57 protein-coding genes and 1 pseudogene (2 of these 58 running past the window's edge) are annotated in these 56527 nt (G+C 61.9%); 33 read left to right on the forward strand and 25 right to left on the reverse strand.

Translation table 11 applies throughout. The features are described 5' to 3' along the window. The 6 genes from LF599_RS16925 to LF599_RS16950 form a co-directional block, all read left to right on the forward strand. Positions 1-169: the 3' end of an IS4 family transposase gene (locus tag LF599_RS16925; protein WP_279521626.1), read on the forward strand. The gene continues 455 nt to the left of window position 1, outside the view; 169 of the gene's 624 nt are visible here — the last part of the coding sequence; the start codon falls outside the window, past its left edge; it ends in the stop codon at positions 167-169. Between the two features lie 1203 nt (positions 170-1372). After that, positions 1373-2362, forward strand: a complete 990-nt coding sequence (locus LF599_RS16930; protein ID WP_279521627.1) for a 2-keto-3-deoxygluconate permease — start codon at positions 1373-1375, stop codon at positions 2360-2362. A 25-nt stretch (positions 2363-2387) separates the two neighbouring features. After that, entirely contained in the window at positions 2388-2672 is a 285-nt protein-coding gene (locus tag LF599_RS16935; protein WP_279521628.1) for a UxaA family hydrolase, read from the forward strand. A gap of 8 nt (positions 2673-2680) precedes the next feature. Continuing rightward, the gene (locus LF599_RS16940) at positions 2681-3841 is read left to right on the forward strand and encodes a UxaA family hydrolase (protein ID WP_279521629.1); all 1161 of its coding nucleotides are present in this window, start codon (positions 2681-2683) and stop codon (positions 3839-3841) included. Between the two features lie 66 nt (positions 3842-3907). Further along, the gene (locus LF599_RS16945; protein WP_279521630.1) at positions 3908-4795 is read left to right on the forward strand and encodes a fumarylacetoacetate hydrolase family protein; all 888 of its coding nucleotides are present in this window, start codon (positions 3908-3910) and stop codon (positions 4793-4795) included. A gap of 92 nt (positions 4796-4887) precedes the next feature. Further along, the gene (locus LF599_RS16950; protein ID WP_279521631.1) at positions 4888-5796 is read left to right on the forward strand and encodes a dihydrodipicolinate synthase family protein; all 909 of its coding nucleotides are present in this window, start codon (positions 4888-4890) and stop codon (positions 5794-5796) included. A 105-nt stretch (positions 5797-5901) separates the two neighbouring features. Here LF599_RS16950 and LF599_RS16955 read toward each other — a convergent pair whose 3' ends face one another. Continuing rightward, positions 5902-6657 (reverse strand): IclR family transcriptional regulator, encoded by a 756-nt coding sequence (locus tag LF599_RS16955; protein ID WP_279521632.1) that lies wholly within the window; start codon positions 6655-6657, stop codon positions 5902-5904. Positions 6658-6911: 254 nt separating this feature from the next. Between LF599_RS16955 and LF599_RS16960 the strand changes: the two genes are divergently transcribed. Beyond that, on the forward strand, positions 6912-7985 hold the full coding sequence (locus LF599_RS16960; RefSeq protein ID WP_279521633.1) for an IS4 family transposase: 1074 nt from the start codon (positions 6912-6914) through the stop codon (positions 7983-7985). Positions 7986-8635: 650 nt separating this feature from the next. Here the strand turns inward: LF599_RS16960 and LF599_RS16965 are convergent. Further along, a complete protein-coding gene (locus LF599_RS16965; protein WP_279521634.1) occupies positions 8636-9343 on the reverse strand; it encodes an LrgB family protein in 708 nt (235 codons plus the stop codon). After that, a complete protein-coding gene (locus LF599_RS16970) occupies positions 9336-9737 on the reverse strand; it encodes a CidA/LrgA family protein (RefSeq protein WP_269940538.1) in 402 nt (133 codons plus the stop codon). The genes LF599_RS16965 and LF599_RS16970 overlap by 8 nt, the downstream gene beginning before the upstream one ends. 88 nt (positions 9738-9825) lie before the next feature. Between LF599_RS16970 and LF599_RS16975 the strand changes: the two genes are divergently transcribed. Beyond that, positions 9826-10722 (forward strand): LysR family transcriptional regulator, encoded by an 897-nt coding sequence (locus LF599_RS16975; RefSeq protein ID WP_279521635.1) that lies wholly within the window; start codon positions 9826-9828, stop codon positions 10720-10722. 1 nt (position 10723) lies between these two features. Here LF599_RS16975 and LF599_RS16980 read toward each other — a convergent pair whose 3' ends face one another. The 5 genes from LF599_RS16980 to LF599_RS17000 form a co-directional block, all read right to left on the reverse strand. Beyond that, a complete protein-coding gene (locus tag LF599_RS16980; protein ID WP_279521636.1) occupies positions 10724-11863 on the reverse strand; it encodes an ABC transporter permease in 1140 nt (379 codons plus the stop codon). 1 nt (position 11864) lies between these two features. Continuing rightward, complete coding sequence (rbbA, locus tag LF599_RS16985) at positions 11865-14609, reverse strand: ribosome-associated ATPase/putative transporter RbbA (protein ID WP_279521637.1); 2745 nt, start codon at positions 14607-14609, stop codon at positions 11865-11867. Next, positions 14606-15682: an HlyD family secretion protein gene (locus tag LF599_RS16990; protein WP_279521638.1), complete on the reverse strand. Its 1077-nt coding sequence runs from the start codon at positions 15680-15682 to the stop codon at positions 14606-14608. The genes rbbA and LF599_RS16990 overlap by 4 nt, the downstream gene beginning before the upstream one ends. After that, the gene (locus LF599_RS16995) at positions 15679-16329 is read right to left on the reverse strand and encodes a TetR/AcrR family transcriptional regulator (protein ID WP_279521639.1); all 651 of its coding nucleotides are present in this window, start codon (positions 16327-16329) and stop codon (positions 15679-15681) included. Before LF599_RS16995 ends, LF599_RS16990 begins: the two co-directional genes overlap by 4 nt. Positions 16330-16458: 129 nt before the next feature. After that, entirely contained in the window at positions 16459-17367 is a 909-nt protein-coding gene (locus LF599_RS17000) for a universal stress protein (protein WP_279521640.1), read from the reverse strand. A 240-nt stretch (positions 17368-17607) separates the two neighbouring features. Between LF599_RS17000 and LF599_RS17005 the strand changes: the two genes are divergently transcribed. From LF599_RS17005 to LF599_RS17025, 5 genes are all read left to right on the forward strand, one after another. Further along, positions 17608-20310 (forward strand): cation-transporting P-type ATPase, encoded by a 2703-nt coding sequence (locus LF599_RS17005; RefSeq protein ID WP_279521641.1) that lies wholly within the window; start codon positions 17608-17610, stop codon positions 20308-20310. Between the two features lie 170 nt (positions 20311-20480). After that, complete coding sequence (locus LF599_RS17010; protein ID WP_279521642.1) at positions 20481-22508, forward strand: methyl-accepting chemotaxis protein; 2028 nt, start codon at positions 20481-20483, stop codon at positions 22506-22508. A 362-nt stretch (positions 22509-22870) separates the two neighbouring features. After that, the gene (locus LF599_RS17015) at positions 22871-23617 is read left to right on the forward strand and encodes a (Fe-S)-binding protein (RefSeq protein ID WP_279521643.1); all 747 of its coding nucleotides are present in this window, start codon (positions 22871-22873) and stop codon (positions 23615-23617) included. A 2-nt stretch (positions 23618-23619) separates the two neighbouring features. Next, complete coding sequence (locus LF599_RS17020; protein ID WP_279521644.1) at positions 23620-25071, forward strand: LutB/LldF family L-lactate oxidation iron-sulfur protein; 1452 nt, start codon at positions 23620-23622, stop codon at positions 25069-25071. Beyond that, positions 25064-25801 (forward strand): LutC/YkgG family protein, encoded by a 738-nt coding sequence (locus tag LF599_RS17025; protein WP_279521645.1) that lies wholly within the window; start codon positions 25064-25066, stop codon positions 25799-25801. Before LF599_RS17020 ends, LF599_RS17025 begins: the two co-directional genes overlap by 8 nt. 33 nt (positions 25802-25834) lie before the next feature. Here the strand turns inward: LF599_RS17025 and LF599_RS17030 are convergent, their stop codons facing one another. The 6 genes from LF599_RS17030 to phnF form a co-directional block, all read right to left on the reverse strand. After that, on the reverse strand, positions 25835-27568 hold the full coding sequence (locus LF599_RS17030) for a PAS domain-containing sensor histidine kinase (RefSeq protein ID WP_279521646.1): 1734 nt from the start codon (positions 27566-27568) through the stop codon (positions 25835-25837). Between the two features lie 212 nt (positions 27569-27780). Next, entirely contained in the window at positions 27781-28344 is a 564-nt protein-coding gene (locus tag LF599_RS17035; RefSeq protein WP_279521647.1) for an Hsp20/alpha crystallin family protein, read from the reverse strand. 96 nt (positions 28345-28440) lie between these two features. Next, positions 28441-29010 carry a phosphonate metabolism protein/1,5-bisphosphokinase (PRPP-forming) PhnN gene (gene phnN, locus LF599_RS17040; RefSeq protein WP_269940518.1) on the reverse strand — a complete coding sequence of 190 codons (570 nt, stop codon included), beginning with the start codon at positions 29008-29010 and terminating at the stop codon, positions 28441-28443. After that, on the reverse strand, positions 29007-29726 hold the full coding sequence (locus LF599_RS17045) for a DUF1045 domain-containing protein (protein ID WP_279521648.1): 720 nt from the start codon (positions 29724-29726) through the stop codon (positions 29007-29009). Before LF599_RS17045 ends, phnN begins: the two co-directional genes overlap by 4 nt. Continuing rightward, positions 29723-30373, reverse strand: coding sequence for a DapH/DapD/GlmU-related protein (locus LF599_RS17050; RefSeq protein ID WP_279521649.1), 651 nt, complete (start codon positions 30371-30373; stop codon positions 29723-29725). Before LF599_RS17050 ends, LF599_RS17045 begins: the two co-directional genes overlap by 4 nt. A 217-nt stretch (positions 30374-30590) precedes the next feature. Further along, a complete protein-coding gene (phnF, locus tag LF599_RS17055; RefSeq protein ID WP_279521650.1) occupies positions 30591-31310 on the reverse strand; it encodes a phosphonate metabolism transcriptional regulator PhnF in 720 nt (239 codons plus the stop codon). Between the two features lie 81 nt (positions 31311-31391). On the opposite strand from phnF, the gene phnG reads away from it, so the two are divergent. The 12 genes and pseudogenes from phnG (at position 31392) to LF599_RS17110 (ending at position 41167) form a co-directional block, all read left to right on the forward strand. Next, positions 31392-31871, forward strand: coding sequence for a phosphonate C-P lyase system protein PhnG (gene phnG / locus LF599_RS17060; RefSeq protein ID WP_269940511.1), 480 nt, complete (start codon positions 31392-31394; stop codon positions 31869-31871). 9 nt (positions 31872-31880) lie between these two features. Continuing rightward, on the forward strand, positions 31881-32477 hold the full coding sequence (gene phnH / locus LF599_RS17065) for a phosphonate C-P lyase system protein PhnH (protein ID WP_269940510.1): 597 nt from the start codon (positions 31881-31883) through the stop codon (positions 32475-32477). 1 nt (position 32478) lies between these two features. Beyond that, a complete protein-coding gene (locus LF599_RS17070; RefSeq protein ID WP_279521651.1) occupies positions 32479-33588 on the forward strand; it encodes a carbon-phosphorus lyase complex subunit PhnI in 1110 nt (369 codons plus the stop codon). After that, on the forward strand, positions 33585-34523 hold the full coding sequence (locus LF599_RS17075) for an alpha-D-ribose 1-methylphosphonate 5-phosphate C-P-lyase PhnJ (RefSeq protein WP_279521652.1): 939 nt from the start codon (positions 33585-33587) through the stop codon (positions 34521-34523). Before LF599_RS17070 ends, LF599_RS17075 begins: the two co-directional genes overlap by 4 nt. Further along, positions 34520-35302 (forward strand): phosphonate C-P lyase system protein PhnK, encoded by a 783-nt coding sequence (gene phnK, locus LF599_RS17080; protein ID WP_279521653.1) that lies wholly within the window; start codon positions 34520-34522, stop codon positions 35300-35302. Before LF599_RS17075 ends, phnK begins: the two co-directional genes overlap by 4 nt. Positions 35303-35310: 8 nt before the next feature. Continuing rightward, positions 35311-36009 (forward strand): phosphonate C-P lyase system protein PhnL, encoded by a 699-nt coding sequence (gene phnL, locus LF599_RS17085; protein WP_279521654.1) that lies wholly within the window; start codon positions 35311-35313, stop codon positions 36007-36009. Between the two features lies 1 nt (position 36010). Next, the gene (locus LF599_RS17090; RefSeq protein WP_279521655.1) at positions 36011-37174 is read left to right on the forward strand and encodes an alpha-D-ribose 1-methylphosphonate 5-triphosphate diphosphatase; all 1164 of its coding nucleotides are present in this window, start codon (positions 36011-36013) and stop codon (positions 37172-37174) included. A 157-nt stretch (positions 37175-37331) separates the two neighbouring features. Continuing rightward, positions 37332-38153 (forward strand): phosphonate ABC transporter ATP-binding protein, encoded by an 822-nt coding sequence (gene phnC / locus LF599_RS17095; protein WP_269940507.1) that lies wholly within the window; start codon positions 37332-37334, stop codon positions 38151-38153. 71 nt (positions 38154-38224) lie between these two features. Beyond that, complete coding sequence (phnD, locus tag LF599_RS17100; RefSeq protein WP_279521656.1) at positions 38225-39109, forward strand: phosphonate ABC transporter substrate-binding protein; 885 nt, start codon at positions 38225-38227, stop codon at positions 39107-39109. A 5-nt stretch (positions 39110-39114) separates the two neighbouring features. Next, complete coding sequence (gene phnE, locus LF599_RS17105; protein WP_279521657.1) at positions 39115-40218, forward strand: phosphonate ABC transporter, permease protein PhnE; 1104 nt, start codon at positions 39115-39117, stop codon at positions 40216-40218. Between the two features lie 227 nt (positions 40219-40445). Continuing rightward, positions 40446-40574: pseudogene (locus tag LF599_RS18360) on the forward strand (helix-turn-helix domain-containing protein); the annotation flags it as partial. Between the two features lie 14 nt (positions 40575-40588). Further along, positions 40589-41167, forward strand: a complete 579-nt coding sequence (locus LF599_RS17110) for a hypothetical protein (protein ID WP_279521658.1) — start codon at positions 40589-40591, stop codon at positions 41165-41167. A gap of 197 nt (positions 41168-41364) precedes the next feature. Here the strand turns inward: LF599_RS17110 and LF599_RS17115 are convergent, their stop codons facing one another. From LF599_RS17115 to LF599_RS17145, 7 genes are all read right to left on the reverse strand, one after another. Further along, positions 41365-41574 (reverse strand): hypothetical protein, encoded by a 210-nt coding sequence (locus LF599_RS17115; RefSeq protein ID WP_269940503.1) that lies wholly within the window; start codon positions 41572-41574, stop codon positions 41365-41367. 84 nt (positions 41575-41658) lie between these two features. Continuing rightward, positions 41659-42297, reverse strand: a complete 639-nt coding sequence (locus LF599_RS17120; protein WP_269940502.1) for a TPM domain-containing protein — start codon at positions 42295-42297, stop codon at positions 41659-41661. 17 nt (positions 42298-42314) lie between these two features. Beyond that, positions 42315-43094 carry a TPM domain-containing protein gene (locus tag LF599_RS17125; protein WP_279521659.1) on the reverse strand — a complete coding sequence of 260 codons (780 nt, stop codon included), beginning with the start codon at positions 43092-43094 and terminating at the stop codon, positions 42315-42317. A gap of 13 nt (positions 43095-43107) precedes the next feature. Then, entirely contained in the window at positions 43108-43707 is a 600-nt protein-coding gene (locus LF599_RS17130; protein WP_279521660.1) for a LemA family protein, read from the reverse strand. 102 nt (positions 43708-43809) lie between these two features. Next, positions 43810-44256, reverse strand: a complete 447-nt coding sequence (locus tag LF599_RS17135) for a hypothetical protein (RefSeq protein ID WP_279521661.1) — start codon at positions 44254-44256, stop codon at positions 43810-43812. A 93-nt stretch (positions 44257-44349) separates the two neighbouring features. Further along, entirely contained in the window at positions 44350-44961 is a 612-nt protein-coding gene (locus tag LF599_RS17140) for a YigZ family protein (protein ID WP_279523116.1), read from the reverse strand. Positions 44962-45029: 68 nt separating this feature from the next. After that, positions 45030-45485: a cereblon family protein gene (locus LF599_RS17145; protein ID WP_279521662.1), complete on the reverse strand. Its 456-nt coding sequence runs from the start codon at positions 45483-45485 to the stop codon at positions 45030-45032. A 116-nt stretch (positions 45486-45601) separates the two neighbouring features. Between LF599_RS17145 and LF599_RS17150 the strand changes: the two genes are divergently transcribed. Next, complete coding sequence (locus LF599_RS17150) at positions 45602-45895, forward strand: hypothetical protein (protein WP_279521663.1); 294 nt, start codon at positions 45602-45604, stop codon at positions 45893-45895. 31 nt (positions 45896-45926) lie between these two features. Here the strand turns inward: LF599_RS17150 and LF599_RS17155 are convergent, their stop codons facing one another. After that, a complete protein-coding gene (locus LF599_RS17155; protein WP_279521664.1) occupies positions 45927-46538 on the reverse strand; it encodes a LysE/ArgO family amino acid transporter in 612 nt (203 codons plus the stop codon). Positions 46539-46696: 158 nt separating this feature from the next. On the opposite strand from LF599_RS17155, the gene LF599_RS17160 reads away from it, so the two are divergent. Continuing rightward, entirely contained in the window at positions 46697-47590 is an 894-nt protein-coding gene (locus LF599_RS17160) for a LysR family transcriptional regulator ArgP (protein WP_279521665.1), read from the forward strand. A gap of 64 nt (positions 47591-47654) precedes the next feature. Continuing rightward, on the forward strand, positions 47655-48296 hold the full coding sequence (locus tag LF599_RS17165; RefSeq protein ID WP_269940496.1) for a DUF2959 domain-containing protein: 642 nt from the start codon (positions 47655-47657) through the stop codon (positions 48294-48296). A gap of 79 nt (positions 48297-48375) precedes the next feature. Here LF599_RS17165 and fumC read toward each other — a convergent pair whose 3' ends face one another. Continuing rightward, positions 48376-49764, reverse strand: a complete 1389-nt coding sequence (gene fumC / locus LF599_RS17170; protein ID WP_279521666.1) for a class II fumarate hydratase — start codon at positions 49762-49764, stop codon at positions 48376-48378. 216 nt (positions 49765-49980) lie between these two features. Here fumC and LF599_RS17175 point away from each other — a divergent pair, with 216 nt between their 5' ends. After that, complete coding sequence (locus tag LF599_RS17175) at positions 49981-50631, forward strand: IS1595 family transposase (RefSeq protein WP_279523117.1); 651 nt, start codon at positions 49981-49983, stop codon at positions 50629-50631. A gap of 20 nt (positions 50632-50651) precedes the next feature. Here the strand turns inward: LF599_RS17175 and LF599_RS17180 are convergent, their stop codons facing one another. Together LF599_RS17180 and LF599_RS17185 are read right to left on the reverse strand one after the other, a co-directional pair. Next, the gene (locus tag LF599_RS17180; RefSeq protein WP_279521667.1) at positions 50652-51587 is read right to left on the reverse strand and encodes a universal stress protein; all 936 of its coding nucleotides are present in this window, start codon (positions 51585-51587) and stop codon (positions 50652-50654) included. A 10-nt stretch (positions 51588-51597) separates the two neighbouring features. After that, a complete protein-coding gene (locus LF599_RS17185; protein ID WP_279521668.1) occupies positions 51598-52980 on the reverse strand; it encodes an SLC13 family permease in 1383 nt (460 codons plus the stop codon). A 195-nt stretch (positions 52981-53175) separates the two neighbouring features. Here LF599_RS17185 and ilvN point away from each other — a divergent pair, with 195 nt between their 5' ends. From ilvN to LF599_RS17205, 4 genes are all read left to right on the forward strand, one after another. After that, complete coding sequence (gene ilvN / locus LF599_RS17190) at positions 53176-53655, forward strand: acetolactate synthase small subunit (protein WP_269940492.1); 480 nt, start codon at positions 53176-53178, stop codon at positions 53653-53655. Continuing rightward, positions 53656-54600 (forward strand): bifunctional enoyl-CoA hydratase/phosphate acetyltransferase, encoded by a 945-nt coding sequence (locus tag LF599_RS17195; protein WP_279521669.1) that lies wholly within the window; start codon positions 53656-53658, stop codon positions 54598-54600. After that, on the forward strand, positions 54597-55697 hold the full coding sequence (gene buk / locus LF599_RS17200) for a butyrate kinase (RefSeq protein ID WP_279521670.1): 1101 nt from the start codon (positions 54597-54599) through the stop codon (positions 55695-55697). The genes LF599_RS17195 and buk overlap by 4 nt, the downstream gene beginning before the upstream one ends. Before the next feature lie 207 nt (positions 55698-55904). Beyond that, positions 55905-56527 carry the 5' portion of an HDOD domain-containing protein gene (locus LF599_RS17205; protein WP_279521671.1) on the forward strand. The gene runs 595 nt beyond the window's last position, so the window shows 623 of its 1218 coding nt (coding positions 1-623); its start codon is at positions 55905-55907; its stop codon lies off the right edge, out of view.

The following is a 56527-nucleotide window of genomic DNA, read 5'->3' on the forward strand; positions in this document are numbered from 1 at the left end:
GGTGGCGTTCCTGAAATTCACATCCAGGGTCGGCTGGTCCATTCAGGAGATGCTGCAATTGCTGCAACTGAACGTATTCAAGCGTACAGGGCTGGCGGAGTTCTTCACTCCACCAGGAGAAATGTCAAAAATCAAAGATAATTATCCATTATTAGGGTTGGCGGGTTAACCGGACAGGATTGGGTTCCAACAGGTTCAAGGGTCGCAATACATGTTTCGATAGGTCCCACCCATGAGTAGTTGGAAAACAAAATGCCTTTTCCGTTATGCTTGTATCGATCATCACCTGCATAAAATTTGCCTGAAATAATTTGGAGCATTTCGCACCTCGTTTATGAGTATACGGGAAGTGTCGCCATTGGGGGGAATACCAGCGGACGTGTGCTTGGCTCTTCCATTCTCGCATAAAGCCCTCCTTTCCTACCCAACGGGCCTGAGAAGGAAGAGCCTTCTTTTTCCAAAAAACACAACCCTGGAACGGTCAAACCTTTTCGGGTCACGCCGCCAGCGGCGGCGGTTTAACTGTTGGAATTAGCGGCGAATTTTTTAAGCCTGGAGTTCTCTTGCTCCAACAACTTGAGTTGACGAGCCATGCTTGTCTGCAAGCCGCCGCACTCTTTGCGCCAACGATAAGACGTCTGCCCTCATGCCCGATTGACGGCAAACATTCGCTGCTCGCATTCCTTGAGCCAAGGCAACATCAGCTTTTCAAAGCTTGAAGGATATCTGCTTTGGCGTGTGCCGTTTGATGACTATGTCCGACCTCCTTCATGGCTCATGCTACTCACATTCGTTGCAGGCCGATTTTCGGGGTGAGGGGCCAGTCCAATAGTATAATTAGCTTCCACCTAATGGGCTGATAAAAGACAAAATATTGTCAAAATGGATGCCCTGTTACACCTTTGTTTCCGATTTATTGAATACCTCTTGACGTAGCCACGAAACAGGAGTAGTGTTCCAAAAAGAAGAACAGTGTTTCACATTTTGAAACACCAACGAGAAGCTACGTAAAAATCGCAAACAAAATAAAAAAGGGGGGGGAAGGTCGTTCCATGACTGTGGTCAAAAGCTAAGGAAGGAATTCTAATGAGTATTTCATTGTAGACATGGAACAGCGTTTCATCATGCAGAACAAGCATATTGACATTCGGGTTGCGGTCGAGTGATTTCCGTCTCCAGCAGAAATCATCGAGGTGTTAAGGTGGCGATAACATCAGGCATGCAGCGTGTAGGAAGCACGCGAAGCAAGCATAGTCAATGATGGAATCAAACACCTTCAGGTAATCATGGGGTTCCCCCATACCAAATGTTTCTCTAACTTGCCGAAGTCCTTCACGGATCCGCAAATGGGTATAACATTATTGGAGTAAGTATGAAGATATTGAAAACTGTCAAAAGGATTCCCGGAGGGCTCGTTGCGGTCCCTCTCGTGCTTGGTGCCATTATGCACACCTTTTTTCCCGGGGTGCTGGGAATCGGGTCCTTCACCACGGCTGTCTTTTCCAGCAAAGGCGCAGCCTGCCTGGTCGGCCTTTCCTTCTTGTTCATCGGTAGCCAGCTCAAAGTGCGCGAAGCCCCGGAGGTTATTCGTCGGGGAGGTGTCATCCTTTTGGTCAAGTTCTCCGCCGGTGCTGGGTTCGGTCTTCTTGTGGGCAAAATGTTCGGCATGGATGGGATTCTCGGCCTTTCCGTCTTGGCTTTGATCAGCTCCATCACCAACGGCAATGGTGGACTCTACATGGCATTGATGTGCGAGTTCGGGGATTCCAAAGACGTTGCAGCCAACAGTTTGTTGCAGCTCAACGACGGCCCGTTCCTGACGCTTCTGGCGCTCGGAACATCAGGCATGGCCAACATCCCCTTGGTCGCTCTGATCGCCGCCATTGGCCCCCTCATTATTGGAGTCATCCTCGGCAACCTGGACGAAGATCTGGCCGACTTTTTCAAGCCGGGCGTCGAGATGATCATTCCCTTGTTCTCTTTCGCCCTGGGGGCGGGCATCAACTTGAGCAATGTGGCCACTGCCGGTTTGAGCGGTATTCTGCTCGGATTTCTGGTTATCGCCATCAGCGGCATCCCGCTTGTTCTGGCCGACCGTTACATCAACAAACGGCCCGGCTATGCCGGAATGGCTGCGGCCAGCGCTGCCGGAAACTCCGTAGCCACCCCTGCCGCCATCGGCCTGGTGGACCCGCACTGGCAGCCTTATGTGAACAGCGCCACGGCCCAGGTCGCCGCTGCGGTCGTCATTACGGCCATCTTTATTCCGCTGCTGACCAGCTGGGTGGCCAAAAGATATGGCTCAGCCAAGGATTTGAATGAAAATCCAGCCAGTTGTCCCGCTGAAGTGGAACGTGTTTAACCGTAAAGTATCAGGAGTGAAGTAAATGAAAATCAACTCTCTTTACATCAACCCATCGGACAATGTCGCCATGGTGACCATTGAATTGGCCGCCGGCCAAAAAGCCTGTTTCCGTGACGGCGACGGCGAAGCTTCCGTCACCCTTAAAGGGGACGTGCCCATCTACCACAAGTTCTGCATCAAGGACATAGCCAAGGGCGAGCATGTCATCAAGTACGGCGAAAGCCTCGGAATCGCCCTCTCCGACATTTCGGTCGGCGACTATGTGCATACTCACAACCTGCAAAGCGAACGCGAAAACATCGATTAGGAGTTGTCATGCATTTTAACGGATACAAACGCCCCGACGGCAAGGTTGGAATTCGCAACAAGATATTGATTCTGCCGACCTGTAGCTGCTCTTCCGAGACGGCCGCGCAGATCGCCCGCAACATTGAAGGAGCCATCTCCTTCGTGAACCAGAATGGTTGTGCCCAGACAGACGAGGACTTGCAGATTACCAGAGATGTGCTCATCGGTTTCGCCGCCAATCCGAACGTGTTCGGGACGGTTGTCGTGGGCAACGGCTGTGAGAGCATCATCCCGTCCGTTCTCGTGAAGCAGATCCAGGCCGTCACCAACAAGCCCATTGATCACGTCACCATTCAGGAAGACGGTGGTACCATCGGCGCGATGGAAAAAGGTACCCACATGGCACGCCAGATGGCGGAAGAGGCTTCCCGTCTCAAAGCCGAGCCGTTCGACATGTCCCACCTGACCCTGGCCACCGAATGCGGCGGTTCCGACAGCACTTCCGGCCTGACCGCCAACCCCGTGGTCGGCGTGTGCAGCGACCTGATGGTCGAAAACGGCGGCACCGTCATCCTCAGCGAGACCACCGAGTTTATCGGAGCCGAGCACATACTGGCCCGCCGCGCCAGGGATGAAAAGGTCAAAGACCGGATTTACGAGATCATCGAGAGGTACGAAAACCATCTGCGCAACGTGGGCGGCAACCTGCGTGACGGCAACCCTACTCCGGGCAACAAGGCTGGCGGACTCTCCACTATCGAAGAAAAATCCTTGGGGTGCATCCACAAGGGCGGCCACACCATCATCAACGAGGTTGTGGACTACGGTGCCATTCCTTCGGAAAAAGGTTTGGTGATCATGGACACTCCCGGCTACGATGTGGCCAGTCTCACCGGCATGGCTGCGGGTGGCGCCCAGCTCGCTGTCTTCACCACCGGCCGGGGCACTCCTGTGGGCAACCCGATCATGCCGGTCATCAAACTTACCGGCAACAAGGGGACATACGACCGTATGACCTGCAACATCGACATGGACGTCAGCACCATCTTCAGCGGCGAGAAATCCACTGAGGATTGGGGCAAGGAGCTTTTTGAAGAGGTCCTGCGCGTTGCGGACGGCAAGAAGGTCAAAGCCGAGCTGCTCGGCATCAATGACATCGGCATCAGCCGTCTCTGCAATTACGTCTAATCATCTCCGTGGCGGCCCCGGGGAGCGCCCGGGGCCGCCGTCTTCCATATCCGCAAGGAGATCTCAATGCGATTCGTAACTTACAGTCATGCAACCGGATCCGGACTCGGTCTGCAACTTAAGGACGGGGACATTCTGCCTCTTGATTCGGTGCTCCCGGCAGGGGTGCTGACCATGCAGGACCTGGTCGCGCATTACGGCACCGGTTTCGATCAACTGGCATCCCTGGCGGCCCGCGCAGAAGAGGAAATGGGGGAGATTTTGCCCGCAAAGGCTGTCACCCTGCTGTCTCCCTTCGAGGAGACTCGCCACGACATCATCTGCGTCGGACTTAACTACAGGGAACATGTGGACGAGACGAACCGGGCCTTCAAGACCGATTACGAGCAGCCAACGGCACCGGTCTACTTTTCAAAACGGGTTTTCAATCCCATAGGCCATGAAGGGGTTGTTGAACGCCACGAGGGCCTGACCGAAAAGTTGGACTACGAGGCGGAGTTGGGTGTGATCATCGGCAAGGAAGGGCGTGACATCCCGAGCGAGGACGCATTGGATCACGTCTTCGGGTATACAATCATAAATGATATTTCCGCTCGTGACCTGCAACAGCTTCATACGCAATGGTACCGGGGAAAGAGCCTGGATGCCTTTGTCGCCATGGGCCCCTGTGTAGTAACGGCCGACGAGCTTCCCAATCCCCACGATCGGGGCATATCCTGCACGGTCAACGGCGAGATGCGCCAGCTGTCCCGGACGAGCTTGCTCATTTTCAGCATCAATGAACTCATTGCAAACTTCAGCCGCGGCACCACTCTCCAAGTCGGCGACATCATCGCTTCAGGTACTCCTTCGGGGGTGGGCATGGGGTTGACGCCCCCCCGGTTCCTGCAATCCGGGGACACCGTTGTATGTGCGGTCCAGGGCATCGGAGAACTGGCTGTGCAGGTGGAGTAGCCTGTCTTCGTCTCTTGATACTCCCCGGATTCACGATCGATCAGACCAACAATATAAAGGCGCTCTCTAGAGTGTCTATAAGGAGCAATACAATGTCTTTTGAACTTAAAGGTATCTATCCCGCAATGCCCACGCCGTTTACGAAAACCGGTGATGTGGACGAAGCGAAACTGCGAAAACTCACCGATTTCTGCATCGACGGCGGGCTGGATGGTCTTTTTGTGCTTTCCAGCACGGGCGAGGCTGTCTTCATGTCTTACGAGACCAAATGCCGCTGCATGGATATCGTGGTCGAACAGGCGGCAGGGCGGGTCCCTGTGGTGCCCGGAGTCGCCGCGGGCGATGCGCGGGAGTGCGTCAGGCTCGCCGAACACGCAGCCGAACTGGGGTGTCCGGCCGTGGTTGTTACCCCACCTTTCTTTTTCAACCCGTCGCCCGCTTCCGTTGATACGTGGGCGAAATCCATCATTGAAAAAAGCCCGCTTCCCGTGATTATCTATAACATCCCGGCCTGTGCCACCCCGCTGACATATGGCAATGTGGAGTCCCTGACAGCTCTGCCCAAAGTCATAGGCATGAAGGACTCCAGCGGTAGCATGGTTGACTTTCTCAACTACAAGGCCCGAAAAGATATGAGCGATCATCCCGTGGCTTTGTTCACCGGGCGCGAGGAAACCCTTTTTCCCAGCTTGTGCGTGGGGGCGGACGGCTGCATGACCGCGACGTCAGCCGTGCTGCCGGAGGTGATGGTTGCTATCTACAAAGCATACAATGCCGGTGACTTGAAGAAGGGGCTTGAATTACAGATGGCCGTGAACCGCGCGATCTCGCTGATGGCCAGCCTGCCTTTTCCCGAAGGGTACCGGACGGGCATGGAGGTGCGCGGACTGCCCATGGGGCCGTGCATGATCCCGCTTTCCCCCGCTGAACAGAAGCAACGAGACGATTCCAAGGCCAAACTGGAAAAGATCATTCCGGAACTCCTCGCCTCAATCCAATAAGAAGTCTCCGGCTATGCCGGGGGATCTGATTTTGACGTTTTAAAAGCCTCCCTTGCCCCCCAAAAAAAGAACCGCCCGTCGGCCCTTCGACGGGCGGTTCGCACATTATTTCCCGGAAGATTGCCTGCCGAGCTTCGTGGAAATTTCATGTCCCACACGGACCAACAGTTCTCCGGATTTGGCGGCCTGTTCCTCATCGAACCGATAGCTGGCAGCCACAATGCTGATGGCACCCACGGGGTAGCCCCGGCTGTCCAGAACAGGGACGCCCACACAGTGGATTCCCTCTTCGTGTTCCCCATTTTCCTCGCTGTACCCTCGTGACCGGAATTCACGCAACTGGTTCTTCAGTTCCTCGCGATTCACCACGCTACGGGGGGTTTTTCGTTCGAGCGGATGGGCCAGGTATTCCTCCAACTCGTCTTCAGGCAGGGCCATGAGTATGGCCTTGCCTCCGCCGGTACAATGGAACAGTGGTTGCTGGCCCAGCTTGAACTGGGTGGACACCGGGCGCTGCGACTGGATGCGTTCCAAGTAATAAAGCCGCTTGTCCTCATGGGCGAAGAGGTGGACGGATTCCCCACTTTCTCTTTCTATTTCATATAGATAAGGCAAACACAGTTCGCTCAGCCCTTTCTGCGACTTATAGGCGGTGGCCCACAGCATGGAACCGGGGCCCATTTGGTAGAGCCCCGTTCTTCCTTTAATAACCAGATTGTGGGCCGCGAGCGCACTGAGCAGGCGGGAAGTGGAAGCCTTGGGCATACCCAGATACCGTGAGATATCCATGACTCCGCACGGCGAATTGGTCTGAGCAATATAATTTAGAATCGAGACTGCTTTTGCAAGCACCGTAGACATAAGCTGATGTTCCTACTTTAAGAATTAAATCGTTAGAATATAATTAATAAGTTATGCTAAAGAACTCGAATAAGCAAGAAGAGAAGAAGTAAGCTGGGGAAGAGGATCGCTCGTTGAAGCGGCATGCCGGGGGCCAGTCCCTTCCAGTGTGGGATCGACTCTTGGGCTGTTCCTCAGGTGTAGTGGTTCATACTTGATCTGACAGTCTGCCCTTTTGACGGAGCCTGACTTGTCAGATTAGTTGAGCTTCAATCGTGTCCGGTTTAGCTCAAAGAAAAGCCCGCGTTTTCAGCCGCTGGAATCAATTTGTCTGCCTTGCATTCATCCATGTCGCAGCTCGGCATTCCATGCGCGATGGTCTGCGCAACCTGGCAGTGAACGCCAGAAAACTTTACCACTTGGGAGCCAAGCCGGTGGCTCGCTCCACCTTTGCCGATGCCAATAGCAATCGTCCGGCAGCGTTCTTTCAGGTCCTGTTCGGTGCGGTGTACAAACAGTGCCAAGCCATCGCTCCCAGCCACAAATTCCGTTTCAAAAACAAGCTGTTCAGCCTCGACGCATCGACTGTCAAACTGAGCCTTGACCAATTTCCTTGGGCTTCGTTTCGAGAAAACCGGGGAGGGATCAAGCTCCTCGTGCTCCTGGATCATGACGGCTACATCCCGTCTTTTCTGGAGATATCCAACGCGAGAAAACACGAATCCAAAGTCGCGCAGGCCCTCACGTTGCCCAAGGGCTCCATCGTCGTGTTCGACCGAGGCTATGTCTGCTACCGCTGGTTCGCCGCACTCATGGAGGCGGGCGTGTTCTTCGTAACCAGGCAAAAGAAAAACATGTCCTACAAGGGCCTCAAACGTCGACCCGTCAACAAAAAACGGGGCATAACTTCCGACCAGATCATTCAGGTTATGAGTGGCGGAAAGCCGCTCAAATTGCGGCGCGTGGGGTACCGCGATGCCAAAACCGGTGAGCACTTCGTATATCTGACCAGCCATTTCTCGCTTGCAGCAAGATCGGTTGCGGAAATCTACAAGGAGCGCTGGCAGATAGAGATTTTCTTCCGGCTGATCAAACAGAATTTGAAAATCAAAAGATTCATCGGGACATCGGAAAATGCCGTGCTCTCGCAAATCTACGTGGCTATGATCATGTATCTTCTGGTGGCGTTCCTGAAATTCACATCCAGGGTCGGCTGGTCCATTCAGGAGATGCTGCAATTGCTGCAACTGAACGTATTCAAGCGTACAGGGCTGGCGGAGTTCTTCACTCCACCAGGAGAAATGTCAAAAATCAAAGACAATTATCCATTATTAGGGTTGGCGGGTTAACCGGACAGGATTGAGGGCTGGAAACATTTTTCAGTCCGCCAGGAGAAATGTCAAAGATCAAAAATGATTATCCGTTGTTAGGAATGGCGAGTTAACCGGACACGATTGAGTGATTAATGACTCCCAAGCGATATCCATAGTTCTTCCCCTCTTCCGTATTCTGGGTTTTAAAATGTCGTAAAAAATGATTGAAAAATTATCAACAAATACACAGATGTTCAAGTAAGTACATTCGTAGAAACATTAAACTTATTCCAACGTGTGGCATAAAAGTGCGACGTTGTATTCGTTTGTCTGTCGAGTTTCGGGAGGGCATAACACCGGATATGCAAAAGATATCGCCCCTCCCTTTTCTGGCGTGCCCCTCTAGGGTGCTGACAATCCCCCAAGAAGACGTCTTGCTGTGGAAAATGACGCGTTCTTTGTGGAACTTTTTTGCGATTTTGCCGGGCAAGTGGGAAATCCGATTGCCGGACAGGTTGGAAGAGAGGCCGGGGGCCGTCTTGTGAACTGTTTGGCGGCGTGGCCTGGTTAAAAAGATTGCCCGGCGGGCAGGAATTACCTCACCCTGCCCGCCGGGCTCCTGCGCAAATTGGACCGGAGGGAAGTCACATCATCAGCCGGTCCTGGCTGGAGGTATTTGCGCAGGATTAGCTCAGTGCAGCGAAAATGGTAGCGCCGAAAACGTTGAGCATACCGACGAGGATCATGAGCAGACCGGCAACGGAGCCCTCTTCGGAGCCGATTTCGTGCGCCTTGGCCGTGCCCGCGGCGTGGGCGGCCACGCCGAGCATGGCGCCGCGCGACAGGGAGGAGCGCAGGGGGAGGCGGGCAACCATGAACTCGCCGAGGATGGAGCCGAGCACGCCGGTAATGACCACGAACACCGCGGTAAGGTCCGCTGTTCCGCCGATGTCGCGGGACACGTCCATGGCGAACGGGGTGCTGATGGACCGGGGCAGCAGGCTGAGCCGCAGGGCTCCGTCGATGCCGAGCAGTGAGGCGAAAAGCCAGCTGGTCAGGATGGCCGTGGCCGTGCCGACCAACATGCCCGCGCCGAGGATGGGCCAGTACTGGCGGATCATGGCCCGCTGCTCGTAAATGGGCACGGCAAAGGCCACGGTGGCCGGGCCGAGAAGGATGATGAGCCAGCCCGTGGAGTGGTAGTAGTCACGGTAGGGGACGTGCAGCGCCAGAACCACGCCGATGACCAACAGCGGGGTCAGAGCCAGAGGCATCTGCCACCAGCGGCCCCATCGACGATATATGCGTTTGACCGCGAGATACAGGCCGATGGTCAGCAGGGACCAGCCGCAGGCCTGCACTACCGCGCCGGTCCAGAAAGAAGCCTCATTCATGACGAACCCTCCAACGATAGAACAAATCAACGGTTATGGCCGTGACGCTCATCACGGACAGCGTGCCCATGAATATGACGGCCAGAATCTTGAGGCCGAGCAGCCCGAAGAATTCCGGGTGCGCCGTGACGGCGGGCACGGCCGGGATGAAGAACAGGAGCATTTCCCCGAGGTACCACTGGGCGCCCCGGCGCAGGCTCAAGGGGCTGACCTTGTGCCAGGCCAGCAGGACATACACGATGAACATGCCGATAATGCCCGAAGGAATGGGAATGTGGAGGGTCCGGACGAATCCTTCGCTGGCCAGCCAGACTGCGAAGAGCAGCCCTATCTGGGCCAGACGGCTGTGGTGGAACTTTCTGCGGAACGGAACGGCTATTGCTCGTGTACTCATTGTAAACCTCGTTGCGGGAAAGTAGGTCCGGTCAAACGATGAATCAAATGACTTGTGGAACTTAATATTATTCCATATTGGAATAGTCATGGAATTTCGAAAGATTCAAATGTTTGTGGAAGTGGTCCGGCAACAGGGATTTTCCCGTGCGGCCGAGGTGTTGTTCACCACGCAGTCCACGGTGAGCAAGGCGGTGCGCCAGTTGGAGAACGAGTTGGACTCCTGTTTGTTGGACCGGGGCGTGCGGGGCGTGGTCATGACCGACGCGGGCGAGGTGGTCTTTCGCCGGGGGGAGCGGCTGCTGGCCGAGCGGGGCGACATGCTTCGCGAGATGGATGAGCTGCGCGGCCTGGCCAGGGGCACTCTTGTGCTCGGCCTGCCCCAGATCGGAGCCGGCGCACTGTTCGCGCCTGTGTTCACTGAATACCGCAAGCGGTTTCCCGGCGTGGAGATCCGGCTGGTAGAACACGGCAGCGATCAACTGGAGGAGGTCCTGCGGGCCGGGGGCGTGGAGCTGGCCGCTTCGCTGTTGCCCGTGCCCGGGGATTTCGAGTGGCTGCCGGTGCGCAGAGAGCCGCTCGTGGCCCTGCTTTCGCCCGATCATCCCCAGGCGGACCTGGAATCCATGCCCCTGGATCGTGTGCGCGACGTGCCGTTCATCCTATTCGAGGACGGGTTCGCCCTGAACCGGATCATCCTGGGTGCGTGCCGCCGCCGGGGATTCGAACCTTCGGTCATCACCAAGAGCAGCCAGATCGGCTTCATATGCAGCCTCGCCGAGGCCGGGCTGGGCGTGGCTTTTCTGCCCAGGCTCATCGCCGAGGAGCGGCGCGGGGACGCCGTGCGCCTTGTCAGGCTGGAGGAGCCGGACACGGACTGGGACATGGCCGTGATCTGGCGCAGGGGCGGGTATCTGTCCAGCGCGGCCCGGGCTTGGCTCGATGTGGTCCGCGACCTTTACGGCGGGAGCGGGCGGTCCGTTTAGGTCAGCGCAGGGAGCTGATCATGCGGCGCAGTCTGCGGTGGGCGAACCAGAAGAAGAACGCGCCGATGGCGGCCATGGCCAGGAAGGACGGCCAGATGATCGAGAATCCGGCTCCGCGGAAGAGGATGGCCTGTGCCAGGGAAACATAGTGGGTGGTCGGGGCCAGGGACATGATCCACTGAATGGTTTCGGGCATACTTTCGCGTGGGGTGGCACCGCCCGACAGAATTTCCAGGGGCAGGAGGACCAGTATGGCCAGCAGGCCGAACTGGGGCATGGTTCTGGTCAGGGTGGCCATGTAGATGCCTATGGAGGCTGCTGCGAACAGGTAGAGCAGGGTGCAGCAGGCGAAGAGCAGGGTGGAGCCGTTGATGGTCACGCCGAGCACGCCTTGGACCATGACGTGGAGCGATACGGACGAGACCACCAAAACCACCAGCCCCATGGACCAGACCTTGGAGAGCATGATTTCCAGCGGCGTGACCGGCATGACCAGAAGGTGCTCGATGGTCCCGTGCTCGTTCTCGCGGATGAGCGCCGCGCCGGTCAAAAGGATGCCGAGCAACGTGATGTTGTTGACGATGGAATTGATTGCCGCGAACCAGAACTCGCTGACGTTGGGGTTGAAAAAGACCCGCACGTTCAGTTCCACGGGCGTGGCCGCCGAAGCCCGGTGGCGTTGGACGTAGGCCCGGATTTCGCCGTCCACGATGTTTTGCAGGTAGCTGGTGCCGGTCTGGGCCTGGGACAGTCGGGTGGCGTCCACGTTGAGTTGCAGGTCCGGGCCCCGTCCGGCCATGACGTCCCGTTCGAAATCGGGCGGAATGTCCAGAACGAAGGTGTGTCGGCCGGAGTCCATGTCCTTGTCCATTTCGCGCAGGGTGATAAGCTCGGGCACCGTGAACTGTGGCGGGTGCAGGGCGGTGATGATCCGGCTGGAGAGCTGGGACTGGTCCTCGTCCACCACGGCCACCGTGGCGCGGTTCAGGGATTCCGGCTTGGCCTTGGCGTCGGCGTATACCATGGCCGTGAACATGAAAAGGATCAGGAAAAGCATGGCCTTGTCGTGCAGCAGGCTGCGGAATTCCTTGATCCCCAGTGTGAAGATATTGGACAGGCTGCCGTGGTGTGCGCCCTTCATCCTACACCCCCTGCTTCCTGAGGAACAGCACGCTCAGGATCGTGGTCGTGGGGATGGCTGCCAGCAGCGGCCAGAAGAATCCGGCCAGATCGGCGAAGCCCAGCCCCTTTGAAAAGGCGCCCCCGCTGATGAGCAGATAGTATGTGGTCGGATAAATAGATCCGATGAACCTGCCCGCGCCCTCCAGGCTGGAGACCGGATCGAGGAGTCCGGAGAACTGGATGGCCGGAAGCAGCGTGAAGATGGCCGTTCCGGCCATGGCCGCCACCTGGCTTGAGGTCAGCGTGGAGGTGAGCAGACCCAGCCCGGTTGTGGCGGTGACGTAGATCAGCGCACCCGCCGTCAGGGCGAGCAGACTGCCCGTGAAGGGGACTTTGAACAGGGTCACGGCCAGGATGAACATGAAGGCGAAATTTATCATGGAGAGGGCAATATAGGGCAGTTGTTTGCCCATCAGGAATTCGAACTTGGTCACCGGCGTGGTATAGACGTTGAGGATGGAGCCCATCTCCTTTTCGCGGACCACCCCCAGGGCCGTGAGCATGGACGGTATGAACACCAGAAGCAGGGGGATGACCTTGGGCACCATGGCGATGATGCTTTTCATCTCCGGGTTGTATCTGTAGCGCACCGGCATGTCGTAGAGGGACTGGGCCGCGCCGCCCGAACGGGCGGCCAGCTTGGCCAGGTATTCCAGGTGCACCCCCTGGGCGTATCCGCGGGCGATCTCGGCCCGGCTCGGCATGGCCCCGTCGACCCACGCCGCCGCCTGCGGCGTGTTGCCACGGGCCAGGTCGCGGCCGAAATTCGGCGGAATCTGGAGGGTCACGGACACTTCGCCCGCAATCATGCGCCTGTCCATCTCGGCCGGGCTCGATATCGGAGTTTGGGGCGAGAAATACCGCGAGCCTTCGTATTCGAGGACATAATTCTGGCTGGCCAGGGTCTGGTCCTGGTCCAGGGAAGCGAAGGTCAGGTCCTCCACATCCAGGTTGATGCCGTAGCCCATGACCAGCATGAGCAGCATCGTGCCGAACAGGGCCATGCCCATTCGGATGGGGTCGCGCCTAAGCTCCATGGTTTCGCGGACCGAGAAGCTGAGCAGGCGGGGCAGGCTGAATCGGGGGTGGTGCCTGCCCGGGCTCGTGTTTTCCCGGGTCGCGAAGGAGCCCTCTTCGCCGGATTCCGTCTCCTCGCCCGTGATTTCTTCGAGGTAGTCGATGAAGGCTTCCTCAAGGGTGGCGGCGTCGCGCTTCTTTCGCAGCTCTTCGGGCGAGTCCGTGGCCAGTATCCGGCCCGCGTGCATCAGGGAGACCCGGTCGCAACGCAGGGCTTCGTTCATGAAATGGGTACTGATGAAGATGGTCACGCCGTCCTTGCGGGACAGATCGATGAGCAGTTCCCAGAACTCGTCGCGAGCCACGGGGTCCACGCCCGAGGTGGGCTCGTCCAGGATGAGAACGTCGGGCTTGTGCAGCACGGCCACGGCCAGTTGCAGCCGCTGCCGGATGCCCAGCGGGAGGTCGTTGGGCAAGGCGTTGCTGAATCGGGCGAGGTCGAAACGGTCCTCCAGCTCGCCGATGCGCCGGGCCGCCTCGTCCGGGCGGAGATGAAAAAGCTTGGCGTGCATCTCCAGGTTGCTGCGCACGGATAATTCGCCGTACAGGGAAAACGCCTGGGACAGGTAGCCCACCCGCCGCCGGGTGGCCATATCGCGGGCGTCCAGCTTGTGGCCCAGGAGCAGGGCCTCGCCCTTGGTCGGTTCGAGCAGCCCGGTGAGCATCTTCATGGTGGTGGACTTGCCGCACCCGTTGGAGCCGATGAATCCAAATATCTCGCCCCGTCCGACGGACAGGGTCACATTGTCCACAGCAGTGAAATTGCCGAAGCGCATGGTCAGGCCACGGGCCTCGATGACCGTCTCGCCCCTGTCCAGCGGCGGAATCCGCAACTCGCGGTGGCCGCGTTTGCGCTCCTCGGGCAGCAGGGCCAGGAACGCCTCTTCAAGGGTCTTGGTTTCCGTGCGTTCCCGCAGTTCCGCCGGGCTTCCCTCGGCGAGCTTCCTGCCCTGATCCACGGCCACCAGCCAGTCGAACCGTTCGGCCTCCTCCATGTAAGCTGTGGCTATGAGCACGTTCATTCCCGGCCGTTCGGCCCGGATGCGTTCGATGAGTTCCCAGAACTGCCGCCGCGAGAGTGGGTCAACGCCGGTGGTGGGTTCGTCCAGGATGAGCAGGTCCGGGTCGTGCATCAGGGAACAGCACAGGCTGAGCTTCTGCTTCATGCCGCCGGAAAGCTTCAGGGCGGGCCGGTCCGCGAACGCGCTCATGCCGGTGCTTTGGAGCAGCTTTTTGATGCGGCGGACGCGCTCCGGCTTCGATTGGCCGAAGAGGCGGCCGAAAAAATCGATGTTTTCCCGCACGGACAAGGTCGGGTAGAGGTTCTTGCCGAGCCCCTGGGGCATGTAGGCGATGCGCGGGAACAGGGCTTCCCTGTGGCGGCGGTCGCGGATGTCGCCGCCCAAGACTTCGACCTCGCCCGCCTGTATTTTGCGCGCTCCGGCGATGAGCCCGAGCCAGGTGGACTTGCCCACACCGTCCGGGCCGATGAAGCCGACCAGCTTTCCGGCGGGCAGCTCCAGGCTGACGTTGTCCGCAGCTAGGGTGGAGCCGTAGCGATGGGTCACGGACGAGAGCCGAACCACGGGGGCCGGCCTTGGCTCCGCACCGTTCGGGGCGGGCGTCATCTGGTCGCCTCCGGGAGGTTCACCGCCAGCCTGTCGGGCCACGGCCTGTCATGTTCGATGCGGACGTAGGCCACGCCGGGCAGGCCGGTCTTGACGTACCTGGCGTAGCGGCGGAGCAGGTCAGGGTCGATGCGGGCCTTGATGCGGAACATCAGCTTCTGGCGCTCGTCGCGGGTCTCAACGGCCTTGGGCGTGAACTGGGCTACGCTGGACACATAGGAGATTTTGGCCGGAATGATATACTGCGGCGCGGCGTCGAGGATCACGCGCGCCTCGTCGCCCATAGCCGTGCGTCCGGCTTCGATCTCGGGCAGAAAAAAGGTCATGTATACGTCGGTCAGGTCAACCAGGCTGACGATCCGGCCGCCGGAGGCGACCACCTCGCCGGGCTCGACCACGCGGTACTGGACCCGCCCCGACTTGGGCGCGCGCAGTATGCCGTCTTCCAGGGTCTGTTCCAGACGGGCCACCACGGCCTTGGCCGCGTTGATGTTGGCCTGCGCCTGGGAGACCTGGGCGCGTGTAGCCTCGGCCGCGGCTTCGGCCGCCTTGACCTGGGCCTGGGCGGCGCGTCGGCCCGCCAGGGCGGTTTGCAGGTCGCCCCGGCTGTTGTCCGCGTCCTGCTGCGAGACCACGCCGCTCTTGACCAGGGTCTGGATGCGCCTGTCGCTCTTGCGGGCCACGTCGAGCAGGCTCTTCTGCCTGGCCAGGTCCGCCTTGGCCGTGGCCACCTCGGCCTCGCGCTGGAAGACCTGCGCCCTGGCCGTTTCCAAGGCGCTCTCGGCCTTGGCAAGGTCGGCGCGGGCTTCGGCCACCTGGGCCTTTTCGGTCAGCATGTCCATGCGGGCCACCACGTCGCCCGCCTCCACATAGTCGCCTTCGTCGGCCAGGACTTCGGCCACCTTGCCGCCCCACTTGGCGGCAACGCTGATCTCCGTGGCCTCGATACGGCCGTTGCCTTCGGCAAAGCCTTCCTCGACTCCGTTCAGGTTGAGCCAGTACCAGACGCCGGCGGCGGCCAGGATGGAGAATATGACCAGGCCCGTCAGCAGGGGCCCGTATGCGCGCTTCATGGGATCACCTCGCAGTTGTCGCGTTTCTTGCCCGCCTGTTTCGGGCGGGCTTCCATATTGGTGATGTAGGTTTCGAAAATTCGCCAGTTGGTTTTGGCCTGGCTCTTGATGTTCAGGCGGAACAGTTCGCGCCCGGCCAGCAGGCCGAGGGAGGAAAACAGGCCGAGAAAAGCGATGAAGATCTGTTTGGGCGGTTCGTCGGTCCGTATGCGTCCCGCTTTCTGGCCCTGGCGGAAGACCTCGGTGAGCTCGTCTTCGAGTTCCTTCAGGTGGCGGTTGAGCCGCCTGCCCAGGATCGGTTCCTCTCGCCAGAGCAGGTCCGAATAGAAGAAGACCGGCACGGCCGGGTGCCGCTCGAACAGGCGCACGTGGGAAAAGAAGAGGGTCTTGAGCTGTTCCACCGGGTCTTCGGTCTCCCGAAAGGCCCGTCGGCGGCTCTCCGCGTAGATGCCGACGATGTGGTCCAGTGCGGCTGTCAGGATTTCCGTCTTCCCGGCATAGTGCCGGTACAGGGCCGGAGGCGTGACCCCCACCTCCCTGGCGATGTTCTTGACCGTCAGGGCGGAGACCCCCTCCGAGACCACCAGCTTCAGGGCGGCTTCGGCGATCTGTCCCCTCCGGACTTCGCTTTCGAGACGTTTTCTCATGTTTTAGTTAATGGCTATTCACTAGAAAAAGTCAAGGCGCGCCCGCGTTCTGATTCGGGAGAAGGAAGAGGGTCCGGGCGGCGGTTTATGCGGCCGGGGGAAGGCGTTTCCTCCGACCACTTTTGGCGCCTACAGCACAGGGGAGACGAATTCATTCGGCTTGATGACCAGGACGGAGCTGTCCACGGTGGAGACGATGCGTTCGACGGTGTTGCCCACGACCAGGCCCGGAACGCCGGTGCGGGCCACGCTGCCCATGACCACGACGTCCATCTTCTGCTCGGTCGCGTATGCAGGAATGATCTTGGCCGGGTTGCCGTGGATGATTTTGTCCTTGACCTCGTCGGGGAGCCCGGCCGCTGCGAACAGGTTGTCCAGTTCGCGTTGGGTGTGGATCTGTTCGTGTTCGAGGTATTCGGTCTTTTCCTTTTTGTTGAACCGGGGGCTGGTCAGCACGGATTCCATGTAGCCCGACCAGCAGGTGACGACGTGCAGGTGGCCGCGCAGGATTTCGTTGAGCCGGGCGGCGTGGGTCAGAATCTTTTCGTTCAGCGCGCGGTTCTCGCAGGACACGTCCGAGGTGTTCACTGCGGCCAGGATGCGGACCGCGCCCTTCCATAGGTTGCCGCGATGAATCCAGACCGGGCAGGGACATTTGCGCATGAGGTTCATGGCCAAGTTGTCGGGCGTGCCGCCGGGGGCGATCGAGCCGGTGATGAGCAGATCGAAGCCGCCGTCCCGCACCAGCCTGATGGCCTCCACGAAGTCCGTGCCCCATCGGAGTTCCACGGATGTCCGGTCCAGGGTTTTGGCGTTCTCGGGCAGGATGCTGGTGATTTGGGCCTGATGGTGTTCGTGGAGAATCGTCCACAGGTCCAGATCGAGGGTGGAGAAGTAATCGGATACTGCTTCCGGCGGTTCATCGAAGACGTTGAGGATCGTCAGCCGGGCGTCGGCCCTCAGACAGAATTCCACTGTGGAGGCGATCAGATCGGCGTCCATTTGAGCACCCAGATCCAGCAGTACGTTCTTGAACATGAAGACTCCTTTTGCGCCCGGCCGGTATAGGCGTCGCGTGGGGTCTCGTCCGGAAGAACGCCGGGAATCCGGCCGGGTTCGGCGTGTGGACGATTTGATAGTCGTTCTCATTTTATGCCAGCGCAAACGAAGGATGTCAAACGGTGAAGGTGTCTTGACGGGGGGCTTCCTTTGCTTCAGGGTTCTATATGAGAAAAAAAACCGCCGGTCCCGCGACCGGGCAGACGGAGAGGATTTTTCATGGAAACGCTGCTGAAAAAACATTGGCATCATCTTGAAGGGAGCGAGGCGGCCCGGTTCCTGGACGTGGACCCTGCCGGAGGGCTCGATGAATTCGAAGTGGAGCAGCGGTCCGAGCGGTTCGGGAAAAACCTCATTTCCGGAAAGAAGAGCCGGACCGCGCTACAGCGGTTTCTGCTCCAGTTCCATCAGCCCCTCGTCTACATCCTCGTCGCGGCGGGCGTGGTGACCGCCTTTCTCGGCGAGTGGATCGATTCGGGCGTCATTTTCGGCGTTGTCCTGGTCAACGCGGTGGTCGGACACATCCAGGAATCCAAGGCCGTCAGGGCGCTGGACGCCCTGTCCTCCAGCCTGAGCGCCGAGGCCCTGGTCTTGCGCGCCGGAAAGGCGGTCCGGGTTCCAGCGGCGGAGGTGGTTCCCGGCGACGTGGTGCTTCTGCGCAGCGGAGACAAGGTCCCGGCGGATTTGCGCCTTCTGTCGGACCGGGAACTGCGCGTGGACGAATCCATGCTCACCGGCGAGTCGCTGCCCGTGGACAAGGACTCCGCCCCCCTGTCCAGGGATACGGTCCTGGCCGAGCGCAAGGGCATGGTTTATGCGGGCACCCTGGTCAGCTCGGGGCAGGGTGCGGGAGTGGCCGTGGCCACGGGCAACCACACCGAGATCGGCCGCATCTCCGGGCTTATCGACGCGGCTGACGAGCTGGAGACGCCGCTCACCCGCAAGATCAGCCGGTTCAGCCATGTGCTTTTGGTGTCCATCCTTATACTGGCTGCGGCCTCATTCGTCTTCGGGGTGCTTCGCGACGAGCCCGTGAGCGAGATGTTCATGGCCGCCGTGGCCCTGGCCGTGGGAGCCATTCCCGAGGGTTTGCCCGCCGCCGTGACCATCATCCTGGCGCTGGGGGTCTCGCGCATGGCCGGGCGCAAGGCGATCATCCGCAGGCTTCCCGCCGTGGAGACCCTGGGCGGGACCACGGTAATCTGTTCGGACAAGACCGGCACCCTGACCGAGAACCAGATGACGGTGCAGGAGATTTTCGCCGGGGGCGCGTCCTACGCGGTTTCCGGTCTGGGTTATTCCCCGGAGGGAGAGGTGCAGCCCGTGGCGGACCACGGCCTGCCCGACGAGGCCCTCGTGGGATGCCTTCGCGCCGGGGCGTTGTGCAACGATTCCAGGATTCGCCTCCGGGACGGACGGCATCAGGTGGAGGGCGATCCCACCGAGGGAGCCCTGCTGGTGTCGGCCGGGAAATACGGGCTGGACACCGCGCGCGAACAGCGGGAGTACGGGCGGGTGGATGTGCTGCCCTTTGATTCGAAGTGGCGGTACATGGCCACCTTGCACGATCTGCCCGGCGGTAAGGGGCGCGTGGCCTGTCTCAAGGGCGCGGTGGAAAGGGTTCTGGACTGCTGCAAGTCGGCCATGCTTCCCTCGGGCGACGTTGTGGAGCTGGACGCCGAGGCAGTGATCGAGGCCCAGCACGCCATGGCCGCCAAGGGACTGCGTGTTCTGGCCTTTGCCTATAAGGTCCTGCCCGAAGACGCCTGGCTCGAACGTTCCGAATCGTGCATGGGCATGGTCTTTCTCGGGTTGCAGGGCATGATCGACCCGCCCCGGGAAGAGGCCAAGGCCGCCATTGCCGCCTGTCTGAGCGCCGGGGTGAAGGTCAAGATGATTACCGGCGACCATGCGCGGACCGCCGAGGCCATCGGGATGCGGCTCGGCCTGCGGGGCGGGGACTGCGCGACCGGCCTGGACTGCCCGGTCATGACCGGACGCGAGATAGCGGAGTTGAGCGACGCGGAGTTGACCGAACAGGTCTCCGGCATTCCGGTCTTCGCCAGGGTCTCCCCTGAACAGAAGCTCCGGCTGGTCATGGCCCTTCAGAGGAACGGCGAGGTCTGCGCCATGACCGGCGACGGGGTCAACGACGCCCCGGCCCTGAAGCAGGCGGACATCGGCGTGGCCATGGGCATCACCGGGACCGAGGTGGCCAAGGAGGCCGCCGACATGGTTCTGACCGACGACAATTTCGCCACCATCGCGGCCGCAGTGGAGGAAGGGCGCGGCGTGTTCTCCAACCTGGTCAAGTTCATCGCCTGGACCCTGCCCACCAACGCGGGGGAGGGGCTGGTCATCCTGGCCGCCGTCCTGTTTGGCGCGGCCTTGCCCATCCTGCCGGTGCAGATATTATGGATCAACATGACCACGGCCGGTTGCCTGGGGCTGATGCTCGCCTTCGAGCCCATGGAGCCGGGGATAATGGACCGTCCGCCCAGACGTCCTGAACGGCCCATACTTGACGGGGCCATCCTGCGCCGCATCGGCATCGTCAGCCTGCTACTGCTGGTCTGCGCCTTTGGCCTGTTCAAGTGGGAGCTTGCGTTCGGTGCGTCCATGGAGGCGGCGCGCACCGTGGCGGTGAACGTTTTCGTCATGGTCGAGGCCTTCTACCTCCTCAACGCCCGGTCCTTCACGCGATCGCCCTTTGCCCTGGGCCTGACCACCAACAAATGGGTCCTTGGCGGCTTCGGGATCATGGTGGCCTTGCAGCTCTTCTACACCTACGCCCCGGTCATGCACGGGCTTTTTTCCAGCGCGCCTCTTGGGCCCTGGCAGTGGGGCAGGGTTGTCGGCTGCGGCGTGGCCGCCTACCTCGTCGTGGAGCTGGACAAGAAGCTTTCGCCCTCGGACCTCTGACATCCCGTCCGGCCGAGTCCGTCAATATTTATAACGCAAATATAATATCTCCGTAGTTTCGCTTCCGTTAGTGTCCCGATAACGGAAGGATCTCCGTTTTTGGCACGGGGGTCTTCTCGGTATGATTGGCGCAGGAACCGTCTGTATTTTCGTGACGTTCGGGAGGTCTCATGTTCAAGAATATGAATCTTGGCCTGAAGCTCGGATTGGGCTTTGGATGTCTGATACTCATAGCGGCCGTGCTCGGCGGCATTGCCATCTACAACATGATGGTCGTAAGTGAGGAGTCGCGGCAACTTGCCGAGGAATTCGTCCCGGAGGTGGACATCGCAAACGACCTGGAGCGTGAGGTGCTGCTCGCCATGTACGCGGTCCGGGGCTACTCGCTGAGCGAATCCGAAGCCTTCTGGGCCGAGGGGCGCAAGCATCTGGGGCAGACCGAAGAGGAGTTGCGCAGGGCCAAGGCGCACGCCGACAAGTATCCCAGGCTGGTCAAACTCAAGAAGGATGTGGAGACCGCGAGCGAGGGTGTCGCCGTCTACGACGGGCTTGTGAACGAGACCCGTCGGTTCATCGTGGACATGACCGAGAATCGGACGGCCATGGACGGCGCGGCGGCAGTGTTCATGAAGAACTGCACGGATTTTCTGGATTCGCAGCATGTCGCCCTTCGCCGGGAGCTTGATGCCGGCGCGCTTGCCACCACCATTGCGGAGCGGGTGCGCAAGATCGACATGGTCAACGACATCATTCATTTGTGCAACAACGTCCGTATCAAGAATTTCAAGTCCCAGGCCACCAGGAACCCCGAGATCATGCGGGATGCGATGGATGATTTCACGCACATGCGGGAGAAATACGACGCGATTCAGGCCGTCACCCGGCAGCCCGACAACCTCAGGCAATTGGAGAACATCCGCGCCTCGGGCGACGCCTACGCCGAGGCAATGAAACGGTTCATGACCAATTTCGAGGCGTTGGGCGATTTGAATGCCCAGCGCAACGACGCAGGGCAGGCCGTTCTCGCGGCGGCCCAGAATACCGCCACCGCCGGCGTTGACGCCACCCAGAACATGGCCAACGTGGCCGTGGCCTCGCTGGGGACCGCCTCCACTGTCATGGCGGTTGGGCTGGCCCTGGCTTTTCTCATCGGCATTGTCCTGGCTTGGGTGCTTACGCGCATGATTACCCGGCCGGTCCTGCAGGGCGTGGATTTCGCCAAGCGCATGAGCGAGGGCGATTTCACCAGTACCCTGAACATCGACCGCCACGACGAGATCGGCGTTCTGGCCCAGGCCCTGAACAACATGGTCTCCCGGCTCCAGTCCGTGGTGGCCGACGTGGACGCCGCCACCCACAACGTGGCCGGCGGCAGCGCCGAGCTGTCGGCTTCTTCCCAGTCCCTGTCCCAGGGAGCCACGGAGCAGGCCGCGTCCATCGAGGAGGTCTCCTCGTCCATGGAGCAGATGGCCTCCAATATCAGCCAAAACGCCGAGAACGCCCGCGAAACCGAGGCTCTGGCCACCAAGGCGGCCACGGACGCCCGGGTCAGCGGCGAGGCAGTTGGCCAGACCGTGGACGCCATGAAGGAAATCGCCGAGAAAATCTCTATCATCGAGGAGATCGCCCGTCAGACCAACCTTCTGGCCCTGAACGCCGCGATCGAGGCGGCCCGGGCCGGTGAACACGGCAAGGGCTTTGCCGTGGTCGCCGCCGAGGTGCGGAAGCTGGCCGAACGTTCGGGCTCCGCCGCGTCCGAGATCAGCGAGCTTTCCTCCACCAGCGTGGAGGTGGCGGAAAAGGCGGGCAAGATGCTCGGCCATTTGGTGCCGGATATCGAGCGGACCGCCTCCCTGGTTCAGGAGATCACCGCGGCCAGCAACGAGCAGAACGCAGGCGCGACCCAGATCAACCAGGCCATCAGCCAGCTCGACACGGTCATCCAGCAAAACGCGTCGGCCTCAGAGGAGATGGCCTCCACCAGCGAGGAACTGTCCAGCCAGAGCCAGCAGCTTCAGGACACCATGTCGTTCTTCAACGTGGGCAACTCGGGCGGGGACAGGCGCAAGCGCGTTCAGGTGCGGGCTGCGCCCGCTGCCGCGTTGCCCGAAGCGGGCAACCCCGAGTCCGCCGGAACCGAGAGCGGGATGAACCTGGACATGGGCGATGAGGGAGACGCCGACTTCGAGCGGTTCTAGGAGGTTCTTGCCAAACGACAACGAACGGGCCGTCCCTCTCGCACGAGAGGGACGGCCCTTATCTTTTGTGCGGTCTATTCAGTCGGTTAGCAGCGTGTCGTTTTTTTTGGGATGGCAAGTCCGGGAAACCGGCGGATCCTGTCTGATCGCCGCCTTTGCGTCCGATTAGCAAACCACGGGAAGACTCGACGGCAGAGATTGGTAGAACTTATCGAAAAGAATGGATAAAAGTTATACTGCAATTTTGTAACAAATAGTAAATGACTGATTTTATGTGTCTTAATGAAAGCCCTTGCATGTTGATCTTGATGGGTGCAACATCCGTTTCCTGCCGATCACCTTATTTTACGGATTTTGTAAAAATGACCCAACCAAATGTGACCCTCTTCATCCAGTGTCTGGTGGATTCCCTGTTGCCCGAGACCGGGGACGCCATGGTCAGCGTATTGGAACGGCTCGGCGTGCGTATGCACTATCCCCCGGACCAGACCTGCTGCGGCCAGCCCGCCTTCAATTCCGGATATCGCAACGAGGCGGCTAAAACCGCCCGCCGGTTCCTCGACATTTTTGAAAACAGTGAAGCCATCGTATGCCCCTCCGGCTCCTGCGTACACATGGTCCGCCATCACTATCTGGAGCTGTTTCGGGATGACCCCGTTCTGTTGGACCGGGCTTGCCGGGTCGGGGCCAAGACCTTCGAGTTCACCGAGTATCTGGTGGACGTCCTCGGCGTGACCGATCCCGGAACCCAGCTCGGGTCCCGCTACGATGGGACCGTGACCTACCATGACTCCTGCCACCTCTCGCGGGGGCTGGGCATTCGCAGGCAGCCCCGCCTGCTCCTGGAAAACGTCCCCGGCCTGACCCTCGTGGAGATGGACGATTCCGACCGCTGTTGCGGCTTCGGTGGAACGTTTTCAGTGAAATACCCAGAAATTTCCACAGCCCTGGCGGACGACAAGGTTCAGACCATTCTCGCCACCGGCGCCGGTGCGGTTGTCGGTTGCGACGTGAGCTGTCTCATGAACATCAAAGGCCGCCTGTCGCGCCTGGGTTCGCATGTCCGTGCCCTGCACATCGCCGAGATCCTGGCCGGGGAGGGAAAATAGCCATGCAGCAAAACAGCGACAAGACCTATTCCGAGCTGTCCCGGGACGCCATCGGCGACGAGGATCTGCACGCGGCCATCCGCATGGTTCAGAACGGTATGGGCAAAGGCGCGCAGGCGATGTGGCGGGACGAAATAACCCCGGAACACCGCCGCCTGGCCAAGGAGGCGCGGCTGCGCACCCTGAACAATCTCGACGCGGTTCTGGCGACCCTGGCCGAAAAGATCCGGGCGCGCGGCGGGCATGTCTATTTCGCGGCCACGGCCGAGGACGCCCGCAACTACTGCCTGGAAGTGGCCCGCAAGAACAACGTCCGGCTTGCGGTCAAAGGCAAGTCCATGACTTCGGCCGAAATAGGCATGGACCCCCTGCTGGAGGAGAACGGCGTGGAGGTGGTGGAAACCGACCTCGGCGAGTACATCATCCAGTTGGCGGGTGAAGCGCCCTCGCACATCATCGCCCCCTGCATCCACATGAACCGGAAGCGGATCGGCAAGCTGTTCCAGGAAAAGCTTGGGATTCCCTACTCCGAGGACCCGCCGACCCTGACCCGGGCCGCACGCAAGGCGTTGCGCGAAAAGCTGCTGGGCGCGGACATGGGCATCAGTGGCTGCAACATCGCCTGTGCCGAGACCGGGCACGTCTGCCTGGTCTCCAACGAGGGCAACATCCGCATGTGCACAACCATGCCGAAGGTCCATGTGGCCCTCATGGGCATGGAGCGGGTCACGGCCACCCTGGCCGAGCACGACATGCTGTTGCGCCTGCTGACCAGGGGCGCGTCGGCCCAGAAGGTCTCCACCTACGTCTCCTTCATGGGCGGCCCCCGCCAGCCCGGCGAGACCGACGGCCCCGAGGAGTTCCATCTGGTCATCATCGACAACGGGCGCATGAAGATGCTCGCCGATCCCCGGTTCCGCGAGGTGCTTTCCTGCATCCGCTGCGGCGGCTGCCTGAACATCTGCCCGGTTTACGGGCGCATCGGCGGCCATGCCTACAACGGAACCTATTGTGGCCCCATCGGCGCGGTCCTCATGCCTCTTCTCGAAGGCGTCAACAAGCACGCCGACCTCTGCCGGGGCGAGTCTTTGTGCGGGGCGTGCAAGGATATTTGCCCGGTGCACAACGACCTGCCGCGGATGCTCTCCGAGTTGCGGTACATGCTCGCTTACGGCGACGAGAAATGGGGCGTCGAGCCCGTGGACGGGGCCGAGGCGTGCGCCTTCAAGGCGTGGGGCGCGGCCATGTCGAGCCGCACCGCCTATGACCTGCTGGTCAAGGCCGGACGCATCGTGCAGGTCCCGTTCGTGAAAAACGGCGTGCTCGGGAAGGGCGTCGGTCCGCTGGCGAAATGGACCGCCTCCCGCGACTTCCCGCCCATCGCCAAAAAGACCTTTGCCGAGCGGTGGAAGACCGACCACGCGAAGCGTCTCAATGGAGCCGACAATGAATAACGAACAGCAATTTCTCGATCGTATCCGCAAGGTCCTGGGCCGGGATCAAGCCCCGGACGAGGCTACGCTTTTCTCCAGCCGTCCCGAGGGAGAGCTGGAGGAGCTTCTCAAGCGCGCCGACCGCGACCGGGCCGGACGGCTGGAGCTTCTCGAAGAGCTCCGGCAGAGCGCCGTTCCCCTGAATCTCAACGTGCACACGGCCGAGAACCTTGAGGAGGCCGGGCGCCGTATCGCGAATCTGGCCCTTGTCTCGGAAACCGAGTGGGGCGGGGACAAGCACATCCTCATGCACGACGATCCCGTGCTGCATGGGCTCAAGCTCCCCGAGCTGCTGGCAGGGGACCCCGTGGCCGTGGATGTGGCCGCCTTCGAACCGGGCGAGGACGAGCTTGCGGGCAAGCAACGGCTGCGCGGCATTGCCGAGCGCGCCTACATCGGCCTTACGGGCGCGGACTGGTGCGCCGCCGATTGCGCCGCCATAGCCCTGTTGACCGGGCCGGGGCACGGCAGGGCCGTTTCCCTGGTGCCGTCCATCCTCATTTCGGTCGTGACCCTCGACCGGATGGTCGCGGATTTGTCCGAGGGATACGCCCAGCTCGAAGCACGCGGGGAGTTGCCCGCTTCCGTCTCCTTCATCTCCGGTCCTTCCAAGACCGCCGATATAGAGGGACAGCTCGTTCACGGCGCGCATGGGCCGCGGGAGATGCATCTGTTCGTGATTACGGGATAGAGCGGGCGGGAAAGGCGTTGTCCGCCCAATGAACTACGCTTGGGGTTCGCCTTTCGGCAGGGCGACCCTCACAGTGGTGCCGGTTTCATTGGAGGTGTCCATGGAAATGGTGCCTCCATGCGCTTCGGCGGCTAGCTTTGCGCTGTAGGTGCCGAGCCCGGTGCCATTGTGCTTTCCGTAGGTGGAGTACTTGTCGAAGAAGTTGCGCCGCACTTCGTCGGGAACGGGCAGGCGGTTGCGGATTTCCAGCACGCACGGGTTGCCGCTCGTGACGTCCACCCGCACCGGCTGTCCGCCCGAGGCTTCCACCGCGTTCTTGAGCAGGTTGGCGGTCATGCCGTACAGCAGGGTGCTGTCACCCTGTATGTCGAGGCGCATGTCGTCCCGCACCGTCTGTCCGTCCAGGGAGGCGTTCACCCGGCAGTCCATCTCGCGGTGCAGGGTGGTGTCCCGGACGGCGCGCATGATGATGGCCAGCCAGTCCACGGGCTGCGGCTCGTGCCGGTAGGTGCCGGATTCGAGTTTGTACAAGGTCAGGGATTGGTTGATGAGGTCCATCATCTGCATTCCCGCCTCTTCCACCACCTGGAGCATTTCCCGTTGCCGGTCGGTGATGTTCTCGTCGACCTGCATGAGACGGGGCAGTCCTATGATGCCCATGAGCGGCGACTTGAGATCGTGGCGGACGATGCGCTCAACATCCTCCTTCAGCTTTTCCGCCGCCTTGCGCGCGGTGATATCGATGCCGATGCAGAGCACGCCGGTCGCCTGGCCCATCTCGTCGACGATGACGGAAGTGCCCAGGGAGAGGGTGGCTCTGGTCTCGTTGCGGCGAAGGACTTCCGCTTCGGTGAAGGCGTGGCCGGATTTTCTCTCCAGCAGTTCCCGGAAGTGGGCGCGCAGGTTCAGTCCCTGCTCGTCGGTTTCGGGCAGGAGCGGTCCGATCGCTTCGCGGCCGATCAGTTCTTCTTCTTCGAATCCGTAAAATTCCAGTCCGTAGCGGTTGATGAAGAAGACCTTGCCCCTGGTATCCACTTCCAGGACGATGAAGTGGGATTGCTCCACCAGGTCGCGATACAGCCTGCGGCTTTCCCGCAGCCGCTGCTCGGCCTCCACGCGTTGGTCTATGATTCGGTTGCTGGCCCTGGCTCCGAGAAACTTGCCCTCTTCGTTGGTAACCGGAACGCACCTGTGGGACAGCCAGTGCTGGGTGCCGTCGGGCCGGAGGATGCGGAAATCCAGGGTGTCCGTCTCCTGCGGTTTGTGTTCCTTGTACAGATGGGCCTTGACCAGGGGGCGGTCTTCAGGATGCACGATCCTGACCATGAGGTCCGGTTCCTTCATGAACGCCGATCGGGGATATCCGGTTATCCGCTCGCATGACGGGGACATGTACAGGAAGTCGCCATCCGGCCCGCGCCAGTATTCCCAGTCGTAGGTGAAGTCCGCCACGGTCCGAAAGCGTTCCTCGCTCCGGGCGAGTTTCTCGTTGGCCGACTTGAGCTGTCGGAAGATGGGCCGGATTTGCAGGACGCCCAGCAAGATGATGATGGAGACAAGCAGGCCGATGAGTTCGAAGGCCGGGTCCAGCACGGCCTTGCCCTGCCAGTACATATACAGGGTGTGGAGTCGTCGATGCACCATGCCGACCAGGCCCGCAGCGATCAGTATCCATGATAGGCGGCGGCCCGTTTCCGGGATGAGGAACAAGGCCAGCACGGCGGCCGTGAGCTGTATCCCGATGGAAGCGATGATTATCAGGTCCATGCATCCCCCTGTCTGTCGCAACGGAACCCGTTTTTTGAGCATACTCCCGAATCGGCCGATTGTGCAAATGGTCTCCGGGGGATAATTGCGCGACAGGCCGAGAAAAAAGCAGGCCCCCGCAAAATTGGCGGGGGCCGTTTACTAGAGGACATGCCCGGCCCGAGGGGCCAGGCGGGTCAGCATTGGGCGCAGGACCCTGGTGCGCGGGGGAATCAGTCCGGGGTCGAACTTTTGACGTCGATCTTGCGTGACGAGCTTTTCGCCGCGCCGGTCCTGGGCATGGTGACGCAGAGAACGCCCTTCTCCAGCTTGGCGGCGATCTTGTCGCGGTCGACGTCCTCGGGCAGGTTGAGCACTCTGCGGAAGGCGCCCGAGGCGCGCTCCACGCGGTAGTACCCCTTGTCCTCGACCTTTTCTTCGCTGTGCTTCTCGGCGGATAGGATCAGGACGTCGCCCTCGATCTCCACGGACAGGTCCTTTTCGTCGACGCCCGGAAGATCGGCCTGGATGACGTATTCCTTGTCCGTGCCGTAGACGTCCACTTTAGGCCTGATGGCGACGTCCCCCATACGGGACGGCATCGCGCCGGAGCGGAAAGCGGGGTTGGAGAGTCCGAAACCGGAAAACATGGACTCGACCATGCGGTCGAATTCTGCGTGGAACTGGTCAAGCGGTGTGGCGGGTACGCTTTCCCCCGGTTCGTTGCGACGGACCGGAAGAGTCTGCTCGTGTTCCCTCTTGAACCAATTCCAGGGGTTCAGCTTGGTGATAGCCATAGCGTCCTCCTTGGAAGAAGTTGAAGATTACCTTTTGACACATTCCTGATAAGTCCTGCCCGGAAACAGTCAAGGGTCTGGTTCGGGGAAAGTTTCCTAAACCGCCCTGCGCATACGGGCCGGCTTTTTCCGGGCCAGCTCCAGCAGCGCGCGTCCGGCGTCGGACAGTTCTCCGCTGTTGTCGATGCGCCTGAGCGCCGGGTGACTGACGGTGTAGTTCCCGGCCCGTTCCAGACGTCCCTCGATCTCCAGGGCGGATTCGCGGCCGCGCAGGATGAGGCGCTGGCGAAGGATGTCCGTTTCAACGGAGACGAGGACCGGAATCAGATCGGGATAGCGGCGCACGGCCTCGGGCAGGTAGGCCCTGGAGCCGTTGACCACCACGTTGAGCCCCGCCTCCATCCAGGCGTCGATCTCGATACCCACGCCGTAGCGGTTGCCGTGGCTGTCCCAGCTCAGGGCGAAGAGGCCGAGGTCCTGTCGGGCGCGGTATTCGTCGGGCAGCAGGGCCACGTGGTTTTCGCCTCCGGCGTCGGCCGGGCGGGTGATGTAGCGATGGGCAAAGGCCGCCTCGCTGCCGGGGCAGTGCTTGCGGGCGTAGAGCATGATGGAGTCCTTGCCGCAGCCGGAAGGACCGATGACGTAGATCAGATTGCCTCGGGTCATGAATTCTCCTTGGTGTTGCCGAGCCTGGCCCGGTGAATCAGCCGGAACGGGGCGGACCTGTCCGGCTGGTGAAAAAGACAGAGTTCTTCGACGGGGTGGGGGCGGTCGGTGACGGGCGCGGCGAGACCTGTCAGGATTTCCGCCAGCCGTTTGCGCCGGGCCGGGTCCTGTACCCGTCCGGTCAGGGTGATGTGGAAGCGGAACTCCCCGAGCACATAGGGATAGCCCCATTCTTCAAGAAGCTGGTCCTGCTCCGGGGTGAGGCCCGATGCGCGCCGCTTTTCGTTCTCAGCGTGCGAGGGCGGTTCGCGCAGGGGGTGCATGGTCCGCAGGCACGCTTCGGCGGCCTCGGCCAGCCAGACCTGCTCCACCGGGACCAGGGCCAGGAACGAGCCGATTTCCCGCACGGACAGCGGGGCCAGAATGAACGGGGCCAAATTGCCCGCAAGCCGGTCCAGCCGGTCCGCGATTCCGGTTTCGTCCACGCCGCGCGCCGGGACGAAGGGCGGCATGAGGGTGCCGTGGAATCCGTAGTGGCGCGGCGTTTCGGTGAGCGCGCGCCATTCGTCGGAGGGCAGGCCATCGGGCAGGGCCGCGTTCACGGGCCGGCCCGTTTCGTTGTCACGGCCGAGCCAGGATGCGCCGAAGCGGTCGAGTCCGGAGTCGCGTCCCGGAGCGTAGTAGACGCCGTACCGTCCGGTGGTTGAATCGCTCATGCCTTCGCGCTCCCTTCATATTTATTCAGAAAATCTTCGATGCCCAGCTCGCGGAAGTCGGGAAGGGCCTTTTGCAGACACTCGTGCGGCCAGTCCCACCAGGCCAGGCGCAGGAGTCGCTGGCGCACGGGCGAGGGGAACCGTTCGCGGATCATCCGGGCCGGGACGCCGCCCACGACGGCGTAGGGGGGCACATCCCTGGAGACCACGGCCCCGGCTCCGACCACCGCGCCGTGGCCCACGGTCACGCCGGGCAGGATGACCGCGCCGTGGCCGATCCACACGTCGCAGCCGATGCGGGTCCGCTGGCCGCGCCGCCATTCGAAAACAGCCTCGTCGTCAGGGCCGAATCCGTATCGTTCACTGCGGTAGGTGAAATGGTGCTGGGAGGCGCGCCACATGGGATGGTTGGTCGGTCCGATGCGCACTCCGGCCGCGATGGAGGCGAATTTGCCGACATCGGCATAGGCCACGTCGCAGCCCGGGCTCAGGTAAGCGTAGTCGCCGAGGACGGATTCGAGCATCAGGCAGTTCTCCCTGACCTCGGTGAAGGCGCCCAGGGAGCTGTCGCGGATGTCCGCTGTGGGATGGATCGAGGGGGCCGGGCCGAGCCGGACGTCACCTCGGGGGTGCGGGTGATTGTTCATGGGTTCTGACTGACAAATGCGCCGGGTTTGAAAAAGCACGGAAGCGCATCATTTCCGCGACAAAAACGACGCTCAGGTTACAACAATTTGAAATCACGGTTTAAAGCGCACAAGTGGCGGACTTGTCTAGTGTGCCGTCCCCGCCCTTGTCCTACCAGGAGGCCGAACGCGGCCCGACTTCCGGGCCGGACAAGCCCCGGACACGGACATGCTCTTATCACGGCTCAACCAGAATCTGCACCCAGTCGCTGGCGAACAGGCAGACCCCGAATTCAACGGGTACGCCGGACTCGTCAACGTTGACGCTTTCGGTGACGAGCACCGGGCGGCTTTTGGGCTGGCGCAGCTCGCGCGCCTCCTCGGCCGAGGGCATTCGCGCGATGATTCTGGTTCGTTTGCGGGAGTAGTCGGCGACGCCGAAGTGCTCCAGCGTCCGGGTCACGGATTGCATCTCGCGGTAGACGCGGACCATGCCCGGAAACAGGGAGCGGGGAAAGAAGGCCGTGGAGTAGCTGATGCGCCTTCCGTCCGCCTCGCCCGCGCTGGTGATGCGGGTGACCACCTCGCCCGGCTCGATGCCGAGCGCCTCGGCCACCTGCGGGTCTGCTTCGGTGTCCACGGCCTGGAGCAGGATGTTGCCCGGCGTGCGCCGTTGGCGGGAGAGGTTCTCGCTGAACCGCGTCCGGCGGCTGACCGGGTAGTGGATGACCGGCTCGCGAACAAAGGAGCCGCGTCCCCGCTCCACGCGGATCAGCCCGTCCCCCTCAAGCACGGACAGGGCGCGCCGGATGGTGTGGCGGTTGACGCCGAACTCCTTGGACAGGCTGCTCTCGGAGGGCAGCCGTTCGCCCGGTCCGAATCGGCCGGAGGAGATGGCCGATTTCAATTTCTCATGGATTTGCCGCCACAGGGCGACTCCTTTCCCGCGCGTGAGCATGGACGCACCTCGAATCGTTTTTCCCCCGGCAGAGCACAGGCCCGGCCGGTTGTCTAGACAACCAGAGAGGATTTCACAGAAATGAAACCCGATAGTGACATGAAGGCTCCCATGGACCGGATAACCAAAGCCAGAAAGGATTGGATGGGGGTTCTCGCCCGGACAGGGACCGAGGGCCTGGAGGCCGCTTTCGCGCGGCTCGCCCCGGAACCCCGATACGAATATCTGCGCCCGCCCGAGGTGGGCATGACCATGGTCCGAGCCAGGGCCGAAGCCGGGGGTGAACGGTTCAACCTCGGCGAAATGACCATGTGCCGTTGTTCCGTTCGTCTTGAGGACGGCAGCGTGGGCCACGGATTCGTGGCCGGAAGGGATCGGCGGCACGCCGAATTGGCGGCGCTGTTCGACGCGCTGCTTCAGGACCCGGAATCGGGCCCGGACCTGCGCCGGGCCGTTATCGACCCGCTGGCCGACGCCCTCGCCGAGGGACGCCGGGAGCGGGCAGCCAAAACCGCAGCCACCAAGGTGAACTTCTTCACCATGGTTCGCGGCGAAGACTAGGGAGAACTCATGCAAGGACACGCCATTGACGCGGCCAGAGAACCGCGCGACCCGGCCCTTGAGAACCAGCGTATTTTCCGGGCCATACTACTGACCATGTCCCGGCCCGGCACGGTCACCGTGCTCGGCAACTGGCCCAAGCCGCCCAAGGGGCTGCACCCGGCCGCGGCCGCGGTCTGCTTGGCCCTGGTGGACATGGACACGCCCCTGTGGATGGGGCCGTCCGCGCCTGTGGACATCCAGACCTACCTGCGTTTCCACTGCGGCTGCGCCGTCACGCCACGGCCCGAGAGCGCGGCCTTCGGCCTCATTCTTGACGGGCAGGATTTGCCCGATCTCGACCAGTTCCATCCCGGCGATCTCGAATATCCGGACCGTTCCGCCACCCTGATTATCCAGGTCGGCTCCATGAACGTGGGCCGGGGCATTCCGTTGAGCGGTCCCGGCATTCAGGGCGAGACCCGGCTGCACGTGGACGGGCTCAACCCGGATTTCTGGCGGTCCCTGCAACGGAACGCCCGGCGGTTCCCGCTGGGCTACGATGTGATTCTTGCAACGCAAACGGAAATCGTCTCGCTCCCGAGAACGATCCAGGTGGGTATATAACGTGTACGTAGCCGTCAAGGGTGGCGAAAAGGCCATCGACAACGCCCATCGGCTCATGGCCGAGGAGCGCCGGGGGGATGCGTCCGTCCCGGAACTGACTGTGGAGCAGATTCTTCAACAAATGAGCCTGGCCGTGGACCGGGTCATGAGCGAAGGCTCGCTCTACGACCCGTGGCTGGCGGCCCTGGCCGTGAAGCAGGCGCGCGGCGACCTGGTGGAGGCGATCTTCCTCCTGCGGGCCTATCGGACGACCCTGCCGAGGCTGTATGACTCCCTGCCTGTGGATACCGCGGCCATGGATGTCCGCCGCCGCATCTCGGCGACCTTCAAGGATGTCCCCGGAGGACAGGTCCTCGGACCGACCTTCGACTACACCCATCGGCTCCTGGACTTTTCCCTGGCGGCCGGGGGCGCGACCGAACCCGCCGTCAAGGAGGCCGTGGAGGGCGACGGAGAACCGTCCCTGTCGCGGGTCATGGATCTTCTGGCCGACGAAGGGCTGGTGGACCGCCCCGCCGAGGACGGGACCAGGCCCGTGGGCGACATCACCAAGGACCCCATGATCTTCCCGACCTCCCGCGACGTGCGGTTGCAGAACCTGGCGCGCGGCGACGAGGGCTTTTTGCTGGCGCTCGGCTATTCGAGCCAGCGCGGATTCGGCGACAACCACCCGTTTGCGGGCGAGATACGCATGGGCGAGGTGGCGGTGTCCATCTGCCCGGACGAACTCGGCTTCGAGGTGGAGATCGGCGACATCACCGTGTCTGAGTGCGAGATGGTCACGAGCTTCAAGGGCTCAAAGGACGAGTTGCCCCGGTTCACGCGGGGGTACGGACTGTCCTTCGGCTACAACGAGCGCAAGGTCATGGCCATGTCCCTGGTGGACCGCTCCCTTCAGGCGCGCGAGCTGGGCGAGGACATCGTCGCCCCCTCGCAGGACGAGGAGTTCGTCCTCTACCACAGCGACAACGTGGAGGCGCAGGGCTTTGTCCAGCACCTCAAGCTCCCGCACTACGTGGACTTCCAGGCTGATCTGGTCATGGTCCGGGCCATGCGGGCCGAAATTCTCAAACGGGCCGAGTCCAAGGCCGAGACCGGGGAGGCCGCATGACCGTCGCCCAGGCTCCCGCTTCCACCGAGGCGGGCTACAATTACGGATATCTGAACGAGCAGACCAAGCGGATGATTCGCAGGGCCATCCTCAAGGCCGTGGCCATCCCCGGCTATCAGGTGCCCTTTGCCGGACGCGAGATGCCCATGCCCTACGGCTGGGGCACGGGCGGCATCCAGTTGTCCGCCTCCATCCTCGGTCCCGACGACATTTTCAAGGTCATCGATCAGGGCGCGGACGACACCACCAACGCGGTCTCCATCCGCAAGTTCTTCGCCCGGGTAACCGGCGTCGAGACCACGGAGAAAACCGGCGAGGCCACGGTCATTCAGACCCGCCACCGCATTCCCGAGACCCCGCTTACCGAGGGGCAGATCATGGTCTACCAGGTGCCCATCCCCGAGCCTTTGCGCTGGGTGGAGCCTCGCGAGACCGAGACCCGCAAGATGCACGCCCTGGAGGAATACGGGGTCATGCACGTCCAGCTTTACGAGGACATCGCGCGTCACGGCCGCATCGCCACCAACTTCATGTATCCGGTCAAGGTCAACGGCCGTTACATCATGAGCCCTTCGCCCATTCCCAAATTCGACAACCCCAAGCTGGACAACTCCCCGGCCCTGCACGTCTTTGGCGCGGGACGCGAGAAGCGTATCTACGCCATTCCGCCCTACACCGAGGTCAAGAGCCTGGATTTCGAGGACTTCTCGTTCACCGTGGAGACCTGGGACGGGTGCTGCGCCCTGTGCGGAGCCGAAGACAGCTATCTGGACGAGGTCATTCTCGACGATGCGGGCGAGCGCATGTTCGTCTGTTCCGACACCGACTACTGCGCCACCCGCCGCAGCCAGGGGCATTTCGGCCCCATGGCCGGCCGCGAGGATCTGGCGGAACTTACGGGCGCCGCGTCCGAAAACGAGGGGAGGAACGCATGAACGCCTGTCCGCAACCCATGATCCGCGTACGCGGCATCACCAAGAAATACGGTGAGATGATCGGCTGCCGGGACATCTCCTTCGACCTCTGGCCCGGCGAGGTCATGGGCATCGTGGGCGAGTCCGGCTCGGGCAAGTCCACCCTGCTCGCCTGCCTGTCCGGCAGGCTCGACCCCACCGCCGGAAGCGTGGAGTACGCTTCCCGGGAGTTCGGCGACATCGACGTGCACGGCTGTCCCGAGCCGATCCGGCGCAAGCTTCTCCGCACCGAGCTGGGCGTGGTCCACCAGAACCCGCGCGACGGGCTCAGGCTCGGCGTCACCGCCGGGGCCAACCTGGGAGAGCGGCTCATGTCCGTGGGCGCGCGCCATTACGGCAACATCCGGGCCGAGGCCCTCAAGTGGCTGGCCGAGGTGGAGATCGACGCCGGACGCATCGACGATTTCCCCAAGACCTTTTCCGGCGGGATGCAGCAGCGTCTTCAGATCGCCTGCAACCTCATCACCTCGCCGAGGATGGTTTTCATGGACGAGCCCACCGGCGGCCTGGACGTGTCGGTCCAGGCGCGTCTCCTCGACCTCCTGCGCAATCTGGTCTCCCGCCTCGGGCTGTCGGTCGTCATCGTCACCCACGATCTGGCCGTGGCGCGGCTCCTGGCCCATCGGCTGATGGTCATGCAGCGCGGCGAGGTGGTCGAGACCGGGCTGACCGATCAGGTCCTGGACGACCCTCAACATCCCTACACCCAACTGCTGGTCTCTTCGATCCTGCAGGCCTAGGAGCAGCCATGACGACCATGATTTCCGTTCGTAGCCTGGACAAGACCTTCACCCTGCATACCCAGGGCGGCACGGTCATTCCGGTTTTCTCCAAGCTTGATCTCGATGTGAACGCGGGCGAGTGCGTGGCCCTGGCCGGGTCTTCCGGAGCAGGCAAATCCTCGCTCATCTGTTCGCTTTACGGCAACTATCGGCCCCAGGCGGGGTCCGTATGCATCCGCCACGAAGGCGAGATGGTCGACATCGTCTCCGCCACGCCCCGGCAGGTGTTGGACATCCGAAGCAGGACCATGGGCTATGTCAGCCAGTTCCTGCGGGTGGTGCCGCGCGTGTCCGCCCTGGACGTGGTGGCCGAGCCCCTGCTGGCCCTGACCGGCGATCCCACCGCCGCCCGCGACCGGGCCGCCTTTTTGCTGAAGCGGCTGAACATTCCTTCGACCCTGTGGTCCCTGCCCCCGGCCACCTTCTCCGGCGGCGAGCAGCAGCGTGTGAACATCGCCCGGGGCTTTAGCGTGGAATACCCGGTTTTGCTCCTGGACGAGCCGACCGCTTCCCTCGACGCCGAGAACCGGCGGGTCGTGGTCCAGTTGATAAACGAAGCCAAGGCCAGAGGCACCGCCGTCGTCGGCATTTTCCACGATGAGGAAGTGCGCGACCTGGTGGCCGACAGACTGTTTGAAATGCGCAGCTTCAAGGAGGCCGCATAACATGGACTGCATCATCAAGAACGCCCGCATCGTCCTGCGCGACGAGATCGTGTCCGGTTCGGTGAGGATAGCGGGCGGGATCATCGAATCCATCGACTTCGGCCCGTGCTCCGTGGCCAACGCCGTGGACCTGGAAAACGATTATCTTCTGCCCGGTTTCGTTGAGCTGCATACCGACAACCTGGAGCAGGAACTGGAACCCAGGCCGGGCGTGTTCTGGCCCGATCCGCTGGCTTCGGTGTTGGCCCACGACAACACCATGGCGGGCGCGGGCATCACCACGGTGCTCGACGCGGTGTCCCTCGGCGAATATCACGACGGCCCCCAACGTTCGAAGATCATGGACATGTCCATCCAGGCGCTCAAGCGGGCGCGGGCCACCGGAGTGCTCAAGGCGGATCACCGGCTACACCTGCGCTGTGAATTTTCCGATCCCAAGGTGGTGGACCTGCTTCTGCCGCACATCGACGACCCCATGCTCATGCTCGTTTCGCTTATGGACCACACTCCGGGCCAGCGGCAGTTCACGGATACCGAAAAGTACCGGGCCTACTACCGCAACATGAGCTGGAGCGACGAGGAGTTCGACGAGGTGTCCAAAAGGATGATTGCCACCCAGGAATCGTGCGCCGAGCTGAACCGGGCCCGCATCGTCTCCCTTTGCCGGGAGCGGAGCATCCCCATGGCCAGCCACGACGACACCCTGCCCGAGCATGTCCGGCAGGCCATGGCCGAGGGCATGGCCATTTCCGAGTTCCCGACCACCGCCGAAGCCGCCCGGCTGGCGCGCGGCGCGGGCATCTCCATCGTCATGGGCGGCCCCAACCTGGTCAGGGGAGCGTCCCATTCCGGCAACGTCTCGGCCCGCGATCTGGCCGGAGAGGAACTGCTGGACATTCTTTCCTCGGACTATGTGCCGGGCAGCCTCGTGGGCGGGGCATTCACCCTGCGCGAGCGGCTGGGCTTCTCCCTGCCGGACGCCGTGGCCATGATTAGCGCCAACCCGGCCGATGCCGTGGGCCTTGGCGACCGGGGCCGCATCAGCTGCGGCCTGCGCGCGGACCTGGTTCGCGTGCGCGAGATCGAGGGTGTGCCCGCAGTGTTGCGGACGTGGTCTGCCGGATGTTCCGGGCGTCCTGAAATCACGGAAAAAAACGCGGCCTGATTGTTACGGCGGGAAGCGGCGATTTCTTCAAAACGTCACGCGGTCACAATACCTCTGTTGCAAGGGATGTGTAGACCTTCCATGGTGAGGAAAGCCGCCGTATTCGGCCCGGCCGCCTCTCCGCAAACACGATAAAGACCGAGTCGGGAGGCTCCCCATGAAATCTATCGATATTCGTAAACGCACGCAACGCGAAGCCCTTGGCGTCAACGGGCTGTGCAAGGTGTACCCCAACGGCACCGAAGCCCTGAAGGACGTGTCCGTGACCGTCAATTCCGGCGATTTTTGCGTCATCATCGGCCTGTCCGGGGCCGGAAAGTCCACCCTGCTTCGCTGCATGAACCGCCTGGTCCGGCCCTCCAGCGGGTCCATCTCCCTGTTTGGCGAGGACATCACCAGGGTCAACGGCGGGCAGCTTCGGCAGGTTCGCCGCCGCGTGGGCATGATCTTTCAGCAGTTCAATCTCGTCCGCCGCCTGACCGTGTTGGAGAACGTCCTGGTCGGCCGTCTGCGTTTCAACTCCCACCCGATGAAGCGGTGCCTGTCCATGGTCCGACATTTCTCCAAGGCCGAGCGGGAATTCGCCTTCGACTGTCTCCAGCAGGTGGGCATCGGCGACCTGGCGTTCCGCCGGGCCGACGCCCTGTCCGGCGGCCAGCAGCAGCGCGTGGCCATCGCCCGCGCCCTGGCGCAGGAGCCGGAGGTTTTCCTGGCCGACGAGCCCATCGCCTCGCTCGACCCGCGCAGCTCCGAGACGGTCATGCAGATTCTCGCGAAGATTCACGAGGAAAAGGGCATTCCCGTGCTCGTGAACCTGCACCACATTGATTTCGCCCAGCGTTACGGCAAGCGCATCCTGGGCATGTCCAAGGGTGAACTGATTTTTGACGGCACGGCCCGCGATCTCGACGCCGAAACCGTGTCGCGCATCTACGGTGACAAGGCTGAGGAGGCTCTCGAAGAGCTTTCCGCAGCCTGATTATACGGCAGCGACCCGGCCGCCGATCGGCAAGAACTGCGTCAACCACAACAATCACAGGAGATTCCCGAATGCTTTCGAAACTGACCAAAGCGCTGATGATGGCGGCCCTGGTTCTGACCGTGGCCCTGCCCGGTCTGGCCAATGCCGGACCCAAGGACTGGCCCACTACCCTGAAGCTCGGCTTCATCCCCACCGAGGGCGCGGCCGATTCCGCCAAGCGCGCCAAGCCCATTGCCCGCGAGCTGGAAAAGGATCTCGGCGTCAAGGTCGAAATCTTCACCGCCTCCGACTACAACGGAATCATCACCGCCATGGCCAACAACCACATCGATCTGGCCTACTACGGTCCCAAGAGCTACGTTGAAGCCTCCGAAAAGGCCAATGCCGAAGCCGTGGTCATGGAGCTGAACAAGGACGGCCAGCCCGGCTACACCGGCATCATCATCACCCGCAAGGATTCCGGCATCGACTCCATGGAAAAGGCCAAGGGCAAGACCTTCGCCTTCACCGATCCCAACTCCACCTCCGGTTACCTGGTCCCCAACGTCATCTTCGCCCGCGACATGAAGATCGACCCCGAGAAGTACTTCTCTCAGGTCCGTTTTTCCGGCTCCCACGGCGCGTCCATCCTGGCCGTCAAGAACGGTTCCATTCAGGTCGCCGCCACCAACAACATCGACCTTGACCGCATGATCGAGAAGGGCTCCGCTTCCATGGAAGACTTCAACGTCATCAAGGAATCCGACATGATCCCCGGCGCGCCCATCGCCGTGCGCAAGGATCTGCCCGAGAGCCTGAAGGTCGCCATCGCCGGCTCCCTGCTCAAGATCAACGATGACCACGAGGCTCTGGAAATCCTCCAGAACGGCGGCTACCGCCACACCTCCGACAAGGACTACGACATGGTCCGTTACCTCAAGCGCCTCAAAGCCGAACTGGCCAAGAAGAAGTAGTAACAATGAGTCATGAACTGACACTCGATCAGGTCACCCCCAGGAAGAGCTTCCCTCAGAAGCTCGCCCTGGGGGGCTTGATAGCCATTATCCTGACGGTCCTGGTGGCTTCGTACATTTCCACAGACATCGACCCGTTCAAGCTCTACACCAAGCGCCAGAACGCCTTTGAATATCTCTTTGGCAGGCAGCTCAACGATGCCGACAAGCAGGCGGCCATGGATCAGGCCGAACGTCTGCCCGCCATCATCGCCTTCGAGGAAGCCTACCAGGAGATCAAGGCGGAATACACCGCTTCCGGGCGCGAGTTGAACCCCGTGGCCATGCAGCGCGAGGCCCAGAAACGCGCCGACGCCCGCATGGCGAAGATGAGCCCTGCTGAGCATGATCGGATCGTTCAGAGCGAATACGACCGCATCAGCGACGAAAGGACTGGCGGATATTTTCCGCCGGAAACCGCCTGGCCCCATCTCATGGAGTACTCCAGCGCGCTTATCGAAACCGTGGCCATCGCCATCTGGGGGACGCTCATCGCCTTTATCGCGGCCATCCCCATGGCCATGTTCGCGGCCAAGAACACGCTGGAGCTGATGGTCCAGGGCGACGGGACCGTGCAACGGGCCATCCGCTGGTTCGGCCAGTTCGGCGCGCGGCGCGTGCTCGATTTTTGCCGCGGCTTCAATGAATTCGTCATGGCCCTCATTTTCGTGGCCGTCATCGGCCTCGGACCCTATGCGGGCGTGTTGGCTCTGGCCATCCACACCTTCGGCATCCTGGGCAAGGTCTTTTCCGAGGCCATCGAGCAGATCGAACCCGGCCAGGTGGAGGCCGTCACCGCCTCGGGCGCCGGCCCGGCCCAGATCATGGCCTTCTCGGTCATCCCGCAGGTCATGCCGCTCGTCGTCAGCTACACCCTGCTGCGCTTTGAATCCAACGTCCGTTCGGCCACCATTCTCGGCTTCGTGGGCGCGGGCGGCATCGGCTTTCTCATGTTCGACAAGATCAACGGCTACCTTTACCGCGAAGTGTGCACCATGATGATTATGGTCATCGTTTCCGTGACCGTCATCGACTACCTTTGCGGCATCCTTCGCCGGAAGTTCGTCTAACACCGGACCACACCTCAACAACAAAGCCCTCCGCGTCCGCGCGGAGGGCTTTGTTGTTGGATGGAGGGGGTGCCTCCGGCGGGCGGAGGGGGAAGAGGAGGGTACAGTCCGGGTACATAGGTAACACATTAGTCCGGGAACATGGGTAACACTTTGGGCATGGAAGCCTGGAGGTGCACATGCCCTGGAAAGAGGTGAAACCTATGGATGCGAGATGGAATTTTGTCATGAAGGCGATACTGCGGGGTGAGCCTATGGTGTCGCTGTGCCGGAAGTATGGAATCATCCGGAAGACGGGATACAAGTGGCTGAACAGATACTATAAATACGGAGCGCACGGGTTCTGCGGGCTGAGCCGAGGGCCGCGCCGGTGTCCAAGACGCCCATCGAAATGCGCGAGGCCATTGTCGCGCTGCGCAAGGCGAATCCCGGCCAAGGTCCCCGCAAGATCGCCGGGGAATTCCGTGCCAGGGGCCTTAAGGCCCCCTCTCCCTGCACCATTGCCGTCATCCTGGAAGAGGAAGGGCTGACGCGGCAAAGGAGGAAACGCAACGCTTGTTTCCGCCAATGGCCAGGGCAATTGACCGTCCCTGACCATCCCAATCATGTTTGGACCGTGGATTACAAGGGCTGGAATATGCGCCAGCAGACACGGCTTATGCGCTCCTGGCGTAGGATTTACAACCATCGGCGCGGTCACGAGGCGCTTGGCATGGCCGTGCCCGCCAGCCGATACGCCCGGTCAGTCCGGCAGTGTCCCCCTATTATTCCAGATTTTCAATATGATGCGGACGTCGTTGTCAGGCGTGTCAAACGCAGCGGGGAAATCTTGTGGGCCGGGAAAATGCGGTACATCAACCAGGGGTTGCGCGGTTGCACGGTAGGGCTGCTGGAAAACCAAAACCGCGATATGAATGTTTACGCCGGATCGGTCCTGCTGGGGTTTTGAAAAGGGACGGCTCTGGGGGCCTGATCAGGCCCCCAGAGCCGAAACAGGGACAGTAAAAGTGTTACCTATGTTCCCGGTTGCGCAAGACCCTTTTCAAAGGTTTTCCCCCTCCTCTTCCCCCCGTGCGCCGAAGGCGCCAAAAAAAAGTCCCGCAAAGCGGGAGCTTACAACACTCGCAAAAATCAACGGTCAACGCGTCAGACCGCCCCGGCCGGGCCGGGACGCATGGCGGCGGAATCGGACGGAGGTTTCCTTTCTTGCCGCCTTGCGGTTCCGGAGTCGTTGCCGAGGGATTCGAGGAGCCCGGCCAGCAGGCGGGCATTGGGGGCATCCTTGGACAGACGCACCACGGTGAGAGCGGCAAAAACGACGAGCAGCAAGAGCGCTGCTGGAACGGCGGCACACATGAGGGACCTCCATGTTTGACACAGAAGACCAAATCGTTGTTACGGGAATATGGTGAACCAGTGACCCTTGGGTGACGTTGCGGGCTACTTTCCGCCTTGAATAATCAGGTTGGGCAGCTCGTCTGTATCGTCGGGCTTGACCGGAAACCGTTCGACAAGCATTTCGCCGCAGCGACGCACCCCGGCACACAGGGCCTCACCCGGCCTGCCCGCGCGGATGCCGTCGGTGACCAGGGCGACGACCTCTTCCCAGGCGAGGGGATTGACCAGGTCGTTGATGCCCTTGTCGGCCAACACCTGGACCGAACGCTCGAAGACCGAGACGTAGATGATGATGCCGGTCTTGTCGCGGGTATTGTGCAGTCCGTGGGCGTGAAAGGCGGTGAAAGCGGCCTCGGCCACCTCGTCGCGCATCTCCCGCTTGGATATGAAGGGCTTCTTCAAGCCCGGCATGGCGTCGAACAGCCTGGAAAAACAGAGGAAGAGGGCGAGAAAAAGGGCGAGAAAGACCCACATGTCCTCGCGGCCCAGGGCCAGGGTCAGGGCCACGGCGGCAAGGGAGCCGCAAACGAGGCTGCCGATGAGCCCCGCACGGGGATAGTCGTAGCTCATGTCCGCGATGACCGGCACGATTTCGCCGGACGTCGACTTTTCAGCCTCTTGGACGCACTTGACGAGCGCGTCCTGTTCCGCCTTGGTGAGAAATGTATCTGCGTTGCTCATGGATGAACCTCTTTGACCTACCAACCGCCGGAAGCGCCGCCGCCTCCGAAACCGCCCCCGCCGAAGCCGCCGAAGCCGCCTCCGCCTCCGCCAAATCCGCCGCCCCCGCCGATACGAGGTCCGGGGAAGAAGATGACGCCGGGACCGCTGCGCCCGGCCGTGCGAACGCCTTCGGAAGCGCCGGGAATCCTGCGTCGGCCGAATTTCTCGGTCAGCAGGATGATGAAGATCATGGGACCGATGAGAATGGCCAGGATGTTGAGCTTGCTCTTGCGCTTCTTGGGCAGGGCCGTGAACTCGCCGCGCACGGCTCCGGAGATGGCGGCAACGCCTTCAATGAAGCCCTGGTCGAAACGCCCGGCCCTGAACTGCGGGGAGATGACGTTGTCGATGATCTGCCCGGAGAGCACGTCGGTCAGCCTTCCCTCAAGGCCGTAGCCCACCTCGATGCGGATTTTGTGGTCCGCCTTGCTGACCAGAAGGATGACCCCGTTGTCGAAGTCCCTTTGGCCGACTTTCCAGGCCTCGGCGACCCGGATGGAGAAGTCCTCAAGGGAATCGCCCTTGAGGGACGGGACGGTCAGGACGGCGACCTGGGTGGAGTCGGTACGCTCCAGGTCGGCCAGCCGATCTTCAATGGTCTGCCGCGTCCGCGGGGTCATCATCCCGGCCAGATCGTTGACCCGCGTGGTGTACGGGGGCACGTCCAGGGCCAGGGCCCCGGCGGACAGGCCCAGAACCAGGGCCAGGATCAAGGCCGGGACAAGGCCCGCCGTTCTGCTCGAAAGAAGTCGCACCGCCAAACCCCGCCTAGGACTCGGACCCGAAGTTCACCTTGGGGACGGCCTTGGCGTCCGGAGCCGCCTCGAAGAACTCCTTGCGATCCAGGTGGAGCAACAGCGAGTTGGTCAAGGAGTTGGGGAACTTGCGGATGGAGAAGTTGAAAGTCTTGACCGCTTCGTTGTACCGCTGCCGGGCCACGTTGATACGGTTCTCGGTGCCTTCGAGCTGATGTTGCAGGCCGAGGTAATTCTGATTGGCCTTGAGATCGGGATACCGCTCCACCACGACCATGAGCCGGGACAGGGCAGAGGAAAGCTCTCCCTGTGCCGCCTGGAAGTTGGCCAGGGCATTCTTGTCGGTGAGCATCTCGGGAGAAATTTTGGTCTGAACGGCCTTGGCCCGCGCCTCGACAACAGCGGTCAGGGTGGACTTCTCGTGAGCGGCCGCGCCCTTGACCGTCTCCACAAGGTTGGGGATCAGGTCCGCGCGCCGTTGCAGGGCGGACTCAAGATTTCCCCAGGCCGCGAAGACCTCTTCCTCCTGCTGCTGCATGGCGTTGTAGCCGCAGCCGGCTAGAGACGTGGCGATAAGCAAGGCCGCGAAGGCCGTGACAAGTCGTTTGAGCATGGCTTGCTTTCCCTTTGTTTGGGGTTGATGTCGCTTGGGTACAAATGCGCCCGGAAGCGCAAAAGTCAAGACGATCCGACCGGATTGCCCCGAAACCGACTGTTATTTCTTTTTCTTTGCGGGCCGTTTGAGGCGCTTGCCCGCCGCGAGGAGCCTGCGCAGCTCGGCGGCTGCCGCGACCGTGTCGGACTCGTGGAGCAGGAACCGCTCCTTGGAGGTCTGAAAGTGCCAGCCGGCGGGCCGGCTAAGGAGCTTGGCCCCACGCGACAGCAGATATTCCTCGGCTTCGGTCTCGGCGGCCACGCATTGCATCTCGGCCAGGATCTCCTGCCGCTTCTGCATGTCCCGAAGGAATTGGGCGATCTCATAGACGGACCGCGTAAGGTCCTCGGGCTGAATGTCCGTTTCCTTCTTGCGCCCAGACAGATGCCGTTGCAGTTCGTTGAGGTCTGTTTTCAGCTCCTTGATCTCGAACAGGGCTTTGTCTTTTGAAATTTCAATTTTGTCGGTAAGTTGCTTGTATATCGCTCGCAATTTCTGTGTGGACATGGAACCTGCTTTGCACCTTGCTGTTACCCCGGATTATCAAAAGCCTAGTTTAGGCTAGCCCATTTTCCGGACGATTCGCAACCGCTCGCGCCATCATTTTTCGTGTATTTTCGCGCGTCCGGTGGTCAGCTCGGTCACTGCGGCGATAAAATCGCCCGCCCGCTCCTCGGGCAACTCCAAGGTGAACCCGGCCTCGTCGCTGAAGGCCTCCTCCAGCACCTCGGCTTCGAAATCGGGCATCAGCCGCTTGAACAGGGTCACTGATGAATAGGGAATGGACACGGCCAATTGCGTAGTCACGACCATCTCGCGCAGGGGAAGGGTCTCCAGGCCGAGCTTGACCAATCCGGCATAGGCCCGGACCAGTCCGCCGGTGCCGAGCTTGGTGCCGCCGAAATACCGGGTGACCACCGCGACGATTTCGCCCACGCCCGAATGGAGCAGACCGTTCAGCATGGGCTTTCCCGCCGTGCCGCTCGGCTCGCCGTCGTCGCTCAAGCCCACCGAGGCCGTGTCGCCCGGCGGGCCCGCGTTGAAGGCCCAACAATTGTGGGTGGCGTCAGGAAATTCCTCTTTGACGGCTGCCACGAAAGCGCGGGCGGATTCGGCGTCCGGAGCGTGGCCCATGGACGTGATGAACCGGCTGCGCTTGATGCTTTCTTCCACCCGGTGAAAGGCGGCGGGTATGGGGTAACGTTCCGACATGGAAGCGGTGTAGCGTGCGCCGCGAAGACGGGTCAACCCCGGTCCGCGCAGGTCCGGCAAGGCTGGCGCTATCCCCGTATGCCCGCCTCCTCCTCCGCCAACGCCTTGAGAATGAGGCCAAAGAAACCTCCCGCCTCCCCGACGTATCGCCAGCCGAGTTGGGAGGAGCACCCGGTACACAGGACCACCTGCCAGCGGTGCCCCGGAAACCATGTGAATTCGTCGGTCTCAGGCCCGGCGGGCAGCAGGTTTTTCGCCGAGGCGAAACAGCCCAGCTCGAAGACCAGCCCGTGGGGATTGAAAAAGACGTGCCGATGGCTGCCGTTCACCTCCATGGCGAAGTCTCGCCGGGTGATCCGGCTCCGGCACGCCCGGCAGACCAAAACGCCGCCGGTCTCGGCGTCCGAAAGCTCCGGGCTTTCGCCGGGCCGCCCGTCCGGGGACTCGGGTCCGCCCGGGGACGGCGTTTCCCGATCCGGCTCCCCGCGCAACGCGCGAATCGATGTCTTGCAGCGTAGGATCATAGAGGCCTCCGTCCCGACCATACGCTACCGCCCCTCTTTGGTCGAGCGCAGGACAGCCTTGGCCGGGCAAAAGGAAAACGCTCCGGGTTGACCGCCGCCACGGGCGTCCGTACATCTTGAGCATGACCAATGTCGGCGATTCCCCTCACCTGCGGCTTTGCGACGCCTGCTGCGACACCTCCGGCACGGCCAAGGAGATGATGAAGACGGGCGGCTGCACCTGCGATATCTGCGGCTGGGCCTGCAAATGCTGCGGCGACGACGGCAGGCAGTTCGTCAACAGGGTCCTGGTGCGCACCATTCCCGCCGAAGGATGGGCCTACCTCCAATGGCGAAACCAACGCAGCCTCGCTCCCCTGGACTGGGAAAAACTCTTCCTCCACGGCAGGCGGGAAGAGAGCGGCAAATAACGCAGTCCCTCCGTGGGGACCGGCGGCGCGGCTAGGCCGTGAGCGCGGACCGTACCAGGGAAACCGCCACGGCCCACATAGTCAGACAGACCGCCCCGTCCAGAACGCGCCAGGCGGCTTCCCGGGAAAACAGCGGAGCCAACGCCCGGCCACCCAACCCCAGGGCCAGAAACCAGGTGACCGAGGCCGCGAACGCCCCGAGCCCGAAAACGTATCGCGCCGAACCGGCAAACCGCCCGCTGATCGAACCCATAAGCAACACGGTGTCCAAGTACACGTGCGGGTTGAGCAGGGTCACGGCCAGGGTCAACGCCAATGTCCGCATGAGCCCCCTGTCGACCTCCATTCTCGCCTCCAGGGAACCGCCGCGCAGGGCCGATCTGAACGCCGTCAGGCCGTACCACGCCAGAAACGCCGCCCCGGCCCAGGCCGCAACGCGCCCCAAAGCCGGATTCGATGCCACGGCCGCGCCCACGCCCGTCACCCCAAGCCCGATAAGCAGCCCGTCGCACAGGATGCACAACGCCGCCACCGCCAGATGATGATTGCGTCGCACTCCCTGCGTCAGCACGAACGCGTTCTGCGCGCCGATGGCCACGATCAGCCCGCCGCCCATGGCGTATCCCTGTATAAATGGCGTCACTCCAACACTCCTGTTCCCCATCCTCTTTTTTTCACGACCTTTTTTGCGCCGCGACGCAATGTCAGGGGAGATTGTTTACGGTGAGGTTGTAGGAGGCCGGGGATGATCGTGTAAAACTAATTGTTTTCATGGACCATTAGCAATGCTAATGATGGAGCATGTTGGATTACAAATTGGTCGAGGCTTTCGCGGCCATTATCGGCGAAGGCGGATTCGAAAAGGGCGCGCGGGTTCTGCATCTTACCCAGGGAGCCGTGTCCCAGCGGATCAAGCTGCTGGAGGAACAGACCGGGTGCGTGCTGCTCGTGCGATCCTCGCCGCCGCGTCCCACGGCAGCGGGCCGGGACATGCTCCGACACTATCGCCGGGTGAGGCGGCTCGAAGAGGACCTGGCCGCCGGGACCGACCGGAAACGCGCCGAATTCGACACCCTCGCCGTCGGCCTCAACGCCGATTCCCTGGCCACCTGGTTTTTCCCAGCCGTAAACGACTATCTCGACACCGAGGCAGTGCTCCTGGACCTGTCCGTGGACGATCAGGCCGAGACCCTCAAACTCCTCAAGGCGGGCGAGGTCATCGGCTGCGTCTCGGACCGCGCCGATCCCGTCCAGGGGTGCCGCGTGGAATACCTCGGCGACATGGATTACCGTTTGTATGGCACTCCGTCATACAAAGCGAAGTGGTTCCGGGATGGCGTCGGCATTGAGGAGGCCGAAGCGGCCCCTATACTCGTCTTCAACCGCAAGGACGTCATGCACGAAACGCTGCTGGCCGAAGCTCTGGGTGAACACCCTGTCCTGCGGGCACCCTTCTACCTGCCGTCGTCCGAGAAATTCCCCGAGGCCATCGCTTCGGGCAGGGTGTGCGGAATGCTCCCGGACCAGCAGGCCGAACCGGGGCTCAAACGGGGCGAGCTTGTGGACCTGCTGCCCGGCCACGTCTTCACCGTCCGCCTGCACTGGCATTGCTGGAACCTCGAATCCGCGCGCCTGGCCGGGTTCACCGACGCTCTGGTCCGCGCCGCGCGCTCCCTGCTCAGTCAGCGTCCATAGGTTTGCCCAACCCGCCCCTTTGTTGTATGCACCGGAAAACACACGCCGAATCAAGGAGTCATGCATGAAACGGTTTGCTCTGGTCCTGTCCGTCCTCACCCTCTTCGCCGCCTACGGCTGCTCGAAGACCTACTACTCCGCCATGGAGTCCATGGGTTACGACAAGAGGGAAATACTTTCCGACCGCGTGGAAAACGCCCGCGAATCCCAGAAGGACGCCAAGGAACAGTTCGCCTCCGCTCTTGAGCAGTTCAAGTCCGTGGTCGATTTCGACGGCGGCAAGCTCCAGGATGTTTATGAGAAGCTCAACGACGAGTACGAGGAATGCGTTTCCGAAGCCGGTCAGGTCAAATCGCGGATCGACTCCGTCGAGGACGTTGCCGGTGCCCTGTTCGACGAGTGGAACGATGAAATCAAACTCTACTCCAGCGCCAAGCTGCGCCGCTCCAGCCAGCAGAAGCTCGCCGCCACCAAGAAGCGGTACAACGGCCTCATCAGGGCCATGCGCAACGCGGAGAAGAAGATGTATCCCGTGCTGGAGGCGTTCGAGGACCAGGTTCTCTACCTCAAGCACAACCTCAACGCCAAGGCCGTGGCCGCCCTCGAAGGCGAGCTGACCTCCATCCGTACTGACGTGGACGCCCTCATCAAGGAGATGGACAAGTCCATCGCCGAGGCCGACGACTTCATCAAGACCCTGGAATAACCGGCGCGCATACGAATGAGAAAGGGCCGACGGCATCAGCCGTCGGCCCTTTTTTCGTGTCGCGGAAAAATCTTCGCGCCTACTCCCGGGGACGGATCATCTTTTCGGGAACCACCACTCGGTCGAACTCCTCGGCCGTCACCAACCCGAGTTCCAGTGCCGCCGCGCGCAGGCTCTGCCCGGTCTTGTGAGCATGATGCGCGATCTCGGCGGCCTTGTCGTAGCCGATCACCGGGGTCAGGGCCGTGACCAGCATGAGCGAATGGGACACATGCGCCGCGATGCGCTCCCGGTCGGGCGCGAGCCCTGCCAGCAGATTGACCGTGAAGCTTAACACACCGTCGTTCAGCAGCCGCACGGAATGCAGCACGTTGCGGATGATGAGCGGTTTGTAGGCATTCATCTCCAGGGAGCCGGACGTTCCGCCGAGAGTCACGGCCAGATCGTTGGCCATGACCTGCATGGAAACCATGGTCAGGGCCTCGCACTGGGTCGGATTGACCTTGCCCGGCATGATGGACGAACCCGGCTCGTTGGCCGGTATGACCAGCTCGCCCAGTCCGGCGCGCGGGCCGCAGGAGAGCAGCCGGATGTCCGAAGCGATCTTGTTCAGGGAGTTGGCCAGGGTCTTCAACGCCGCCGACAGGTGCACCAGCGCGTCGTGACTGCCCTGCGCCGCGAACCGATTCCGGGCCGGAACGAACGGCAGCCCGGTCAGGTCCGCGATATATCCCGTGGCCGCCTCGGCAAAGCCCGGCCAACTGTTCACTCCGGTGCCCACGGCCGTGCCGCCCAGGGCCAGCTCGTACACGCCGTCCAGGGCGTCCTCGATCCGTTTTTCGTCGTCGTCGAGTAGCGAGGCGTACCCTGAAAATTCCTGCCCCAACGTCAGGGGCGTGGCGTCCTGCATGTGCGTTCGGCCGATCTTGACGATACCGGCCCACGCCTCGGCCTTGGCCTTAAGCTCGCCGCGCATGGCTTCGACGGATGGAATTAATTTTTCGGCAACTTCAGCGGCGGCAGCCATATACATGGCTGACGGAAAGTTATCGTTAGTTGACTGACTCAAGTTGACGTGGTCATTGGGATGAACCGGCTCCTTGGAGCCCAGGGGCTTGCCCGCCAGTTGCGAGCAGCGGTTGGCGATGACTTCGTTCACGTTCATGTTGAACTGGGTGCCGCTACCCGAAATCCACACCGGCAACGGGAACATGTCCGCGTGTTGTCCGGCGAGAATCTCGTCGCAGACCGTCACGATGAGGTCCTGCCGTTCCGGAGCCAGCTTCCCCGCCTCACCGTTTGCCAGGGCGCACCCTTTTTTCAAAATGGCGTACGCCCGGACCATTTCCCGGGGCATCAACTCGCCGTCGATGGTGAACAGGGTGAGAGCGCGCTGCGTCTGCGCGCCCCACAACGCTTCCTCCGGCACCCGGACCTCGCCGAGACTGTCCGTTTCGATTCGGAACATGCGACCTCCCAAGTCTGCTTTCCGGCATCCTAGCCCAAGCGGACACCCCTCTCAACCAATGTGTCGAGCATCTCGACGTTTCTTTTCCCCGACCGCCCAACGCATTCAATAAAGGCCCCCCAACCCGCCGACACCCCGGTTCCGCTTCGCGGGGAGTGGAGTTGGTTTTTTTCTTGGGGCTGTACCAGATAACTCCTTTGGGTTATCGGTATGGCAATGCGAAAAAGTCGTTTGAGTCAGAAAAAGCAGCTCCGATTGATTGAGCATTTTGTGGCTGGCACCACTGCCCGTTGTGCTGCTGATTTGGTTGGAGTGAATGTCAAAACAGCCGCCTTTTACTTTCATCGGCTCCGCGAAATCATAGCCGAAGAAGAGTCCTATGAAGGGATGGACTTTGGTGAATTTGAAGTCGATGAAAGCTACTTCGGCGGAAAGCGGAAGGGCAAACGAGGCCGGGGATCTGCAGGCAAGGCACCCGTTTTTGGAATTCTTAAAAGAGGTGGAAAGGTATACACCCAAGTGATTCCTGACGCTAAGAGCAAAACGTTGCTGCCAATCATTCGTGAAAAAGTGCAACCAGACAGTATCGTGTACTCAGATGCTCTTTACAGCTACAATGTTCTCGACGTTTCCGAATTCAAACACTTCAGGATCAACCATTCAAAGTTGTTTGCCGACAGACAAAACCACATCAATGGGATTGAGAACTTTTGGAACCAGGCCAAACGCCACATGAGGAAGTTCAACGGTATCCCGACCAAAAACTTTCCCCTATTTTTGAAGGAATGCGAGTGGCGTTTTAACAACACCAATCCACAGGACCAGTTTAAACAACTGAAACAGTGGGTTAAAAAGCATATGGGCTAGTTGTCTGGCTCAGCCCCTTTTTATTTGACGATCATGACGGAGTTGCGGGCTTTTTCCGCTACTTCGTGGGAGACGCTGAATCCCTTGGCAAACCAGGGCTTGAGCGATTCCGAGGCGAGGATGAGGGAGAAGTCGTAGCCGATGGTGATGATGGTTTCCACGGGGTCGCCCACCTCCACGAGGATTTCGGCCGGGCTGATGCCGAGGGAGCCGAGTATCTGCGCGGCCTCCTGTGCGGCTTTCTGGGCCGAGGGCAGGTCCGCCTCGGTTGGCGCCACGGACAGGATGGAGAGGGGGTGGTGGCTGGACTGGAAGTACCGGCTAACGGCGGGGAGCATGGCCCGGGACTGGTCGGTGTCCTGGACGCAGACCAGGTGATTCCGGTCCGGTTCGAGGTGCCGGGCGAGGATGACGGAGCAGTGCGCGTGGGCCGCGATCTTGAGAGCGAGCGGCTTGCGGTAGAAGAATTTCTTGAGTCCGGTCACTGGTTCCGGCGATGCGCCGACAATGACCACGTCGGCGTTGAACCGTTTGGCCTCGTCGGACACGGCGGAGGTCACGTCAGAGGCGGTGCGCAGCCTGAGGGAGACGATGCCGCCACAGGGGGTCTCGTAGTCGCGGACGTATTCGCCCGCCGGGTCGCCCTTGATCTCGCTATGCTTCCATTCCCGGCTTGCGCCCGGTTCGATTTCGCCCAACTCCACGAGGATGTCGCGGGCGGCCTTGAGTTGGCGCAGGCCGGGCAGTTCCAGGCCCCAGTCAAGGACGTTTTCGCGGGCGACGCGCACTTCCAGGCCGCCGGAGTTGAGGCCGCTGTCCAGGGGGCGGACGTAGAGCAGGGTGATGTCGGCGCAGTTGGCCTTGCTCAGGCGGACGGCGTAGCGCAGGCTGGCGTAGGCCTCGGGGCCGCCGCCGATGCAGATGAGGATTCGCAGTTTTTCGTCGTCCCTGTTCATGAGCAACTCCTTACAAGCCGATGAGGGGCCAGTATAGTTTGGACGCCGCCAGTAGCACGATAAAGGACATGAGGGCGATGCGCCAGCCCACTTTCATGAAATCCGAAGGGCGCAGGTAGCCGGAGGAATAAACTATGGTCGAGGCCGGAGTGCCGATGACCGTGAAATAGGCGAACGCGCTGGAGATGGCGGTGACCATGCCCACGGCCAGGGGGTTGGTTTCGGTGCCGATGGCGATGGTCAGCACGATGGGGCCGAGCACGGCCACGGCCGCGCCGTTGCTCATGGTGTTGGTGATGAAGGTGGTCAGGAGCATGACCGCGGCGAGCAGTCCGAGGCCCGAGTCGAGTCCGAACGGGGCCAGCGCCTCCATGAACAGGTCCGCCACCCAGGCGGCCGCGCCGGTGTCGCGCATCTGCACGCCCAGCGAGATGGCGGCGGCGTAAAGCAGAACCACGCCCCAGTTGACCCCGGAGTTGAGGTCCTGCCAGCGGACCAGACCCGTGACCAGGAAGAGCACCGCGCCGAGGATGGCGATGGTGCCCATGCCGAACCGGGAGGAGAAGCCCACCCATCCCACCAGGGTCAGGATGAAAAGGAGAATGGCCACGTAGTGGCGGCCCTTGAGCGCGCCTTCGCTGCCCACCTGCTCCTTGAGCTGCGCCACGGCCGGGCCGAGGTCGCGGATGTCGGTCTTGAAGGTGCGTCGCAGGATGAAATGCATGAGCGGCAGTTGGATGAGGAAGATGGGGTAGGCATAGATCATCCACTGGAGGTAGGAGACCGAGTATCTGTAAGTCGCCGGGTCGTCCGGGGCGTAGAAGAAGTCCCGGAGGTAGTCGATCATGATGGCGTTGCGCGCGCCGCCCGACGGGGTGCCGATTCCGGCCATGGCGCAGGCGTAGGAGATGGAGAACAGGAAGAGCACGGCCAGGGCGCGCTGCTTGTCGCGGTCGTCGGTGGCCAGTTGGATCAGGGACAGGGCCACGGGCAGCATCATGGCGGCCACGGTGTGCTCGCCGATGAACGAGGCGAGCAGGCCCGAGAAAATGGAGATGCCGAAGGCGATGGAATACGTGTTCGAGCCGGTGATCCGCACGATGAGCAGGGCGAGCCGCTTGTCGAGCTTCTGCTTGACCAGGGCCACGGCGAGCATGAGGGAGCCCATGATGAACAGGACCGAGTCCTTCATCAGGGACTTGGCTACCAGCGAGGAGTCCAGGTCGAGGAGGAAGACCTGGCCCAGGACGATGAGCAGGGCCACGGCGGGCAGGGGGATGGGCTCGGTGATGAACAGGATGGTTGCCCCCACGGTCATGACCAGCACGCGCCACCCCTCCGGCGTGACCCCTTCGGGGGCGGGCAGGAGCAACATGACGGCCTGTATTGCCAAGGAGAGGAAAAACCAGCGTTTTTCTCGAAGATAATGAATCACGATGGGGACAGTATACACGGCCGGGTAGGGGGGGGCCAGTCCAAAGCGCGGGGGCGGGACAGGTTTCGCCGGGATTTGCAACTGGCCGAGTATCGGGTATTGTGATGGAGCGCGGAAAGCCCCGCATCCCAACCGCAACCAAGGAGATTGCCCTTGAGACGCACCCTGTCCGCCCTGTGCCGCAATGAACCCGGCGTCCTGGCCATGATGGCCCGGGAGTGCGGCAAATATGACGCCAACATTCTTTCTCTGGCCGCCGGGGAGACCGAAAATCCCCAGGTGTCCCGCATCGTGCTCTGCGTGGAGGGCGACGACGAGGCCATCGACAAGGTCGGCCGCTACCTGGAGTCCCTGGATGTGGTCATTCAGTTGGACGACCTTTCCCGCAAGGATTTCGTGGACCGCGAACTGGTCATGATAAAGGTGGCCATGGACCCGGCCCGGACCGGCCAGCTTATGCAGGTCTTCGAGGTCTTCCGGGCCCACGTGGTGGGCATGGGGCGGGAGACCGTCACCGTGGAGATGTCCGGGGATCAGAACCGCGTGGAAGGGCTTATCAGGATGGTCGCGCCCTACGGGATCAAGTCCCTGTGCCGGTCCGGCATGATCGCCCTCAAGCGCGGGGACGAGTAGGTGCCCGGTTTCAGCCCCATAACCTGTTTGAGCGAATTGGTGCGGGCCGCCCTGGACATCTGCCGTTCCGGGGATATGCCCAGGGTCGCCATTGCCCGCCCCGCCGAGGGGTTCGTACTCCGGGCGGCGCTGGAGGCGTACGGGCGCGGACTGGCCGAGCCTATTCTCGTGGGCGACATGGAGGAGACGGAGCGTGTCGCCGGGGAGCGCGGGCTCGATATCTCCCCGTTCCGGAAGGTCCGCGCCGCCGATCCCGCCGACGCCGCGGCCGAGGCTGTCCGGCTTTTCCGCGAAGGCGAGGCGCAGCTTATCATGAAGGGCCTCGTGCCCACGGCCACCCTGCTCAAGGCCATCCTCGACAGGCGGACCGGGGTGGCCTACGGCGAACGCATTCTGAGCCATGTGTCGGTCTTCGAGTCCCCTGTGGACGGGCGGCTTATGCTCATGACCGATCCCGGCGTGAATATCGCTCCCTCCTTGCAACGCAAGGTGGACATCCTCAAGAACGCGTTGGAAGTGGCCCGGATGCTCGGCATGAAGGCACCTCGCGCGGCTATCCTCGCGGCCACGGAGAAGATCAACTATCCGGCCATGCCCGCCACTCTGGACGGCGACATCCTGACCAAGATGGGCCGCCAGGGGATGTTTGGCGACGCACAGGTGCTCGGACCTCTCTCCCTTGATCTGGCCGTGTCCAGCGATGTCGCGGCCACCAAGGGGTTCGAAAGTCCCGTGGCCGGAAACGCGGATATTCTCGTCACCCCGAACATCGAGGCGGGCAACGTCCTGTACAAGTCCCTTTCCACGCTGTGCGGCTGCACCATGGCCGCCGTGGTGGTGGGCAGCCGGGTCCCGGTGGTGGTCCCGTCCAGGGGGGATTCGGACGCGAGCAAATTTCATTCGATCGCCCTGGCCTCGGTCCTGGCGCACAGGAGCCGCGTATGAGCATTCTCGTCATCAATCCCGGCTCCACGTCCACGAAGGTGGCCCTGTTCAAGGGCGGCGACATCCTGGCCGCCGAGGAGCTGCAACACTCGCGCGCGGACCTGGCGGGCTTTGCGCGGGTCGCGGATCAATTCGACTTTCGGATGCGCGTCGTGGCCGAGTTCCTGGGCAAGACCGGCACAGACCCGAAGCGCATTCGCGCGGTGGCCGCGCGCGGCGGTCTGCTCCGTCCGCTGGAGGGCGGCGTGTACGCGGTGTCGGACGACATGGCTGTTCATCTGCATGAGGCTCGGTACGGCGAGCACGCGTGCAATCTGGGCGGGCTCCTGGCCTTGGCCCTGGCGCGGCAATGGGGCGTGCCCGCCTACGTGGTGGACCCGGTGGTCACGGACGAGATGATGGACCGGGCCAGGTTGACCGGGCTGCCGGGGCTGGAGCGGCGGAGCATCTTCCATGCATTGAACCAGCGCGGAGTGGCCCGCATCGTGGCCGAACGGCTGGGCGTGGAGTACGAGACCTCGAATTTCATCGTCTGCCACATGGGCGGCGGCGTCTCCATCGGCGCGCACCGCCGGGGCCGGGTGGTGGACGTCATCAACGCCCTGGACGGCGAGGGGCCGTTCACGCCCGAGCGCACCGGGGGACTGCCTCTGGTGCCGGTTCTGGACATGCTCCACCGTGGGGAGCGCGCTCACGACGAGTTGCGCCAAACCATTCTCAGCCGGGGCGGCCTGACCGCCCATCTCGGCACCAACGACCCGCGCGAAGTCCTGGCCCGCATGGAGCGGGGCGACGAGCGCGCCGGACTGGTCTTCCGGGCCATGACCTACGGCATCGCCCGGTACATCGTCTCCATGGCTCCCGCCCTGGTCGACGGGGGGGGTGGTCTCGACCTGGCCGCCGTGGTCCTGACCGGCGGTCTCTCCCGAAGCCGTCCCCTGGTGGAGGAGCTGTCCCGCCAGACGGGTTTCCTCGCTCCGGTGGAGGTGGTCCCGGGCGAGGTGGAGATGTTCGCCCTTGCCGAGGGAGCCGCGCGAGCGCTCTGCGGTGTCGAGCCGGTCCGGACCTATCGAAACGATAGTCGCGTCCCTTTGTAATCCGCAGGAACTCCCGGCCTTCGTTCATCCCGGTGTTCCAATGCGTTCCGGCAACCCCGCCGGTTGGGCTCTCGGTTTGAAAACGGTCCGTGGGGTATGCCGAAACCCTGACGAGACGGCACATTTGTTCAGGCCTGTTCACAATACGCGTGCGATAGCGTATAAGAGAGAGGAGTATGGTGCGCCCAGCTCCGGGAGGGTGCTGCCGTGAACAGGAAGAGTATTGACGAACTGAAGGCGGGCATGGTCCTGGCCTCAGACCTGGTCGCCGGGGACGGCAGGCTGCTCCTCAGGGGCGGCGTCAAACTGGCGGACCGTCACATAGGGCTGCTCCGGCGCGCGGGCGTGGAGGAGGCCGAAGTTATTCCCGCGCCTTCCGTCCTGTCCGAGGCCGAACTTCTGGCCGTGGAGGATTATGTCCGTGAATTTTTCCTCTACGTGAACCCGGATCACCCGGCGGTCGCGGCCATGTTTCGCATCGCCCTGGACCTGACCGCCGTGGCCGTGGCCGAAGGGCGGCGGCTACCGGACCCGGCCGAGCGCAGGGCCGCAAACTTGGAGCATCTGGAGGATATCTTCGTCAGGGGGCTGATCTCGCCCGAGGCCATCGTGCGGCATGAGACCGAACTGGCCGGATTCCCGGACATATTCTTTCGCATCAAGGAGATTCTTGAGGACGAATCCGCTTCTGCCGACCGCATCGCCAAGGTGGTCAGCACCGATCTCAGCCTGTCCGCCAAGCTCCTGAAGCTCGTCAACTCGCCCCTTTACGGTTTTTCCCGGGGCATCGACTCCATCAGCCGGGCCGTGACCCTGGTGGGCGGGAAGGA

It is taken from the genome of Pseudodesulfovibrio thermohalotolerans (assembly GCF_021353295.2).
In the GTDB taxonomy this organism is placed as follows: Bacteria; Desulfobacterota; Desulfovibrionia; order Desulfovibrionales; family Desulfovibrionaceae; genus Pseudodesulfovibrio; species Pseudodesulfovibrio thermohalotolerans.

Coding starts and splice junctions, on each gene's coding strand:
- LF599_RS16980 (WP_279521636.1), bottom strand. CDS start 11,863: ATGAAGGGCGCACACCACGGCAGCCTGTCCAATATCTTCACACTGGGG.
- LF599_RS17075 (WP_279521652.1), top strand. CDS start 33,585: ATGACCGTCGCCCAGGCTCCCGCTTCCACCGAGGCGGGCTACAATTAC.
- LF599_RS16930 (WP_279521627.1), top strand. CDS start 1,373: ATGAAGATATTGAAAACTGTCAAAAGGATTCCCGGAGGGCTCGTTGCG.
- LF599_RS17045 (WP_279521648.1), bottom strand. CDS start 29,726: ATGAGCGATTCAACCACCGGACGGTACGGCGTCTACTACGCTCCGGGA.
- LF599_RS17000 (WP_279521640.1), bottom strand. CDS start 17,367: ATGTTCAAGAACGTACTGCTGGATCTGGGTGCTCAAATGGACGCCGAT.
- LF599_RS17030 (WP_279521646.1), bottom strand. CDS start 27,568: ATGGACCTGATAATCATCGCTTCCATCGGGATACAGCTCACGGCCGCC.
- LF599_RS17165 (WP_269940496.1), top strand. CDS start 47,655: ATGAAACGGTTTGCTCTGGTCCTGTCCGTCCTCACCCTCTTCGCCGCC.
- LF599_RS16955 (WP_279521632.1), bottom strand. CDS start 6,657: ATGTCTACGGTGCTTGCAAAAGCAGTCTCGATTCTAAATTATATTGCT.
- LF599_RS16975 (WP_279521635.1), top strand. CDS start 9,826: ATGGAATTTCGAAAGATTCAAATGTTTGTGGAAGTGGTCCGGCAACAG.
- LF599_RS17130 (WP_279521660.1), bottom strand. CDS start 43,707: ATGCTCAAACGACTTGTCACGGCCTTCGCGGCCTTGCTTATCGCCACG.
- phnK (WP_279521653.1), top strand. CDS start 34,520: ATGAACGCCTGTCCGCAACCCATGATCCGCGTACGCGGCATCACCAAG.
- LF599_RS17115 (WP_269940503.1), bottom strand. CDS start 41,574: ATGTGTGCCGCCGTTCCAGCAGCGCTCTTGCTGCTCGTCGTTTTTGCC.
- buk (WP_279521670.1), top strand. CDS start 54,597: ATGAGCATTCTCGTCATCAATCCCGGCTCCACGTCCACGAAGGTGGCC.
- phnC (WP_269940507.1), top strand. CDS start 37,332: ATGAAATCTATCGATATTCGTAAACGCACGCAACGCGAAGCCCTTGGC.
- LF599_RS17120 (WP_269940502.1), bottom strand. CDS start 42,297: ATGAGCAACGCAGATACATTTCTCACCAAGGCGGAACAGGACGCGCTC.
- fumC (WP_279521666.1), bottom strand. CDS start 49,764: ATGTTCCGAATCGAAACGGACAGTCTCGGCGAGGTCCGGGTGCCGGAG.
- LF599_RS17010 (WP_279521642.1), top strand. CDS start 20,481: ATGTTCAAGAATATGAATCTTGGCCTGAAGCTCGGATTGGGCTTTGGA.
- LF599_RS16935 (WP_279521628.1), top strand. CDS start 2,388: ATGAAAATCAACTCTCTTTACATCAACCCATCGGACAATGTCGCCATG.
- LF599_RS16950 (WP_279521631.1), top strand. CDS start 4,888: ATGTCTTTTGAACTTAAAGGTATCTATCCCGCAATGCCCACGCCGTTT.
- LF599_RS16990 (WP_279521638.1), bottom strand. CDS start 15,682: ATGAAGCGCGCATACGGGCCCCTGCTGACGGGCCTGGTCATATTCTCC.
- LF599_RS17035 (WP_279521647.1), bottom strand. CDS start 28,344: ATGGCTATCACCAAGCTGAACCCCTGGAATTGGTTCAAGAGGGAACAC.
- phnL (WP_279521654.1), top strand. CDS start 35,311: ATGACGACCATGATTTCCGTTCGTAGCCTGGACAAGACCTTCACCCTG.
- LF599_RS16970 (WP_269940538.1), bottom strand. CDS start 9,737: ATGAGTACACGAGCAATAGCCGTTCCGTTCCGCAGAAAGTTCCACCAC.
- phnN (WP_269940518.1), bottom strand. CDS start 29,010: ATGACCCGAGGCAATCTGATCTACGTCATCGGTCCTTCCGGCTGCGGC.
- LF599_RS17175 (WP_279523117.1), top strand. CDS start 49,981: ATGCGAAAAAGTCGTTTGAGTCAGAAAAAGCAGCTCCGATTGATTGAG.
- phnE (WP_279521657.1), top strand. CDS start 39,115: ATGAGTCATGAACTGACACTCGATCAGGTCACCCCCAGGAAGAGCTTC.
- LF599_RS17025 (WP_279521645.1), top strand. CDS start 25,064: ATGAATAACGAACAGCAATTTCTCGATCGTATCCGCAAGGTCCTGGGC.
- LF599_RS16945 (WP_279521630.1), top strand. CDS start 3,908: ATGCGATTCGTAACTTACAGTCATGCAACCGGATCCGGACTCGGTCTG.
- LF599_RS17005 (WP_279521641.1), top strand. CDS start 17,608: ATGGAAACGCTGCTGAAAAAACATTGGCATCATCTTGAAGGGAGCGAG.
- LF599_RS17135 (WP_279521661.1), bottom strand. CDS start 44,256: ATGTCCACACAGAAATTGCGAGCGATATACAAGCAACTTACCGACAAA.
- phnG (WP_269940511.1), top strand. CDS start 31,392: ATGAAACCCGATAGTGACATGAAGGCTCCCATGGACCGGATAACCAAA.
- phnF (WP_279521650.1), bottom strand. CDS start 31,310: ATGCTCACGCGCGGGAAAGGAGTCGCCCTGTGGCGGCAAATCCATGAG.
- LF599_RS17140 (WP_279523116.1), bottom strand. CDS start 44,961: ATGTCGGAACGTTACCCCATACCCGCCGCCTTTCACCGGGTGGAAGAA.
- LF599_RS17160 (WP_279521665.1), top strand. CDS start 46,697: ATGTTGGATTACAAATTGGTCGAGGCTTTCGCGGCCATTATCGGCGAA.
- LF599_RS17145 (WP_279521662.1), bottom strand. CDS start 45,485: ATGATCCTACGCTGCAAGACATCGATTCGCGCGTTGCGCGGGGAGCCG.
- LF599_RS17050 (WP_279521649.1), bottom strand. CDS start 30,373: ATGAACAATCACCCGCACCCCCGAGGTGACGTCCGGCTCGGCCCGGCC.
- LF599_RS16995 (WP_279521639.1), bottom strand. CDS start 16,329: ATGAGAAAACGTCTCGAAAGCGAAGTCCGGAGGGGACAGATCGCCGAA.
- phnD (WP_279521656.1), top strand. CDS start 38,225: ATGCTTTCGAAACTGACCAAAGCGCTGATGATGGCGGCCCTGGTTCTG.
- LF599_RS16965 (WP_279521634.1), bottom strand. CDS start 9,343: ATGAATGAGGCTTCTTTCTGGACCGGCGCGGTAGTGCAGGCCTGCGGC.
- phnH (WP_269940510.1), top strand. CDS start 31,881: ATGCAAGGACACGCCATTGACGCGGCCAGAGAACCGCGCGACCCGGCC.
- LF599_RS16940 (WP_279521629.1), top strand. CDS start 2,681: ATGCATTTTAACGGATACAAACGCCCCGACGGCAAGGTTGGAATTCGC.
- LF599_RS17020 (WP_279521644.1), top strand. CDS start 23,620: ATGCAGCAAAACAGCGACAAGACCTATTCCGAGCTGTCCCGGGACGCC.
- LF599_RS17180 (WP_279521667.1), bottom strand. CDS start 51,587: ATGAACAGGGACGACGAAAAACTGCGAATCCTCATCTGCATCGGCGGC.
- rbbA (WP_279521637.1), bottom strand. CDS start 14,609: ATGACGCCCGCCCCGAACGGTGCGGAGCCAAGGCCGGCCCCCGTGGTT.
- LF599_RS17090 (WP_279521655.1), top strand. CDS start 36,011: ATGGACTGCATCATCAAGAACGCCCGCATCGTCCTGCGCGACGAGATC.
- LF599_RS17015 (WP_279521643.1), top strand. CDS start 22,871: ATGACCCAACCAAATGTGACCCTCTTCATCCAGTGTCTGGTGGATTCC.